Annotated in this window: 56 protein-coding genes (1 of these 56 running past the window's edge); 16 read left to right on the forward strand and 40 right to left on the reverse strand. The window is 42.7% G+C overall.

What is annotated here, in order from left to right:
* Window positions 1–14 precede the first annotated feature (14 nt).
* Genes MSI_RS02360 through feoB form a run of 7 tightly spaced genes read right to left on the reverse strand, consistent with a single transcriptional unit; the run spans window position 15 to window position 8,730 of the window.
* Window positions 15–1,685: a cobyrinate a,c-diamide synthase gene (locus MSI_RS02360; RefSeq protein ID WP_009103293.1), complete on the reverse strand. Its 1,671-nt coding sequence runs from the start codon at window positions 1,683–1,685 to the stop codon at window positions 15–17.
* Window positions 1,685–2,278, reverse strand: coding sequence for a precorrin-6Y C5,15-methyltransferase (decarboxylating) subunit CbiT (gene cbiT / locus MSI_RS13765; protein ID WP_009103295.1), 594 nt, complete (start codon window positions 2,276–2,278; stop codon window positions 1,685–1,687). The genes MSI_RS02360 and cbiT overlap by 1 nt, the downstream gene beginning before the upstream one ends.
* Window positions 2,275–3,780: a precorrin-6A reductase gene (gene cobK / locus MSI_RS02365; RefSeq protein ID WP_009103298.1), complete on the reverse strand. Its 1,506-nt coding sequence runs from the start codon at window positions 3,778–3,780 to the stop codon at window positions 2,275–2,277. The genes cbiT and cobK overlap by 4 nt, the downstream gene beginning before the upstream one ends.
* Window positions 3,777–4,523 (reverse strand): precorrin-3B C(17)-methyltransferase, encoded by a 747-nt coding sequence (gene cobJ, locus MSI_RS02370; protein WP_009103300.1) that lies wholly within the window; start codon window positions 4,521–4,523, stop codon window positions 3,777–3,779. The genes cobK and cobJ overlap by 4 nt, the downstream gene beginning before the upstream one ends.
* A gap of 1 nt (window position 4,524) precedes the next feature.
* A complete protein-coding gene (locus MSI_RS02375; RefSeq protein WP_009103302.1) occupies window positions 4,525–5,583 on the reverse strand; it encodes a cobalt-precorrin 5A hydrolase in 1,059 nt (352 codons plus the stop codon).
* Entirely contained in the window at window positions 5,580–6,353 is a 774-nt protein-coding gene (gene cobM / locus MSI_RS02380; protein ID WP_009103304.1) for a precorrin-4 C(11)-methyltransferase, read from the reverse strand. Before cobM ends, MSI_RS02375 begins: the two co-directional genes overlap by 4 nt.
* 28 nt (window positions 6,354–6,381) lie before the next feature.
* Complete coding sequence (gene feoB, locus MSI_RS02385; protein ID WP_009103307.1) at window positions 6,382–8,730, reverse strand: ferrous iron transport protein B; 2,349 nt, start codon at window positions 8,728–8,730, stop codon at window positions 6,382–6,384.
* A gap of 221 nt (window positions 8,731–8,951) precedes the next feature.
* Here feoB and MSI_RS02390 point away from each other — a divergent pair, with 221 nt between their 5' ends.
* Complete coding sequence (locus MSI_RS02390) at window positions 8,952–10,196, forward strand: dicarboxylate/amino acid:cation symporter (protein ID WP_009103309.1); 1,245 nt, start codon at window positions 8,952–8,954, stop codon at window positions 10,194–10,196.
* Here MSI_RS02390 and MSI_RS02395 read toward each other — a convergent pair.
* Complete coding sequence (locus tag MSI_RS02395) at window positions 10,183–10,938, reverse strand: TSUP family transporter (protein ID WP_039924043.1); 756 nt, start codon at window positions 10,936–10,938, stop codon at window positions 10,183–10,185. The genes MSI_RS02390 and MSI_RS02395 overlap by 14 nt on opposite strands.
* Before the next feature lie 124 nt (window positions 10,939–11,062).
* Between MSI_RS02395 and MSI_RS02400 the strand changes: the two genes are divergently transcribed.
* From MSI_RS02400 to MSI_RS02415, 4 genes are all read left to right on the forward strand, one after another.
* Entirely contained in the window at window positions 11,063–11,503 is a 441-nt protein-coding gene (locus MSI_RS02400; protein ID WP_009103314.1) for a Fur family transcriptional regulator, read from the forward strand.
* Window positions 11,487–11,786: a hypothetical protein gene (locus MSI_RS02405; protein WP_009103317.1), complete on the forward strand. Its 300-nt coding sequence runs from the start codon at window positions 11,487–11,489 to the stop codon at window positions 11,784–11,786. Before MSI_RS02400 ends, MSI_RS02405 begins: the two co-directional genes overlap by 17 nt.
* Window positions 11,787–11,908: 122 nt before the next feature.
* Window positions 11,909–13,069, forward strand: coding sequence for a GTP-binding protein (locus tag MSI_RS02410; RefSeq protein ID WP_009103319.1), 1,161 nt, complete (start codon window positions 11,909–11,911; stop codon window positions 13,067–13,069).
* Window positions 13,070–13,177: 108 nt separating this feature from the next.
* The gene (locus MSI_RS02415) at window positions 13,178–14,212 is read left to right on the forward strand and encodes a metal ABC transporter substrate-binding protein (protein WP_009103321.1); all 1,035 of its coding nucleotides are present in this window, start codon (window positions 13,178–13,180) and stop codon (window positions 14,210–14,212) included.
* Window positions 14,213–14,283: 71 nt separating this feature from the next.
* Here the strand turns inward: MSI_RS02415 and MSI_RS02420 are convergent, their stop codons facing one another.
* Complete coding sequence (locus tag MSI_RS02420; protein ID WP_009103323.1) at window positions 14,284–14,583, reverse strand: hypothetical protein; 300 nt, start codon at window positions 14,581–14,583, stop codon at window positions 14,284–14,286.
* A gap of 187 nt (window positions 14,584–14,770) precedes the next feature.
* Here MSI_RS02420 and MSI_RS02425 point away from each other — a divergent pair, with 187 nt between their 5' ends.
* From MSI_RS02425 to MSI_RS02440, 4 genes are all read left to right on the forward strand, one after another.
* Window positions 14,771–15,451: a response regulator transcription factor gene (locus MSI_RS02425; protein ID WP_009103327.1), complete on the forward strand. Its 681-nt coding sequence runs from the start codon at window positions 14,771–14,773 to the stop codon at window positions 15,449–15,451.
* On the forward strand, window positions 15,444–16,505 hold the full coding sequence (locus MSI_RS02430; RefSeq protein WP_009103330.1) for a sensor histidine kinase KdpD: 1,062 nt from the start codon (window positions 15,444–15,446) through the stop codon (window positions 16,503–16,505). The genes MSI_RS02425 and MSI_RS02430 overlap by 8 nt, the downstream gene beginning before the upstream one ends.
* Before the next feature lie 171 nt (window positions 16,506–16,676).
* The gene (locus MSI_RS02435; protein WP_009103332.1) at window positions 16,677–17,633 is read left to right on the forward strand and encodes an efflux RND transporter periplasmic adaptor subunit; all 957 of its coding nucleotides are present in this window, start codon (window positions 16,677–16,679) and stop codon (window positions 17,631–17,633) included.
* Between the two features lie 15 nt (window positions 17,634–17,648).
* Window positions 17,649–20,720, forward strand: a complete 3,072-nt coding sequence (locus tag MSI_RS02440) for an efflux RND transporter permease subunit (RefSeq protein WP_009103334.1) — start codon at window positions 17,649–17,651, stop codon at window positions 20,718–20,720.
* Between the two features lie 59 nt (window positions 20,721–20,779).
* Here the strand turns inward: MSI_RS02440 and MSI_RS02445 are convergent, their stop codons facing one another.
* The 20 genes from MSI_RS02445 to MSI_RS02540 all read right to left on the reverse strand — a co-directional run bounded on the left by MSI_RS02445 (window position 20,780) and on the right by MSI_RS02540 (window position 39,563).
* Complete coding sequence (locus MSI_RS02445) at window positions 20,780–21,232, reverse strand: hypothetical protein (protein WP_009103337.1); 453 nt, start codon at window positions 21,230–21,232, stop codon at window positions 20,780–20,782.
* 39 nt (window positions 21,233–21,271) lie between these two features.
* Window positions 21,272–21,745 carry a hypothetical protein gene (locus MSI_RS02450; protein ID WP_009103340.1) on the reverse strand — a complete coding sequence of 158 codons (474 nt, stop codon included), beginning with the start codon at window positions 21,743–21,745 and terminating at the stop codon, window positions 21,272–21,274.
* A 194-nt stretch (window positions 21,746–21,939) separates the two neighbouring features.
* The gene (locus MSI_RS02455) at window positions 21,940–22,896 is read right to left on the reverse strand and encodes a D-2-hydroxyacid dehydrogenase (protein ID WP_009103342.1); all 957 of its coding nucleotides are present in this window, start codon (window positions 22,894–22,896) and stop codon (window positions 21,940–21,942) included.
* A gap of 62 nt (window positions 22,897–22,958) precedes the next feature.
* Complete coding sequence (gene alr, locus MSI_RS02460) at window positions 22,959–24,116, reverse strand: alanine racemase (RefSeq protein WP_009103345.1); 1,158 nt, start codon at window positions 24,114–24,116, stop codon at window positions 22,959–22,961.
* A 12-nt stretch (window positions 24,117–24,128) separates the two neighbouring features.
* The gene (gene sdaAA / locus MSI_RS02465; protein WP_009103347.1) at window positions 24,129–24,986 is read right to left on the reverse strand and encodes an L-serine ammonia-lyase, iron-sulfur-dependent, subunit alpha; all 858 of its coding nucleotides are present in this window, start codon (window positions 24,984–24,986) and stop codon (window positions 24,129–24,131) included.
* Between the two features lie 36 nt (window positions 24,987–25,022).
* Complete coding sequence (sdaAB, locus tag MSI_RS02470) at window positions 25,023–25,691, reverse strand: L-serine ammonia-lyase, iron-sulfur-dependent subunit beta (protein ID WP_009103349.1); 669 nt, start codon at window positions 25,689–25,691, stop codon at window positions 25,023–25,025.
* Between the two features lie 34 nt (window positions 25,692–25,725).
* Window positions 25,726–26,520, reverse strand: a complete 795-nt coding sequence (locus MSI_RS02475; RefSeq protein ID WP_009103351.1) for a putative hydro-lyase — start codon at window positions 26,518–26,520, stop codon at window positions 25,726–25,728.
* A gap of 39 nt (window positions 26,521–26,559) precedes the next feature.
* Window positions 26,560–28,251 (reverse strand): 5-oxoprolinase subunit PxpB, encoded by a 1,692-nt coding sequence (gene pxpB, locus MSI_RS02480; protein WP_009103353.1) that lies wholly within the window; start codon window positions 28,249–28,251, stop codon window positions 26,560–26,562.
* Window positions 28,252–28,276: 25 nt separating this feature from the next.
* The gene (locus MSI_RS02485; RefSeq protein ID WP_009103355.1) at window positions 28,277–29,017 is read right to left on the reverse strand and encodes an ABC transporter ATP-binding protein; all 741 of its coding nucleotides are present in this window, start codon (window positions 29,015–29,017) and stop codon (window positions 28,277–28,279) included.
* Between the two features lie 9 nt (window positions 29,018–29,026).
* Window positions 29,027–29,839: an ABC transporter ATP-binding protein gene (locus MSI_RS02490; RefSeq protein WP_009103358.1), complete on the reverse strand. Its 813-nt coding sequence runs from the start codon at window positions 29,837–29,839 to the stop codon at window positions 29,027–29,029.
* The gene (locus tag MSI_RS02495; protein WP_009103361.1) at window positions 29,836–30,903 is read right to left on the reverse strand and encodes a branched-chain amino acid ABC transporter permease; all 1,068 of its coding nucleotides are present in this window, start codon (window positions 30,901–30,903) and stop codon (window positions 29,836–29,838) included. The genes MSI_RS02490 and MSI_RS02495 overlap by 4 nt, the downstream gene beginning before the upstream one ends.
* A 12-nt stretch (window positions 30,904–30,915) precedes the next feature.
* On the reverse strand, window positions 30,916–31,827 hold the full coding sequence (locus tag MSI_RS02500; protein ID WP_009103364.1) for a branched-chain amino acid ABC transporter permease: 912 nt from the start codon (window positions 31,825–31,827) through the stop codon (window positions 30,916–30,918).
* Between the two features lie 81 nt (window positions 31,828–31,908).
* Complete coding sequence (locus MSI_RS02505; RefSeq protein WP_009103367.1) at window positions 31,909–33,078, reverse strand: ABC transporter substrate-binding protein; 1,170 nt, start codon at window positions 33,076–33,078, stop codon at window positions 31,909–31,911.
* 239 nt (window positions 33,079–33,317) lie between these two features.
* Window positions 33,318–34,079 carry a LamB/YcsF family protein gene (locus tag MSI_RS02510; RefSeq protein WP_009103369.1) on the reverse strand — a complete coding sequence of 254 codons (762 nt, stop codon included), beginning with the start codon at window positions 34,077–34,079 and terminating at the stop codon, window positions 33,318–33,320.
* 23 nt (window positions 34,080–34,102) lie between these two features.
* A complete protein-coding gene (locus tag MSI_RS02515; protein WP_009103372.1) occupies window positions 34,103–34,939 on the reverse strand; it encodes a DUF4392 domain-containing protein in 837 nt (278 codons plus the stop codon).
* A gap of 82 nt (window positions 34,940–35,021) precedes the next feature.
* A complete protein-coding gene (locus tag MSI_RS02520; protein WP_009103375.1) occupies window positions 35,022–35,660 on the reverse strand; it encodes a GntR family transcriptional regulator in 639 nt (212 codons plus the stop codon).
* Between the two features lie 82 nt (window positions 35,661–35,742).
* Window positions 35,743–36,600, reverse strand: coding sequence for an aminotransferase class IV (locus MSI_RS02525; protein WP_009103377.1), 858 nt, complete (start codon window positions 36,598–36,600; stop codon window positions 35,743–35,745).
* A 136-nt stretch (window positions 36,601–36,736) separates the two neighbouring features.
* The gene (gene cbiD, locus MSI_RS02530; protein ID WP_009103378.1) at window positions 36,737–37,882 is read right to left on the reverse strand and encodes a cobalt-precorrin-5B (C(1))-methyltransferase CbiD; all 1,146 of its coding nucleotides are present in this window, start codon (window positions 37,880–37,882) and stop codon (window positions 36,737–36,739) included.
* Window positions 37,882–38,520, reverse strand: a complete 639-nt coding sequence (locus MSI_RS02535; RefSeq protein WP_009103381.1) for a precorrin-8X methylmutase — start codon at window positions 38,518–38,520, stop codon at window positions 37,882–37,884. The genes cbiD and MSI_RS02535 overlap by 1 nt, the downstream gene beginning before the upstream one ends.
* On the reverse strand, window positions 38,517–39,563 hold the full coding sequence (locus MSI_RS02540) for a histidinol-phosphate transaminase (protein ID WP_009103383.1): 1,047 nt from the start codon (window positions 39,561–39,563) through the stop codon (window positions 38,517–38,519). Before MSI_RS02540 ends, MSI_RS02535 begins: the two co-directional genes overlap by 4 nt.
* Before the next feature lie 193 nt (window positions 39,564–39,756).
* On the opposite strand from MSI_RS02540, the gene MSI_RS02545 reads away from it, so the two are divergent.
* A complete protein-coding gene (locus tag MSI_RS02545) occupies window positions 39,757–40,041 on the forward strand; it encodes a type II toxin-antitoxin system Phd/YefM family antitoxin (protein ID WP_009103386.1) in 285 nt (94 codons plus the stop codon).
* The gene (locus tag MSI_RS02550) at window positions 40,031–40,378 is read left to right on the forward strand and encodes a type II toxin-antitoxin system RelE/ParE family toxin (protein WP_009103388.1); all 348 of its coding nucleotides are present in this window, start codon (window positions 40,031–40,033) and stop codon (window positions 40,376–40,378) included. Before MSI_RS02545 ends, MSI_RS02550 begins: the two co-directional genes overlap by 11 nt.
* Here the strand turns inward: MSI_RS02550 and cbiB are convergent.
* Window positions 40,305–41,180 carry an adenosylcobinamide-phosphate synthase CbiB gene (gene cbiB / locus MSI_RS02555; RefSeq protein ID WP_202799323.1) on the reverse strand — a complete coding sequence of 292 codons (876 nt, stop codon included), beginning with the start codon at window positions 41,178–41,180 and terminating at the stop codon, window positions 40,305–40,307. The two genes, MSI_RS02550 and cbiB, sit on opposite strands and share 74 nt — an antisense overlap.
* On the opposite strand from cbiB, the gene MSI_RS14865 reads away from it, so the two are divergent.
* The 4 genes from MSI_RS14865 to MSI_RS02575 all read left to right on the forward strand — a co-directional run bounded on the left by MSI_RS14865 (window position 41,082) and on the right by MSI_RS02575 (window position 43,963).
* A complete protein-coding gene (locus tag MSI_RS14865; protein WP_202799321.1) occupies window positions 41,082–41,285 on the forward strand; it encodes a hypothetical protein in 204 nt (67 codons plus the stop codon). The genes cbiB and MSI_RS14865 overlap by 99 nt on opposite strands.
* 165 nt (window positions 41,286–41,450) lie before the next feature.
* The gene (gene eno / locus MSI_RS02565) at window positions 41,451–42,758 is read left to right on the forward strand and encodes a phosphopyruvate hydratase (RefSeq protein WP_009103390.1); all 1,308 of its coding nucleotides are present in this window, start codon (window positions 41,451–41,453) and stop codon (window positions 42,756–42,758) included.
* A 204-nt stretch (window positions 42,759–42,962) separates the two neighbouring features.
* A complete protein-coding gene (locus tag MSI_RS02570) occupies window positions 42,963–43,535 on the forward strand; it encodes a DUF3793 family protein (protein WP_009103391.1) in 573 nt (190 codons plus the stop codon).
* Between the two features lie 8 nt (window positions 43,536–43,543).
* Window positions 43,544–43,963, forward strand: coding sequence for a flavodoxin (locus MSI_RS02575; protein ID WP_009103392.1), 420 nt, complete (start codon window positions 43,544–43,546; stop codon window positions 43,961–43,963).
* 70 nt (window positions 43,964–44,033) lie between these two features.
* Here the strand turns inward: MSI_RS02575 and MSI_RS02580 are convergent, their stop codons facing one another.
* From MSI_RS02580 to MSI_RS02620, 9 genes are all read right to left on the reverse strand, one after another.
* On the reverse strand, window positions 44,034–46,385 hold the full coding sequence (locus MSI_RS02580) for an RND family transporter (RefSeq protein WP_009103393.1): 2,352 nt from the start codon (window positions 46,383–46,385) through the stop codon (window positions 44,034–44,036).
* A 12-nt stretch (window positions 46,386–46,397) separates the two neighbouring features.
* On the reverse strand, window positions 46,398–48,230 hold the full coding sequence (locus MSI_RS02585; RefSeq protein ID WP_009103394.1) for an ABC transporter ATP-binding protein: 1,833 nt from the start codon (window positions 48,228–48,230) through the stop codon (window positions 46,398–46,400).
* An 86-nt stretch (window positions 48,231–48,316) separates the two neighbouring features.
* A complete protein-coding gene (locus MSI_RS02590; RefSeq protein ID WP_009103395.1) occupies window positions 48,317–50,083 on the reverse strand; it encodes an ABC transporter ATP-binding protein in 1,767 nt (588 codons plus the stop codon).
* Between the two features lie 41 nt (window positions 50,084–50,124).
* A complete protein-coding gene (locus tag MSI_RS02595) occupies window positions 50,125–50,928 on the reverse strand; it encodes a class I SAM-dependent methyltransferase (protein ID WP_009103397.1) in 804 nt (267 codons plus the stop codon).
* 88 nt (window positions 50,929–51,016) lie between these two features.
* Window positions 51,017–51,316, reverse strand: coding sequence for an HMA2 domain-containing protein (locus MSI_RS02600; protein WP_009103399.1), 300 nt, complete (start codon window positions 51,314–51,316; stop codon window positions 51,017–51,019).
* Window positions 51,313–53,361, reverse strand: a complete 2,049-nt coding sequence (locus MSI_RS02605; protein ID WP_237706481.1) for a heavy metal translocating P-type ATPase — start codon at window positions 53,359–53,361, stop codon at window positions 51,313–51,315. Before MSI_RS02605 ends, MSI_RS02600 begins: the two co-directional genes overlap by 4 nt.
* Before the next feature lie 58 nt (window positions 53,362–53,419).
* Entirely contained in the window at window positions 53,420–53,653 is a 234-nt protein-coding gene (locus MSI_RS02610) for a DUF6110 family protein (protein ID WP_009103403.1), read from the reverse strand.
* A 121-nt stretch (window positions 53,654–53,774) separates the two neighbouring features.
* The gene (locus MSI_RS14255) at window positions 53,775–55,718 is read right to left on the reverse strand and encodes a dihydroorotate dehydrogenase (protein WP_009103406.1); all 1,944 of its coding nucleotides are present in this window, start codon (window positions 55,716–55,718) and stop codon (window positions 53,775–53,777) included.
* Between the two features lie 184 nt (window positions 55,719–55,902).
* The gene (locus MSI_RS02620) at window positions 55,903–56,253 is read right to left on the reverse strand and encodes a bifunctional adenosylcobinamide kinase/adenosylcobinamide-phosphate guanylyltransferase (RefSeq protein WP_009103408.1); all 351 of its coding nucleotides are present in this window, start codon (window positions 56,251–56,253) and stop codon (window positions 55,903–55,905) included.
* 45 nt (window positions 56,254–56,298) lie between these two features.
* Here MSI_RS02620 and MSI_RS02625 point away from each other — a divergent pair, with 45 nt between their 5' ends.
* Window positions 56,299–57,483 carry a sugar MFS transporter gene (locus MSI_RS02625; protein WP_009103410.1) on the forward strand — a complete coding sequence of 395 codons (1,185 nt, stop codon included), beginning with the start codon at window positions 56,299–56,301 and terminating at the stop codon, window positions 57,481–57,483.
* On the opposite strand, the gene MSI_RS14980 is transcribed toward MSI_RS02625, so the two are convergent.
* On the reverse strand, window positions 57,458–57,671 hold the 3' portion of the coding sequence (locus MSI_RS14980; RefSeq protein ID WP_009103412.1) for a hypothetical protein. 35 nt of this gene lie beyond the right edge of the window; the window shows 214 of its 249 coding nt (coding positions 36–249); its start codon lies beyond the right edge, outside the window; it ends in the stop codon at window positions 57,458–57,460. The genes MSI_RS02625 and MSI_RS14980 overlap by 26 nt on opposite strands.

Below are 57,671 nucleotides of genomic sequence, written 5' to 3' on the forward strand. Positions count from 1 at the left end.
TTTTTAATAAAAAACTACTTGTCGGTGGACAGAATATGCATTATGGAAAGTTTTGTCTTTTCGATAATCTGGTCGTAGTTCTGGCGGAGATGAGGAAAATTGCAGTTTATGCAGGATTTTATGCCTTTTTCGGTGTAAATGAAATTGCCGCCGCAGTTTTTGCCAAGGCAGTATAAGGGACAGAAACAGAATAGACAGTTGAAATCATTTTCCGGGACATTTTTGTGGCAGGGAAAATTTTTACAGGCGGTATTCTGGAAAAACTTGTGGCTGAAATTTTTATCTTCCTGAGTCTGATTCATTTTTTCTTCCTTATATTTATGGCATTGTTCAATAAAATTTCTGGCAAAATCTGGATTTGAAGGATAATAAAGATGAGCAAAGCTCCAGAAATGATTTTTGCCAGAAATTCCTAAATCATATTCTTTTACGCTGGTTTTTACGGCGGTAAAAGAACTGCCATTATGGGTACTGTCAAAATAGTGGAATTCATGTCCTTTTATGCTGCCGTTAAAAAAGCTTTCGCCCTGACCTTTTTCGGTTTTTGTTTTTACTGTAATGTAGCCGAAACGAACTAGTTTACCTGTGTAATAAGTATCTCCGTCAATTACGCCTGTCATCTGGTAAGAATTTCCGCTCTGATTTTTAAGTGATTTGTGAAGGTACATAAAGCCGCCGCATTCTGCAAGAGACGGTATACCGGCTGCAATTTTTTCCCGGATTTCTTCCATAATTTCAGTATTCTGACTGAGTTTTTCTGCATAAAACTCGGGGTAGCCGCCGCCAAAAATAAGCCCGTCAATGTCTGCCGGAAGAGATTTATCCTGAGTCGGGGAAAATTCTACTATTTCTGCACCAAAAAATTCCAAAAGCTTTAGGTTATCTTGGTAATAAAAACAGAAGGCTTCGTCTTTTGCGACAGCAATCCGCACTCGAGGGGCATTTTCAGTGCAATTTCCTCTAAGACAGAGATTTTCATCAAAGGAAAGTTCTTCTGAAGCTTCTGCAATTTTTAATATTGCCTCCAGATCCACTGTTTTTGCAATTTTTTCTGCCGCTTTTGCAGCCATTTCTTTGATATCCTGGATTTCGTCAGGCAGTTTTAAGCCAAGGTGACGGCTTTCAATTTCGATATCCTTTTGAAAAGGAAAATAGCCCAGTACAAACACGCCGCATTTTTCTTCTATAACAGGCTTTATCTGATCAAAAAATGATTTTGAAATATTATTCAGAATGACGCCCTTTATCAGACCTTCTGTATCCATTCCCAGAAAGCCCTGAATTTCTGCCACAAGGGAAAGTCCCATGCCTTTTGCGTCAATTACAAGAATTACCGGTGCCTGAAGGGTTTTTGCAAGATGATAGGTAGAAGCTTCCTCCGAAATTCCACCGCTTCCGTCGTATAAACCCATAACGCCTTCTATCATAGAAAGCTCTGAGGTATTATCTTCTGCGAATATAGTACGGGTCTGAGCTTCGTCGGTAAAAAATAAGTCCAGATTTTTTGAAGTAATACCAAGGATTTTTTTGTGGAACATGGGATCTATGTAGTCCGGGCCGCATTTGAAAGCTCTAAGCGACTTTCCGCGTGCTGAAAATGCACCCATCAAAGATATTGAGACCAGGGTTTTTCCACTGCCGCTTTTTGGAGCTGAAATTACAATTCTTGGGAGTTTTTTTAGCATCAGCACTCCCCGCTTTTGTCGTTTAAATTAAAAGAAAAAATGTAAATGGGATTTTCAGCCTTCATCAGATGATATGAACCAGCTTTTTCTGAACGTGAAAAGCTCATTTGCAGGCATTCATAGTTTATACTTAGGTTTAAAAGCACTTTTTGAATATTACTTATAGATTCAAGCGTAACAGCATTTACAACAATTCGCATTGAAGGATTTATCTGATAAAGAGCCGATAAAATCTCCTTAAACTGCCCTTTTGTGCCGCCAATAAAGGCATGACTTGCCGCCGGAAGTTTTTCCAGGCCTGCAGGTGCTAAAGACTCCACTACTTCTATGTTTTTTAAGCCGAACTTCTGGACATTCTCTTTTATCAGTGATACTGCTTCGGACTTTGTTTCTATTGCATAAACCTTGATTTTTTCTGAAAGCCTTGCGATTTCTGCCGCTACCGAGCCGGTGCCGCTTCCAATATCGTAAACAATTGAGTTTTCGTCCAGATGCAGTTTGCAGATTGAAAGTACCCTGACCTCTTCTTTTGTCATTGGAACCTGACCGCGAATAAACTGTGAATCTGAAATGCCGGGGGTTATCTGCTTCATAATTCTATTATACCGCAATACAGGCCGGGAGTTGAGATTTCTGTGCTTTCTTTTAGCGAAAGTACAGAGATTTTTTCATCCGGATAAGAAAGATTAAAGCCAAGAAAGATTTTTGCCTTAGATGTATCCTGGGCTTTTTCTTCCAAAAGCCGTAGGATTTCCTCTGAAAGTGCCTTAATATCCGAAAAAGAGGATGTAATAAAGAATGTTTGTCTATTATTGTAGACTATATCAGATAATTTGTTAAGCCAATCGGCCTTTTTAACTCCGTGAAGGCTTAAAAATTCGTAATTCTGCCAGTTTTTATGAAACTTTGCGCACAGATACTGTAAGCAGGAAATTCCCGGGATAATTTCAAGCTGAGTATCCGAGAGTTTTTCGGCCTCTTTATAAAAAGCTTCTGCACCGCTGTAAAAGCCTGTATCGCCGGAAAAGAGAACTACGGCACGGATTTCCCCGGAACAACTTGATTTTCTTGCTTCTTCTAAAAACGGAATTATGTCTTTTGCAAGGTATAAGGGGTGGATTTTAGTAGTCGTTGCCAGCCCTTTTACAGACTGCACTATTCGTTCTGCTCCAAAAATATAATCAGCTTCTGCAATCGCTTTTTTTGCTGCTACAGTCAGGGTGTCAGAATTTCCCATTCCAGCCCCGGCGAGGGTAAGGAAAAGTTTTGGAGTAAAGTTGATTTTTACCCCAAGGATTTCTTCCAGTCGTGCAAAAAGGTCGCTAAAATTCGAAAAAACTTCCCTATCTGCCGCATGTGAAGCTTCCGGTTTTTTGATAACAAAACAACTGATATTGCATTCTTCGCAGGCAGCAAGTTTTTCTTCATAGCCACCTGCGCTGCCGCTTTCTTTTGTTACAAGGACAGAAATTCCGTATTGGCGGATAAGGGCTGCGTTGGTTTCTTTTGAAAAAGGCCCCTGCATGGCAAGAATCTGATTTCCCTGAAGACCGTTCTTAAAGCATAGATCCAGGCTTTCTTGTGAAGGAAGGGTTCGTACTAGCAGGCGGGAACGAAGCTCTGGATCTGCACAGAAATCGGAAAGATTTTTAGAACCTGTGGTTAGAAGGATTTTTCCGCTGCTGGATTTTAGCGCAGGTAAACAGTCGCTGATGTTGGTAAAAAAGGTGCATAGGGGGGAAGCTGCCTTAGTCGCACCTTGCCGGTCAAATCGCAGGAGTGGGATGCATTTTTTTACTTCGTCAGGGGAGACGGCTTCATCATATTGCCTGATAGCCTCTGAAATATTTTGAGAAACTTCGAGGGCATAGGGATGAGTCGCATCAATTACGGCAGAAAAGTTGCCTTCTGACAAAAGTGAGAGCATTTGAGGCGTAGTGAGGCGGCCCTGGCGGACGTGAAGAAAGTCAGAATCGGAAAGCAGCTGGCTTCCATAAGAGGTTGCAACGCAGACTTCGCAGGGAATTTTATTTTTTGCAAGGCAAAGGGCAAGCTCGCGACCTTCGGTGGTGCCGCCAAAAATCAGGACTTTCATATTGTATACCCGCGTTTTGTGATGAGTTTTGTACCGGTGGGCGTTTTTACGATTTCCGACTGGGAATTTCCAATAAAAACGGTGGTAAACATGTCGACGCTGGCCTTCTGCAGTTCTGAAAGCGTACAGGTAAAGGTTTTTGTGCCTTCACGCCCGATATTCTGGACATAACCACAGGCGCGTTCCGGACTGGCACCGGCTTTCAGCATAATCTGGCAGGCTTTTTTAAGGTAATCTGCGCGTTTATGGCTGGAAGGATTGTAGAGGGCTATGGCAAAATCGCCGGAGATTGCGGCCTGCAGGCGGCGCTCAATTATTTCCAAGGGAGTAAGAAGATCGCTCAGGCTGATTACGCAAAAATCATGATTAAGAGGAGCTCCTAAAAGTGCTGCCCCGCTTGTGGCAGCTGTAACTCCCGGAAGAATGCAGATTTCTACCCTCTGGTAGACAGAATTCTCTTTTTGCAGGGACAAAATAGGCTCTGCCATGCCGTAAACTCCTGCGTCGCCGCTGCATATCATTGAAACTGTCTTTCCTTCAAGCGCATAGTCAAAGCAAAGTTTACAACGTTCAATTTCCTTTCCCATTGGGGTCTGGGCAAAATGCTTGTCCGGGAAAGCGGCTCGTACCAGGTCTATGTAGACTCCGTAGCCGACAATTACATCGGACTTTTCCAGCGCGCTGCGGACTTCTATTGTCATGCCTTCTGCCTTGCCGGGGCCGATTCCTGCTATATATATCATTCTAATTCCTTGTTTCCCAGGTGAGAATTTTCGGGTTTCTTTGAGCGACTGCAAGAGTCATTCCGTCTGCGACCGTCTTTTTAATTATAAGTTGTCCCCCTTCTCCTGCACAAGCCAGGGCTGAACGTTCACAGATGTTGGAAACGCCGGTTACTTCCTGTACAAAATCTGATTCAGAAAAACCACCTTGCGGTTCGGTAACTGCCTCAAGCTGGTCTGCAGAATAGGTTTTAAAATCTACGTGATAGTACTGGGCAAGGTTTACAAGTCCGATTTCGGTCTTTTTCATATCGATTGAAGAAATAGCGGCTATATTTTCAAGAAAATTTTCTTTTTTGGAACCCAGCTCTTTTTGCAAAAATTCATTCAGTTCTTCAAAAGTCTTTCCTTTTTTACAACCCATACCGATGCAGTATTTTTTTGGAATAAGAATCAGGGTATCAGGCTGATTTTTCAGGCTTTCTTCTGCTATTTCGTCTGAAAGATGGATTTCTACGTCGCAGGAAACCTGCTCCTCTTCATAGGCAATTACAATTGATTCTGGAATTGTTTCTTCGCCAAGGTCAAAATTGCGGGGAATTTTTATCCAGATTTCTTTTTTTGAAATGAATTTCTTTGCAACACTTTTGATTGCATCGCGATTGAGGATTCTGAGGGCGTTTTTTCGGGCAAAAACGTCAATTGAATAGACATTGTGAACGTCGGTAGAGGTTGTGATAACCGGATTTGCCCCGATTTTTGCAGCAATCATACTTGCAAGCTCGTTTGCACCGCCTATGTGGCCGCTTAAAATTGGAATCAGGTTGCGGCCGCCTTCATCCATTACCATTACCGGGCTGTCTGAAAATTTATCTTTTACTAAAGGGGCAATAATTCGCACAGCAATGCCTGCTGAACCTATAAAAAGAATGGGAAGGCGTTTTGCAAACTGAGCTTTTACCCAGTCAGAGGCTTTTTCTTCATGCGATTTTGTTATCCAAAGTATATCTGGAAGCTGGAATTTTAAGACTTTTTCCCATTCCTGCCCCTTTTCTGAAAAAGAACAGACACAGATTATCATTTTTTACTACCTCCTTCCCGGACTTTTCGGAATTCGGTTTCAAAATCGGCAGCATAGAGGCGGGATTTCTGATATTTTTGATGTGAAAGCACATCCCCCACAAGAATCAGGGCTGTTTTAGTAATTTTATGCTCAAGCGCGGTTTTATGAAGGGTCGCCACCGTGCACAAGTATTTTTCTTCATCCGGCCAGCTGGCCTTGTAAACAATTGCGGCTGGAGTTTCCGGCTGGTAGCCCCCTTCAATCAGGCGGCGGGAAAGTTCTTCTGTCATTCCGCTGCTCAAATAAATTGCCATAGTACTGTGGTGGCTTGCAAAGGACTGAATGCTTTCCTTCTCTGGAACTTTTGTTTTTCCTTCCATGCGGGTAATTATCAACGATTGAGAAATGCCTGGAAGTGTATACTCAAGATTAAGTGAAGCCGCTGCTCCAAAACAGGCAGAAACGCCCGGGACGCTCTGGTAGGAAATGCCCAGCCGGTCAAGTTCGTCCATCTGCTCTCGGACGGCACCGTAAAGGCTCTGATCTCCTGTGTGGAGGCGGACTGTCATTTTTCCAGACTCCTCTGCCCCTTTAATAACTTCAATTACCTCTTCCAGAGTCATTTCCGCGCTGTTGTGGATCTGGCAGCCTTCGCCAGCGTAATCCAAAAGCTTTGGGTTTACAAGAGAGCCTGCGTATATGATGACCTCGGCTTTTTCTAAAAGCCTCATTCCGCGAAGAGTAATTAAGTCTTCGGCACCGCAGCCGGCTCCCACAAAATAAACCATAAGTTACACTTCCTTTCTTCCGCCTTCTCTATCCTATAATAAGACCAATCAGACAGACTGCAAGGGCGCAGATCCAGGCCAGAGCGCACTGCCAGATAACAAGACCCGCTGCCCACTTTGAACCAAGTTCGCGTTTTACAGAAGCAATCGCCGCAACACAAGGTGTGTACAAAAGGCTGAAGACAAGCAGGCTGGCAGCGCTGGCAGAAGAAATTACAGTCTGTACTCCGCCCGCAAACAAAATCTCCAGTGTAGAAACTACGCTTTCTTTTGCAATAAAGCCGCTTACAAGGGCAACAGAAATCTGCCAGTCGCCAAGTCCAATAGGCTTCATAAGTGGCGAAATCAAACGCGCAATAGAAGCGAGAATACTGAGTTCTGCATCATCAACAAGCTGCATTTTCCAGTTAAAGCTCTGAAGGAACCATACAACAATTGTTGCAATAAAGATTACGGTAAAGGCACGCTGTAAAAAATCCTTTGCCTTTTCCCATAAAAGCTGGGCAGTGTTACGAAGTCCTGGCATTCTGTAATTAGGAAGCTCCATTACAAAAGGCACAGCCTCGCCCTTAAAAATCGTTCTTTTATAAACAAGAGCAACAAGAATGCCAACAATAATTCCAAGAAAGTAAAGCCCGGTCATAATTAAACCGCCGCGTGAAGGGAAAAAGGCATTTACAAAAAAGGCATAAATCGGAAGTTTTGCAGTACAGCTCATAAAGGGAGTAAGCAGAATAGTCATTTTTCTGTCGCGCTCACTAGGAAGGGTTCTTGTAGACATAACCGCAGGAACCGAACAGCCAAAGCCGATTAAAAGCGGCACAATGCTGCGTCCCGAAAGACCGATTTTTCGCAAAAGCTTATCCATAAAGAAAGCAACACGGGCAATATAGCCAGAATCTTCCAGCATAGAAAGAAAGAAAAAGAGCGTAACGATAATCGGAAGAAAGGAAAGAACTCCTCCAACGCCTGCAAAAATACCGTCAATAATAAGTCCGTGAAGTACTTCGTTTACGCCGATTGCAGAAAGGCCGGAATCACAGGCAAGCGTAAGCCAGTCAATGCCTGCTTCAAGTAAGCCCTGCAGCCAGGCGCCAATCACGTTAAAGGTCAGGTAAAAAACACCCGCCATAATTGCAAAAAAACATGGAATTGCAGTCCAGCGGCCGGTCAAAAGGCGGTCAATCTTCTGGCTTCTAGCCCGCTCACGGCTTTCATGAGGCTTTTTTACACACAAATCGCAGAGGCGGAAAATAAAACTAAAACGCATATCCGCAATAGAAGCGCTACGGTCAAGCCCGCGCTCCTTTTCCATCTGCATAATGATATGCTCAAGCATTTCTTTTTCGTTTACATCAAGATCCAGTTTGTGAAGAATGCGCTTATCATCTTCCAGAAGTTTAGTCGCCGCAAAACGAAGAGGAACCCCGGCCTTTTCCGCATGGTCTTCAATCAAATGAATGGTTCCGTGCAAGGCTCTGTGAACCGCACCACCGTTATCTTCCTTATCACAAAAATCCTGACGAAGAGGCTTCTCCTGAAACTTTGCCACGTGCACCGCATGCGAAATCAACTCTTCAATACCCTGCCCCTTTTTTGCAGAAATCGGAACAACAGGAACTCCAAGCACGTGCTCCATCTTGTTTACGTCAATGGAACCGCCGTTTGCAGTCAACTCGTCCATCATATTCAGGGCAATTACCAGTGGAATATTCAGTTCCAGAAGCTGCATGGTCAGATAAAGATTTCGCTCAATGTTGGTAGCGTCCACAATATTGATGATGGCGTGAGGCTTTTCGTGCAGAACAAAATCTCGCGAAATCAGCTCTTCGCTCGTGTAAGGCGACATAGAATAAATGCCCGGAAGGTCCGTTATCAGAGTATCCGGGTGCCCCTTAATCCCGCCGGATTTTCTGTCCACCGTAACGCCCGGAAAGTTTCCCACATGCTGATTCGAGCCGGTCAGCTTGTTAAAAAGCGTCGTCTTCCCGCAGTTCTGGTTTCCCACCAGCGCAAAAGAAAGCACCGTTCCGTCCGGCAGAGGATTTTCTTCCTTTTTATTGTGAAATTTTCCGCCTTCACCCAGACCAGGATGCGAATGTGCAGTAGTTGGAACATCATTAATTATATCAGACGTTTCCTGACTTTTTCCCTCTAACGCATTTACTTCAATTTTTTCAGCATCAGCTACACGAAGCGTAAGTTCATATCCGTGCAGCTGGAATTCCATCGGGTCTCCAAGCGGCGCATATTTTACAAAAGTGATTTCCGCCCCCGGAATAATTCCCATATCCAAAAAGTGCTGTCTCAGGGCTCCGTTTCCGCCCAGTTTTTTTACACAAACACTATCCCCGATTTTTACCTGTGCAAGAGTCATAAACTAATTCTACCATAAAAAAGTTTCATTTGACAATTTTTTCCCCTTTAAGTTATAATTTAAAAGATATGGCAAAGAGGCCGCAAGAATAGTATTCTTGCGGCCTCTTTGTTTTTAAATAAGTAAAGCTAAAAAATTGCTGCATCGCAATTTTTTTTAACGCTTTGCTATAGAACACCGGCGGCTCTGACCGGCCGCCTTACACAAGGAGTTACAAAAATATGGAAAAAAGTGAAAATCCAAAAAAGAAAATCTCGCTGGCAATGCAGATTTTTATCGCCCTCATTCTTGCTGTAATTGCAGGTCTTCTTATGCAGAAGGTACCTGAAATTGCAACGGCATATATAAAGCCTTTCGGAACTATCTTTCTGAATCTTGTTAAGTTTATTGTTGGTCCAATCGTTCTTTTTTCGATTATGGCAGGCATTGTTTCTATGAAGGATCTTAAAAAGCTTGGCGCAATCGGCGGAACAACACTTGTTTATTATTTTTGTACAACTGCAGTTGCTGTTTCTATTGGACTTATTGTTGCTACTATTTTTAAGGGTTCTTTCCCTGCCCTTTCTACTGCTAGTCTTACTTACACAGCACCTAAAGGTGCTACAGCCCTGGATGTACTTGTAAATATCTTTCCTTCAAACTTTATTGTGCCAATTTCCAGCGCAAATATGCTTCAGGTAATTGTAATGGCAATTCTTATCGGTTTTGCAGTTATCCTGCTTGGAGAAAAGGTTTCAGCAACTGTTGATGCTATTAATCGCTTGAACGACATTTTTATGAAATGTATGGAGATGATTTTAAAGCTTTCTCCTGTTGGTGTTTTCTGTCTTTTGACTCCTGTAATTGCGGCAAACGGAGCTGCTGTTATCGGTTCTCTTGCCAAGGTTCTGCTTGTAGCTTATATCTGCTATCTTCTTCACGGTATTATTGTTTATTCATTCACTGTAGCAACTTTTGGAAAAATTTCTCCACTTAAGTTCTTTAAGGAAATGGCTCCTGCCATCACTTTTGCTTTCTCTAGTGCTTCTTCGGTAGGAACTTTGCCTTTGAATATTGAATGTACAAAAAAACTTGGTGTTTCTAAAGAAGTTTCTTCTTTTGTTTTGCCGCTTGGTGCAACAATTAATATGGATGGAACTGCAATTTATCAGGGGGTTTGTGCAATCTTTATTGCTGCCTGCTATGGAATTGATTTGAACCTTGGTCAGATGATTTCTATTGTTCTTACTGCAACTCTTGCATCTGTTGGTACTGCAGGTGTTCCAGGTGCCGGAATGGTTATGCTTGCCATGGTTCTTACTTCGGTTGGACTTCCTGTAGACGGAATTGCCCTTGTTGCTGGTGTAGACCGCATTTTTGATATGGGACGAACAACACTTAACATCACAGGTGATGCTTCTTGTACTGTAATTGTTTCAAACCTTATGAAAAAACGCGAAGCAAAACTTGCTGCTAAAAACCAGTAATAATTTTTACTAAAAGTAAAGTCAAAACAAAGATGATGAGAGGTTTTACGATTGTAGAACCTTTCTTCATCACAAGTCCTGAACCAATATAATTTCCAAGCATATTACTTACGGCAGCGGCAATTCCAAGCGGAATCATAACCCGGCCGTTAATCAGATAGACAACAAGGGCTGCAACATTTGTAGAAAAATTGATTACCTTGGTGTGAGCGTTAGCCTGTCTAAGCGACATTTTTGCAAAAACATTAAAGGCAATAATCAAAAAAGTACCTGTCCCGGGACCATAAAGCCCGTCATACATCCCGATAACCAGGGCAGAAATCATTACAATAGCAAAAGTCTTTTTTGAACAATCAGAAACTTCTGATTCATAAGGCTTAAAAATGCGCTTATTCAAAACACAAAAAGCTACGATTGGAAGAACAAACAAAAGCATTGTTTTGAGTGCGTTTTCTGGCACAAGCAGCGAAAGCTTTGCCCCTATAGCAGAGCCTAAAAATCCGCAGAAAACTGAAGGAATAGCAAGTTTCAGGATTACAAGTTTTCCCTTAATAAAACGTACAGTTGCAAGTCCTGTTCCAAAAGTGGAAGAAAATTTGTTAGTTGCAATTGCATTATGAATAGGAAGTCCCGCAAAAAGATAAGCTGGCAGGGAAATTAAGCCGCCGCCCCCGGCAATAGAATCAACAAATCCGGCAAGAAAAAGCATTGGGCAGACAATTGCAAAACTGAGTATAGACATGCCTTATTGTAGCAGAAAGGAAAAATGTGAGCAATTTGGGAATTTGATAATAATTCTCAAATTCTATTGACATTTTTAAGCCCTTACTGTAATTTTGATAACCGTTATCAAATTGTAAGTAAAAATGCAGAAAACAGTCTATAGAACAAAACAACAGGAACTTCTTCTTAATTATCTTCGCGAAATGCAGGGAAAGCATTTTACGGCAGAAGATGTACGCCTTCATTTTGAAGAAAAAAAGATTTCCATTGGAATTGCAACAATTTACCGCCAGCTGGAAAAGCTTGTAAACGAAGGCAAAATCCAGAAGTATTTTATTGACGATCATTCTGCGGCCTGCTTTGAGTATGCCGGCGAAAGCTGTAAACAAAACGAAAAACACTTCCACTTAAAATGTGAGCTTTGCGGCCGTCTTATCCACCTTGAATGTGATGAGCTGGAAGAGCTTGGGGGACACTTAAAAACTGAACATGGTTTTGTAATCAATCCGCTTAGAACGGTTTTTTACGGGCTTTGTACTGACTGTGCAAATAAAAAAGAGGCAGAAAATGATATTGAAGAATAAAAAAGGCCTCTTCGCCTCTCTTGCAATTTGTCTTATCATAGCCCTCTTTTCTGTCCTGACTTTTGAAGCCTTACACAGCGGGCACGAAGCTTTCTGTCATGAGGAAGACTGTCCTGTATGTATAGTTCTTCAGATAATCCGCGCAAATAAGAAAACAAGCCCGGCTGCACATGCAGAAGCGGCAGAGTTTATCAGTTTCTTCTATATTAATGTCATTATTCTTTCTGCCCTGCTTTTTGTGCCGGCAACCCTTGTAAAGCAGAAAGTCAAACTGGTGATTTAATGCGGGAAATTCAGTAAACGAGTTTGTAAAGCTAAAAAATTGCTGCATCGCAATTTTTTTTAACGCTTTGCTATTAAACACCGCGAGCTCTGACCGGCTCGCTTACACAAGGGAAAATCACCATGAAGAAAAATTATAATAATAAAAAACCTGTAGTTCTTATCACAGGCTATCTTGGCTCTGGAAAAACTACTTTGCTTAATAACCTGCTCCGCCAGGAAAAACGCCGCGTTGCCCTTATTGTAAATGATATGGGAAGCATCAATGTGGATGCAGAAATCTTAAAGAAAAACGGTTCAAACGTTACTGAATGTCCAATGTTTGAATTGCAGAACGGCTGTATCTGCTGTACCTTGCGCGAAGAGTTCATAAAGCAGATTGAAAAAATCTCTAATCTTGATACCGTTGACGTTGTATTTGTTGAAGCTTCGGGTATTTCTGACCCGGGGGCAGTTTCCGCAAGCTTCCTTGCCTACGAAGAAGATAATCCCGACACAAACGTTTATCTTACTTCGGTTGTTACAGTTGTTGATGCTGACCGTATTTACCGCGAATTCCTGGACGACCTTAAAAAGAAGGCTGACAAAGAAGCAACCGACGAAAATAATCTTACCGCAGAAGAAATTTCTACCCTCATCGTTGACCAGATTGAATTCTGCAACTTTATCGTCCTCAACAAATGCGACCTGCTCGACGAAAAGCAGCTTGCAGAAGTTGAAGCAATCATCCGCGACTTCCAGCCGCGTGCCCCGATTTTCCACAGCGTAAACGGAAACATCGATATCGATCAGATTACTACAACAGAGCCTTTCAACTACGAGCAGATTGATTCTTCTTCCGCAATTCAGAAGGCAATCAACAGCCTGAACGAACCAAACCGCGCAACTCAGGGCTGCACCGGCGAATACGGAATCTCAAGCTTTGTTTTTGAAGAAAAGCGTCCTTTCAACCGCGAACGCTTTATGAATTTTGTAAACAACAATTACCCGAAGGAGCTTATCCGGGCCAAGGGCTACATCTGGTTCAGCGACGCAGATGCAAATGTTCAGCTTTTTGAGCAGGCTGGCCGTAACTCATCTGTAATGACAGTTGCCTACTGGATTGACGCTCTGGAAGAAAAACAGAAGCAGGAGTATCTGGAATACAATCCGGACGTTAAGGAAGCCTGGGACGATGATTTCGGCGACAGAGTTAATCAGCTTGTAATCATCGGAAAAGGCTATAACAAGGATAAAATCACAGCAGCTCTTAAGAGTTGTTTAGATGAGAAGGCTATTGCATAAAAAACAGCTTCTAGGTTTTAGGTTCTAGGTGCTAGAATTTAGGTAATAGGAAAAAAATCCTAACACCTGGCACCTAGAACCTAACACCTGATATAAGGAGATATAAACATGAAATTAAGAAAAATTATTGCGGGAATTATTATTTCCCTTACACTCACCGCATCAGCTTTTGCGGCAAAAAAATCAGCTAAAAACGACAAACTCAAAGTTGTAACCACAATCTTCCCACAGTATGACTGGACCCGGGAAATTATGGGAGACAAGGCTTCTTCAGTCCAGCTTACCCTTCTTGTAGGAAACGGCGTTGACCTACATTCTTACCAGCCTTCAATTCAGGATATCGCAAAAATCTCTACTGCAGATATCTTTATCTACGTTGGCGGAGAAAGTGACGGTTGGGTAAAAGACGCCCTCAAAAATGCAACCAACAAAAATATGAAGGTTATCAATCTTCTTGAAGTTCTTGGCGATAAGGTAAAAGCTGAAGAAATTAAAGAAGGTATGCAGGCAGAAGAGGAAGAACACGAGGATCACGACCACGATGCCGAAGACCATGATCATGAAGCAGAAGGTCACCACCACCATCACGATGATGACGAAGAAGTTGAATACGACGAGCACGTATGGCTTTCTGTACGCAATGCAAAGATTTTGTGCGCTGAAATTACAGCTGCCCTCTGTGAAAAAGACGCTGCAAATGCTGCTGCTTACAAGGCAAACTGCAATGCTTACTCTGCAAAACTCGACGCTCTGGATAAGGCTTACACCGCTGCAGTCGCTTCAGCTTCAAAAAAGACAATCCTTTTTGGCGACCGCTTCCCGTTCCGCTATCTTACAGACGATTATGGTCTTGATTACTATGCTGCCTTTGTTGGCTGCTCTGCCGAAACAGAAGCCAGCTTTGAAACCGTAGTATTCCTGTCTAAAAAAGTAGACGAACTTAGCTTGAATTCTGTACTCAAAATCGAAAGCGGCGACGGAAAAATCGCCCGAACCATCGTTCAGAACACAAAGAATAAAACCGCAAAAGTTCTTACCCTGGATTCAATCCAGTCTACAACCTTAAAACAGGCTGCCGCAGGCACAACTTACCTTAAAATTATGGAAGATAACCTTAAGGTACTTAAAGAAGCACTGAACTAAATCGCCCCATAAGCAAACAAAAGCCCTGAGCAGAAACGCTCAGGGCTTTTTGTTTATATGAATAACTACAATTATTTTTTATTTCTTCTGGAAACTTCGTCAAAGAATTTTGAACCGCCGTATCCGTTTCCGCGTGCAGGTCCAAGAATTTTTTGCTGTACTTCGCAAGTCTTTTTCATTGAATTAACCAGATGCTTGCCAGGATTTGAAAGACGGTTGTAATTGACTTGATACATCACAGGATTTTTTTCACTGATATGGTAAATCTTGCTTGAACCAACGAAAAATGAAAAAACGGCAATAACTACCATAAAGATTGAAATGTTTTTTACTTTCTGAAGCACTTTTTGATTATCAATACGATTTTTCATGGAATACTCCTTGCGAATATATCGCTTTTTTCAGATGTCTCCCTCATACTTATTTTCGGATATTTCAAGGAGTACTTTACTAAAGTTATTGTCATTTGAACTTTAAGTACTTTTTTAAGGTTACAGAAAGGTTATTTATCATCTGTAATAAGGAAACTCGTGTTATACTATAAACTGCGAGGATTTTATGAACAAAGTTCTTATTGCGGATGATGAAGCGGAAGTTGTTGAGCTGGTAAAACTCTATCTTGAAAAGGATGGATTTGAAGTTTTTTCTGCCGGAGACGGAATGACAGCCCTTGGAATTGTTGAAACAGAAAAACTTGACTGCGCAATTCTTGACGTTATGATGCCTGAATTAAACGGCTTTCAGCTTCTTAAAAAAATCCGTGAAAAATCTGACATTCCTGTAATTATGCTCACTGCCCGCACCTCTTCTTCTGATAAGGTCCTTGGGCTGGATCTTGGAGCTGATGATTATGTGGCAAAGCCTTTTGACGGGCTGGAGCTCTGTGCCCGCGTAAAAGCAAATATCCGCCGCTATACTTCAAACTCAAAAGATAATACTCCCGCAATCTTAAAAGCAGGCCCACTGGAGCTTGATGCCGAAAAATGTCAGCTCTTTAAAAATGGCCGCCAGATAGAAATCACTTCTACAGAATTCCGTGTACTTCAGCTTTTTATGGCTAATCCCAGCCGGGTTTTTACAAAGGCTCAGATTAGCGCTGCCGGCTGGAACGAAGACTCTTATGTTGAAGACAACAGTATTATGGTTACTTTGAGTAAACTGCGCTCGAAACTTGGCGGCGAAGGCTGGATTAAAAATATCCGCGGGCTTGGCTACAGAATGGAGATTCAGGATGAATAAAAAACACAAGCTGAAATTCCAGATTTTTGCCTACATGGCGGCCACCTTTTTAATCTGGTTTATAATAAGTACCTTTGTTTCTGAGCTTTTTTATTATCTGGAAGAAAAACGAGGGGTTGAATTTCCCTTTAGAGTCTATGCCTTGTTAACTTTTGTAGACATGGTTCTCCTTATCCTGATGAACATTCCCTTTCTGCGGTTTTTGATAAAGCATATTGACCGGCCAGTTCAGAAAATCATTTCGGGCTTAAATCATGTTTCGGAAGGCAATATCAGCGAGAAAATTGATTTTAACGCAGGAAACGAGCTTGATGAAATAAAAAATGCCTTTAATCAGATGTCGGGTAAACTTGCCGAGGCAGAAAAAATCAAAGAAAATGCAGAAAATGAAAGGGTTCTGCTATTTGCAAATATGGCCCACGATCTAAAAACGCCGATTACCAGCATTATAGGCTTTTCAAAGGCTCTTTCTGACGGAATTATTGATGATAAGGATAAACAGAAAGAGTATTTTACGACAATCAACCGCAAAGCCGTAAAAATGAACGGACTGATTGACCGGCTTTTTGAATATGTAAAGCTTGAAAGCGCAGAAAATAAACTTCATTTAGAGCCCCTTGATGTGGCGGAAATATTAAGAAACTGCATTGCAGATATTTATACTGAATACGAAGAAAAAAAGATTGAACTTGAAATTGATATTCCTGATTCCGCCGTTACAAAAAATGCTGATAAGGTGGAACTTTCCCGCGTTTACACTAACCTTTTGAATAATGCAATTAAACATAATAGTCCTGGAATTAAGGTTCTTGTACGAATGAAAAATGACGGTTCTGTTCTTATTGCAGACTCAGGAGAACTTGTACCGGAAGAAATGGCAGCGAAGCTTTTTACACCTTTTGTAAGCGGAGACTCTACCCGCAAAAATGGAAGCGGTCTGGGGCTTTCACTTGCAAATAAGATTATGAAAAAGCACGGCGGAGATCTGCGCTTTGTCCAGGGAATGCCCGAAGTGCCGGAAGGATATACTAAAGCTTTTATAGCGGGGTTTTAGGGGTAAGCAACTTGTTGCGACTCCCTAGGTGAAGGGGTAGCGGAAGACCGCTTGCGGGCTGGAGCGAGGGGAAGGCTTTCCCCGACCCTTAAATTTAAGGTTTAAGAAAGGTTTCTTTAATTTAACTTAAAACGGGCCTCTGTAAGATGTAATTGTTCTTATGGAGGTCTTATGAAAACAACAATTCAATCAGTTTTATTAACTTCTATATTCCTTTCAGCTTGGATTCCTTTTACTGCATGTTCAAAAACAAATCCTGCCGATGAGGAAAATCAAAGTCTTGTTCAGGCTGTACGCGTAGAAAGTCTTAAAAAATCAAACCTGCGAAAGTTTATTGAATTGAATGGAAATATCCGGGCCGAAAAATCCATGAGCGTTTATCCTGTAATTCAGGGGAAAATTGCCAGCACACCAGTGCATCTTGGTTCCAGTGTAAAAAAAGGTGATGTTATTGTTTATGTTGACCCTTCTGTTCCTGGCTCCCAGTACGTTTTGAACGCGGTAACAGCACCCATCAGCGGAACTGTAATTTCCATTCCATTAAAAGAAGGCACACGGGTAAATACAGAAACAGCGGTTGCGGCTATCGGGGATCTTTCTAAGCTGCAGGTTATAACTTATATTCCGGAGCGCTATGTTTCCTTTTTGTCAAAGGGTCAGGATGCGGACCTTGTGCTGGAAGCCTACCCTGACGAAATATTTTCAGCCACAGTTGCAGAGGTTTCTCCCGTTCTTGACGAAGGCACCCGCACTAAAGAAGTAATTTTGAATTTTGCCAGCCCGGACAACCGCATTAATGCCGGAATGTTTGCAAACGTAAAGCTTTATCTTAAAAATTATGACGATGTTTTTTCTATACCAACGGCCTGCATTATTGAAAAGCAGGGCAAGAAATATGTATATGTGATTGACGAGGCTGAAAATCCCGACGCGGGCGATAAGGAAAAGGCCCGTAAAGTTCGCTTTGTGGAAATTAAAGTCGGCGAAGAAATTGAAAACCGCACGATTATTGAATTTGCAGACGAAAAATCCCAGTTAGCAGCCCTGTCTGAAAACTCATCGGTAAAGGTCGTAATTCAGGGTTATGAAACCCTGCAGGACGGATCTTCTGTAAATATTGCGGAATAGCGAAGGAGGCCTTAAATGAATATCACACAGAAAACCTTAAAAAATCCAGTTCTTGTTGTCGTTGTTTTTGGTCTTATTGCACTGACAGCTGCCTTTACTTTTTCGAACCTTGAAGTAAACCTGATGCCTAATATCAAAGAACCTATTCTGATGGTAACTGTAACTTACGAAAATGCGGGGCCTCAGTCGGTGGAAAGTGCCGTCACCCAGGTGCTGGAAGAAGAGCTTTCAAGCCTTTCTAACCTCAAAAAAATGACTTCAACTTCCTCGGAAGGAAACTCAACTATCAGCATTGAATATAATTACGGAACAAACATTGAAGCCGCAGCAAATGAAGTGCGTGACAAGATTGAAAACGTAAAATCTATGCTGCCAAAAACTGTAAAAACATACATCTTCAAAATGAACATGAATGATTTTCCAGTAATGGATATTGCCGTTCACGGAAACCGCAGCGATAACGAGCTAAAATATATTGCAGACAAAACAATTAAACGCGTTCTTGCCCAGGCAAACGGAGTTTCTCAGGCTTCTGTTTACGGAGGACGTACCCCTTGCGTTTGTGTAGAACTTTCTCAAAACAGACTGGCAGCCTATAATCTTTCAATTTCTGATATTTCTGCCCGTCTTGCAGCAGAAAACCTGGATCTGGGTGGCGGAAAAATTACCGAAAAATCCAGAAATTACGTTCTGCGCACAAAGGGCGAATATGCCTCTGTAAAGGAAATCGGCGATACTGTAATTTCTACAGTAAACGGTACTCCTATCCGCCTGAGCGAGCTGGGAAAAATTTATATGGGCTACAAGGAAGCAAAGGATGAGGTTTTTATCAATGGAAATTCCGGCGTTTATATTTCCATCAAAAAGCAGTCGGGCGCAAACTCTGTAAAAGTTGCCGATGTCCTTTACGAAAAAATTGCAGAAGTTAAGGCTTCCCTTCCCTCAGATATTCAGCTTGAAATAATTAATGATGACTCTGTAGAAATCCGGGATACCTTAAAGACTCTCTATTCCAGCGCCTGGCAGGGAATCCTTCTTGCAGTAATCATCCTCTTTGTCTTTCTTAAAAGCTTTAAGTCGACTTTTATCATCTCAATTTCAATTCCTTTTTCAATCGTAATCACACTTCTTACGATGAATTTTTTCAGCATCACCCTTAATATCATGACTTTGACAGGATTGATTCTGGGAATCGGAATGGTTGTTGATGCCTCTATCGTTATGATTGATAACATTTATTCTTACAGAATGAGGGGAACTAAGGCAAAAGTGGCGGCGGCTCTGGGAACTCAGGAGATGATTCCGTCTGTAATTTCTGGAAACCTTACGACAATTGTTGTTTTTGTACCCTTCCTTCTTTTTATGAAAGACCTTGGATTTATTGGCCTTTTAGCCCGCGATATGATTTACACAATTGTAATTGCCATTGTTTCCAGCCTTTTTGTTGCGATTTTCCTTGTTCCGGTTCTTGCAGGCCACTATATGCCCCTTACCAACCGCGCAGAAAAACCGGTAAGAAATAAAGTCCTTCTTTTTCTTTATGATGCTTTTGAAAGAGTCTTTGATAAGATTCAGGACATTTATAAAAATATACTTTCTCTGGCTTTAAATCATAAGAAGCGTACAGTTGCACTTTCTTTTGGACTTTTGCTTCTTTCTTTTGCAGTTGTACCTCTTTTGCATATTGATATGATGCCGGAAACTGAAGGGCAGCGGGTTACAATGAACATTACTCTTCCAACCGGTACTTCTCTTGAAAAAACAACCGAGATAGTTCATCAGTTTGAAAGTATTGTTCAAAAGGAAATTAAGGGCTACAGAACCGTGCTGGCTTCTACCGGAGTTTCGGGCGGTATGGAAGATTCTTATGCTTCAAACTTTGGAAACATTGCAATTTATCTTCCGGTTCCAAAAAAACAGATTGATACAGCAAGTACAATCAAGGCAAAACTTGAAAAGCACTTTAAGGATTTTCCCGGCATTCAGTTTACTTTTGCAAGCGACAGCATGGAAAGCATGACCGGAAGTGATATAGACATTGTTGTAAAAGGAAATGATATTGAAAATGCCCGTCTGGCAAGTGAACAGATTCTTGCCCTTCTGCAGAAAATGCCAAACCTGACAAATACTCAGATGAATATGAAAAACGGTCTGCCCCAGCTTGAAATTGAAATCGACAGAAAGAGGGCTTATTCCTTTGGAGTAAGCATTGAAGCAGCTGCAAAGGAAATTAACGGCTGTGTTGCGGGTCTGACTGCAACAAAATACCGTCAGAGCGGTAATGAATATGATGTAATTCTTTCTTATCAGAAGGCAGATAAATCCAGCATCCCGGATCTTGAAAAAATCAAGGTTCAGGGAAAAAACGGACTTGTTTCGCTTGCCAATTTTGCCAGCCTGAAGAAAAATTACGGCCCTGTTTCCATCAATCATGAAAATAAGGCCCGTACAATTCATATAACTGCCGGAATAAAAGGTAAAGATAATGCTCCTGTAGTTGAAGCAAAAATCAAAAAGGCAATTCGCGAAAACTGCGTTCTGCCGGGCGACGTTTCTGTGAACTTTGAAGGTTCCTGGAAAAATATGAAAAAGCAGTCCATTTTGTTTTCAAAAATCATCATTCTTGCGGTTCTGCTGGTTTTTGGAGTTATGGCGGGAATGTACGGAAGCTTTAAAAAGCCTTTTATAAATCTGTTTACAATACCTTTTATGTTCATCGGAGTGCTTTTGATTTATCTGCTTGTAGGACAGACAGTTTCGATAATGACCATGGTGGGACTTGTTATGCTGGTTGGTATTGTTGTAAACAACGGAATTGTTCTTGTTGATTACACAGGACTGCTCGTGGCCCGCGGTCTTGATGTAAAATCTGCCTGTCTGGAAGCGGGAACTTCCAGACTCCGCCCGGTTCTGATGACTACCCTTACCACAGTTCTTGGAATGCTTCCTATGAGCTTTACAAGTCAGGGCTCGTCATCGCTGGTTCAGCCAATCGGACTTTGCGTGGTAGGCGGTCTTATTTCCTCTACCTTTGTAACGCTGGTTCTGATTCCTGTTTTGTACGCGCTTATGTGCAGGAAAGAATAACGGAGGTTGTTAAATAGCACTGGGGCATTTCTCTGCCCCAGCCTGTAAACCTTTGACGGTTATTTTCCGTATTCATAATAATCTCCAAAAGAGAGACTATTTCTTTCAAGAGTATCCTTTGCTCCCGCTGTTTTTCCCTCAACCTTTTCCTCAGCCACATTATCAAATGATGCCTTTGAAGAGTAACCTTTTTTCCAGAAAACAGCACCGACTGTCATAATTGCAGCTGTTCCGACAACGATAGGCCAGTTTTTCTTCATCCAGCTTCCAAAGCTGCCACCTGCTACGGCTTCAAGATCTTCTTCTGAAAGATTCTGAATGTCATCGGAATCTTCAGCTTTTGAAAAAGATTTTTCTGCTTTTTTTCGCTCTTCTTCAAAGTTCTTTCTGAGCAATTCATAGTCTACCTCAGGAAATGCTTTACAAATATTGCTCAGAGCTTCATCAGGTGTGCCTGAGTTTTTGATGATTGTTTCTATTTCCTTCTGAATTTCTTCATTTGTCTTTTTCATGCTCTTCCTCCTTGCGCTTATGAACTTTCATCTGTGTTTTTAAGACGGCTTCCCTGTTTTTCCAGCCTTAATCTTTGGTATCAGATTCTCCATTTCATCAGCACCTTCTTTGTATCCCTTGTTATATACATCCTTCAGTTTTGCTTCTCCGGCAGATTGACCTTCGCCGTACATAAAATATCCAACTGGAACACACAAAGCAAGAAGAGCAAGACCTGCCACCAGCTCTTTGTTTTTGCTGATCCAGCTGCTTACGCTTCCACCGGCTACAGCTTCCAAATCATTGTCAGAAAGATTCTGCATTTCCTCGCTGTCCTTCGCATTTTTTTCAAGTACTTCCCTAAAAGCAGCTTCATTAAAGTCCGGATAGTTTGATTTTAAACTCTTGCAAAGGCTGTCAATACTTCGTGAAGTATCTATAATATCTCCAACTTTTTCAAAGTCAATTTTGCCAAGCTCTTCTTCTGTTACACCGGCTTCAAGTAGCTGTGCAGTGATTTTATTCTTATCCATGACCATACCTCCTCTATCCTTGCCTTGCTACTTATTTATACTCCGGACACAGGATAAAAGGCTAATTCTTTGTTTAAAAAAAGGCTGGAGAATTTTACGGCAGGAAGCTTTCTGATTTTTCTGACAAAAGGAATCTTCTTAATATTTTAATATTATATAACATCCGGCAGAGTTTCTGTGACTAAATTACTTTTTTAATATCCGAGTTTTCTGTCTACAAGGTAGTGCATTGGGCGGCCGGCAGTGAAATTTTTAAGATCTTCCAAAAACATTTCTACGTTTCTGTCTTTTGTATAGGCCACAGTCAGATTTCCGGCAACATGAGGAGTCATAACCAGATTTTTTAGCTTCCACAGGCGGCTGTTTTTTGAAAGGGGCTCTGTCTGGAAAACATCAAGAGCGGCACCGTACAAATGGCCGTTTTCAAGATTGTCTGCAAGGGCTTCTTCATCAATTGCAGTACCGCGGCCCACATTTACAATGCAGGCTCCTTCTGCAAGAAGTTCAATTCTCTTTCTGGTGAGAATGTTTCTTGTTTCCGGCGTTCCCGGAAGACTCATGGCAAGAAGATCGGTTTCCGGCAAAACAGAATCAAGCTCGCTGACAGGCAAAACCTTATCATAAATATCCCCTGCCTTACCGCTCCTGCACACTCCAATTAAAGCTGCCGGTTCAAAGGCCCGGACCCGCTTTGCAAAAGTTGTTCCAATATCTCCGGTTCCAAGCACGGTAATTCTGCAGTCTTTTAGGGATTTCTGACTGCGGGGTTTTCCCCAGAAGCCCGCTCTGGTTTCATCATAAAATTCGTTCATGCGGCGAAGCACAACAAGTGCGCTTGCTATCATATGCTCAGCAATTGAAACTCCATAGGAACCGGCGGAATTTGTCAGAATGCAGTCTTCATTTGCAAAATATCCCGGAACCATAAGGGAATCAACGCCAGCCCAGGGTACACATAACCACTTAAGATTTTTGTTGGTCTTTACAATTTCCGGTGCAAAACCATAAATTATGTCGGCATCAAAATCAGACTGAAGAATTTCCTTATCAGAAGTATAAAAATGCACCTGAGCGCCAGCTTCTGCCGCTCCCTTTTTAATAAGTTCGATATGTTTTTCTTCAAAAAGATTATTAATTGCTAGAATTTTCATAAAATACCCCGCTGTATGACTGATTTTTAGGCCTAATTATAACTGAATACTAATACAAGTGTCTAGAAAATAATACGTTTAACCCTTTTACTGATGGATGTGAGCACTTCATAAGAGATTGTATTTCCAATTTTTGCAAGATCATCGGCAGTAGTAAGGGCGCCGCTTTCTTCCGGGCCAAAAATTACTACTCTATCCCAGAGTTTTACATCAGGATTATCCTTTCCTATGTTTACCATGCACTGATCCATACAGATTCTGCCGCAAACCGGATATTTTCTGCCGTTAATCGTAACTTCCATGCCGGGTGAAAAACGGCGCAAAAGTCCATCCGCATAACCGATTGGTAAAATTGCAATGTCTGTATCCTCGGGGCATTCGTAAGTTCGTCCGTAAGAAACTGATTTTCCCTTTGGGAAATGTCTTATGGCTACAACCTGAGTTTCAACCGCCATTACAGGTTTTATGTCAAAATCCTTATGAACGGAATGAAGGTATTCTTTTGTAACTTCGCTAGGATAGTAGCCGTAAGTTATGATTCCGGGACGAACCATATCAAAATGCATGTCAAAATTATTCATAATGGCGGCACTGTTTCCGCAGCTGCAGATTCCAGGATTTATTCCCCTTGCCTTTACATTTTCTACCGCTGTGCAGAATTTTTCATACTGTTCGCGGGTAAAGGCCTGAGCATCAGAAGAAATACCGTCGCTTACGCAAAAATGGGTTGCCATTCCTTTTAAGGCCAGATGTTTAGAAGAGCTGATTAATTCTGCCTGCTCTCCTGCTTCTTCGGGATAACAGCCTATTCGGCCCATTCCGGTATCAACTGCCAGAAAGACGTCATGCTTTTTATTATCTTCAAAATATAAGTCTGCCGCAGCCGACAAGGCAGTAATATATTCTTTTCCAAAGGAGAAAGGTGTCAGTTTATAGGCAAAAAGGCTTGGAAATTCTTCCGGCACGCAAAGACTCAAAACAAGAATGTTTTCTGTAATCCCGCTGTCCCTAAGTTCAATTCCTTCATCAACAGTGGCAACTGCAAACCAGTTTATTCCGCCAAGCTCATGGGCAATCCTTGCTGTAGCTACCGCGCTGTGTCCGTAAGAATCTGCTTTTACTGCTACGCAGATTTCGGCTCCAGGCTTCACATGATTTTTTATCTGCTGAAGATTATATTTCAGGTTTTCCGAATAAATTACAGCTTTTGTACAACGCATAAATAACCTCCATCAAACTTTTACCAGCTTTCGGGCAGTTTTACAGGCCGCAATTCCACCTTCTCCAGTCTCACGAAGAGAAGAATCCATTTTCTGACCAACAAGACCCATTGCTTCTATCACTTCGTCTGCCGGAATTTTTGCTTTGATTCCAGAAAGAACCATATCTGCACAGGAAACGGCATTTACCGCCCCTATTACATTCCTTTTTATGCAGGGGATTTCTACATAGCCTGCAACAGGGTCGCAGACAAGTCCCATAAGATTTTGAAGGCAAAGGCCTACAGCTACAGAAATCTCTTCTGCACTTCCGCCGGAAAGGTATACAAGACTTCCCCCTGCCATAGCACTTGCAGAGCCAATTTCTGCCTGGCAGCCGCCCTGGGCTCCGCTGATGCAAGCCTTATTCGCAATAACCTGGCCAATTCCAGCTGCAACAAGAAGGGCTTCTACAAATTTTTCATCCGGATATTTCTTCTGTCTGTAAAGGGGAAGCAAAACAGCTGGAAGAACCCCGCAGGCACCAGCAGTTGGACTTGCAACAATCCTCTTCATACAGGCGTTGCTTTCTGCCATTTTTAATGCCTCGGAAATTACGCTGGAAATATAAGAGCCAGAAAGAGTATTACCCTTCCCTGCATAATCTGAAAATTTTTTCCCATCCCCACCAGAAAGTCCACTGTTAGAAAAAAGGCTTCCGTCGTAGCTGTCGCTTGCATCCAGCATCACCTGCCACATTTTCTGCATCTTTCCGATTACTTTTTCTTCTGACCAGCCGGAAGATTTTGCCTCATTTTCAATCACAATTTCTGCAAAGTTCTTATTTTCTTTTTTACTCTGACTGATTATTGATTCAAGACTTTCAAACATAAGCACCACCTGATTTTTACTCTGCTTCCATAATGATTAATCCATCGACGGATTTATGTAGGTCACTTTTATTATTCCGGGGAACTTTTCTATAGAAGAAATTATCTGCGAGGGAATCTGCTGGTCACTTTCGATTACCATAACTGCATAACCGCCCCTTTCATTTCTGAAAAGCTGCATCTGGGCAATGTTGATTTTGTTGTAAAAAAGAAGTGATGTTACTGCCGCAACGTGGCCAGGTTCATCTGAGTTATGAACGATAAGAGTCGGCATTTCGGCAGGACAATTTACGTCTATTCCATCAATTTTATTAATCATGATTCGACCGCCTCCTACAGAAGAAGCCTGAATGCAGATTTTTCGCCCTTCTTTTCCCTGAAGGCTTAAAAGGGCAGTATTTGGATGAGCACCCGGGATTTCATTGTTTGATATGAAGAATTTCAGTCCCTTTTCTACGGCTATTTCCTGACTGCGGGGAATTCGTATATCATCACTTTTCATGCCAAGAAGACCTGCAATAATTGCAGAATCTGTTCCGTGTCCCTTGTGAGTTGCTGCAAAGCTTCCGCTGAACTGAATATCTGCAAAAACAGGCTGATCTTCCAGTAATATTCTGCTGACAAGTCCAATACGGACTGCTCCTGCGGTGTGAGAGCTGGAAGGACCAACCATTACAGGCCCTAAAATATCAAAAATGCTGCTCATAGTGCCTCCTAAATTCTCTGACAGGGTTACATAATCAGTTTTGCAAAGAACTTTCAGGTATATCTGTAATCAGCATATGACCAGGTGCATGAGTAATACAAAAATCAGGTTTTGAATTCATGACAACGCTTTGAGGGGTTACGCCGCAGCACCAGAAAACAGGCACTTCGCCCGCTTTGATTGTACTTGGCTCTCCAAAATCAGGTTTTGAGATATCTTTTATACCTATAACTTCCGGCGCTCCTATGTGGATTGGCGCACCGTGAACTTTTGGAACCCTGGCTGTGATTGTGGTTGCTTTTACAATCTGATTGTAAGGAATGGGACGCATAGAAACGACCATTTTTCCGCTGAAAATACCCGCCGGATTCGTATCGATATTTGTAAGATACATAGGTACATTGTGATTTTCTGAAACGTTGCGGACATCAATTCCTGCAGCAATTAAAGGAGCTTCAAAAGAAAAAGAACAGCCGATAACAAAGGTCACAAGGTCATCCCGCCAGAATTCGCTTACGTCGGTGTATTCACCGGCAAGCTGGCCGTTTTTCCAGATTCTGTATTTTGGCACATCGCGGGCAATATCACAGTCTGCGGCAGAAGTTCTTAAAAAACGGGAACCTTCGTCGCTGACTTCAAGAAGAGGACAGGACTGCTGATTTCGCTGGCAGAAGAGCAGAAAATCGTAGGCGTATTTTTTAGGAAGGATGCAGAGGTTTGCCTGAGCATAGCCGTCGCACATTCCTGAAGTCTGTACTGTGATTTTTCCTTGGCGGATAAGTGTTCTGACCTCTGCTGGACTTTTATCTTTATAAATATTTGTATTCATTTTATGCCTCCTCTTCTCTTATCTTCTATATAGTTTGCTTTATTCTATTTTGAACTTTACCTTTGTGCCGGGAACTGCCTGAGCCAGAAGGCACATTGAGTGCCTTGTCACCGCCGCAATTTTGGCATAGCCGCCGGTTGTCTGCCGGTCCGCTGCCATAACGACAGGGAGCCCTGCCGAAGTAATCTGCACAGCACCAAACGGAATTGCATCAGAAATGATATCCGTCTTTCCGCAGTTTAGGCTTTCCCCAGAAAAGCGGATTCCCATGCGGTCGCTTTCAGGAAGGACGGTAAAAACCTGGCTCTGAAAGTCTTTTATTACCTCAGCGGGAAAATCTGAATACTGACTGCCCTTTGTGCATTTAAGAACGAGAGGCTGACTGCTGGAAGAAGGCAGCTGCTGTAAAATCGGCAGGACTTTTTTTTCAGTGCCGTCTGCAACCGCCAGTTTCCCCTTCTTTACCATATCACCGACTGCAATTTCGTCTCCGGCCTTGAGTTTCCGCCCGAAATATCCGCCGCTTTTGCTTTTTAAGTTTGTAGAGCGGCTTGCAAAAACCTGAGGCACAAGTAAGCCGCCCTTAAAGCAGATATAAGAGCGAAGACCTTTTGTAATAAAGCCACATTTTAAAATACTTCCTGCCGCTGCTAAATATTTTTTATTTATATAAATAGTTTTATCGTCAAGAGTAGCGCTGCACTCTCCGCCTGTAATTACAAATTCGCAGTCCAGAATAAATCTTATTGTCGGACCGAGGGCAGTTGCTTCAAGGCAGGCTGCATTTTCCTCGTTTCCAAGAAGGGCATTTCCAAGCCTGAAACTTTCTGCGTCCATCACTCCGCTCTGCCCGATACCCTGGTGCTGTAGTCCCAGCCGCCCCTTATCCTGCACAGAGGTCATCAAGCCAGGCTCAATGATTTTTATGCCGCTGGTGCAGACGTATTTCTGATACTGAGGCTTTGCGCGCGGGCGGAAGGAGGCACTGCTGTTTTTTGAAGAGGCATTGCCTTCCGAGGAGGCAGCCGCCATATTCTCAAACTGTTTTTTACTAATCGGGACAAAACGGATTCTATCCCCCGCCTGATAAAGACAGGCCGGATTTCTATTCTGGTCAAATACTTTTAGCGGAGTTCTGCCTATTATCCTCCAGCCACCAGGCGAATCAGAGGGATAAAGACCAGCCTGTTTGCCTCCAATTGCTACACTTCCCGCAGGAATTTTTGTTCTAGGGCTTTCAAGACGAGGAGTTTCCAAAGATTCGTCCATGCCACCAAGGTAAGGAAAACCCGGAAGAAATCCCAGCATATAAATCAGATAATCTTTTGAATGATGAAGTTTGATTATCTCTTCTTTTGAAAGCCCTGTATGCTTGGCTACATCAGCTAAATCTGGAGCGAATTCTTCATCTTCATAGCAGACAGGAATCTCTACAATCCTGCCTGTTTTATCAGAACCCGCAACCCCCGAAGCTGAGTTTTTAATCACGCTCTTAATAAGTTTTTCCAGAGCAGAATGATTTGTTTTAGACGGATTAAAAAAGACAGTTACCGCACAGTAGGTAGGAAGGATTTCAATAATCGCTTCTTGCAAGTCCGCCTTACCTTTGATATAAGCCTTAAAACTTTCAACAAAGGCAATAATCTCTGCATTTACCTCTTCGCAGATTTTCTGACTGAACTGAACCTGAAGAGAATCTTCGCTGGAAACAACAATGCTGAGCTCTTTCATAATCCGCCTTCTTTACTTTCAAAAATCAGCCGCCAAGATATGCCTTCTGAACCTCTGGATTTGCCCGAAGTTCATCACTTGTGCCGCTCGCAATGATTTCACCGGTTCGGATAACATAACCGCGGTCAGCAAAATCAAGGGCAACCTTTGCGTTCTGTTCAATGACAAGAAGAGTCATCTTTTTCTGAACGTTCAGACGCTTAAGGGCGCGGAACATTTCAAACATCAGCTTTGGAGCAAGTCCCATACTAGGCTCATCCAGCATGATAAAAGGACAGTCTGTCATAAGGGCACGTCCAACTGCCAGCATCTGTTGTTCACCGCCGGAAAGAAGTTCACTTCTCTGCTTGCGGCGTTCATAAAGACGGGGGAATAAATCATAAACCAGATCATACTGGTCGTTAATGTTCATTTCGCTGTTTTTTTCAAGCTGACGGGCATAACATGCCATCTGAAGGTTTTCTTCAACAGTCAGGTTTCCAAAAATATGGCGGCCTTCAGGAACAAGGCACATCATCTTCTTCTGAATAAGAGTGTGAGGCTCCAGCTTCAAAATGCTTTGACCATTGTAAAGAACGTCCCCGCTGCGAACTGTAGGCGCTTCCGGCTTTGGAAGTCGCGATAAAGTCAGGAGTGTGGATGTCTTTCCGGCGCCGTTTGCGCCAATCAAAGTGACAATTTCACCCTTATCAACATTAAAACTTATTCCGTGAAGGGCTTCGATATTTCCATAGCCCACAACAAGATCTTTTACTTCAAGTAACATATGGCCCTCCTACTTTCTCTTAACAAGTCCGGCATAAGCATCGCTGATATTGATGTCGGAGTTTCCAAGATAAGCTTCAATAACCGCAGGATTTTTCTGGATTTCCTCAGGTGTACCTTCTGCAAGTTCCTTTCCAAAGTTGATTACCTTAATACGGTCTGCCAGTGTATTTACAACCTGCATCTGATGTTCAATCATCCAGATTGTGATTCCAAAAGTATCGTGAATCCATCTAATATAACTGATAAGTCCGTCCAGGTCGGAAGTTGAAAGACCTGCCGCAGGCTCATCAAGCATCAAAAGTTTTGGTTCAAGACTAAGGGCACGGGCAATTTCTACGCGGCGCTGAATACCGTAAGGAAGATTTTTCGGATAATCCAGAGCGGTATCTGCAAGCGAGAACTTTTCCAGAAGCTCCCATGCCTTTTTATGGATTTCTGCTTCACGTTCCTTGTAATTCTTTGTGTGCAGAAAAACATCCTTCAGATTAAAACCAAGGCGTGAATGCTGGGCAATGCAGATGTTATCCAGAACTGTCATATCACTCCAAAGGCGAATATTCTGGAAGGTTCGTCCAATCTGAAGGTCTGCAATTTTATGAGGACGGAGACCGTTTAATCTTGTCCCGTCAAAAATGATTTCGCCTTCAGAAGGCACATAAAATCCGCTTACCAGGTTGAAAACTGTAGTTTTTCCGGCGCCGTTAGGACCAATCAAAGCATTAATCGAGCCCTTTTTGATTTCTACGTTTATGTCTGTGAGCGCCTGTAAGCCGCCGAATCTGTGTGTAAGATGTTCAATTTTTAATAAAGTTTCACTCATGCTGCATCTCCTTCACTTCCTGGTCTGATTTGATTTTTATTCAGAGGGAAAAGCTTTTTAAGCCATGGGAATTTCTGAGGTAATTCCTTTGAACCCATAATTCCTTCCGGATGAAGCTCCATAATCAAAATCAGGATTAAAGGAATGATTACCCACTTCCAGATCTGAGCAGGGCGTAAAAGTTCCAGAAGAATTGTAAATACAAAGGCAGAAAGCACTGAACCGCTGAGTGAGCCCATACCGCCAAGGAATACCATTACAAGCGATTCTGTCGATTTCATGATTCCGAAGCTTGAAGGGTTGATAAATCCAAGAAGATGGGCAAAAAGTCCGCCCGCAATTCCCGCAAGGAAGGAACTGAATGTAAAGGCAATCAGCTTCATATTGTTTGTGTTTACAGACATGATTTCTGCTGAGATTTCATCGTAGCGTACGGCAGAAATTCCCTTGCCCAAGGTTGAATTCATCAGATAGTGAATTGCGACAACCGAAAGCACTGCAAAAATCAGACCCCAGATTAAAATCCAAGGCACATCAAGTACATCTGCCATACTGTTCATTACACTTTTCATTCCCATAAGACCGCGGCTTGCACCAACAAGAGGAATGTTGTTGATTGCAGTCGTAACGATAAAGTTTGCCGCAACAGTGATGATTGCAAGATAGTCATCGCGGGTTTTGAAAGAAGGAATTGCAACGATAAGGCTTACAAGCATTGCTCCAAGTCCGCCAATCAGAATTGCAATCGGAAATCCCAGAATTGCAAGCCCTTCCGGCAAAAGCGCATGACCTATAATTGAGTTTCCATCCTTAAAAAGAATAAGGGAAACTACGGAAGAAACGTATGCCCCGGTAGCCATAAATCCACCGTGTCCGCAGCTGAACTCGCCCATGTATCCGTTTACAACGTTCAGACTTGCCGACATGATTGCGTTGATACAGATTGTTACGATGATTGTCTGAAGATAGTTGTTTATGACTCCCACTTTTGCAAGAAGCGTAACAAGTAAAATCGATAAAATCGTCGTAACCGGTATTATGTATTTTCTCTTTTCGTTAGTCATATAAAAGCCCCCTTAAATCTTTGTACTCTTAGCTACACCAAAGAAGCCTGTAGGTTTGATAGTCAGAATTACCAGAAGAATTACAAAGGAAACCAGGTCCTTGTAGCTTGACGGTAAAAAGGCTGTTACGAAGATTTCAATAAATCCAAGAAGGAAGCCGCCGATAAAGGCACCCTTAATATCACCGATGCCCCCTACAACCGCTGCAATAAAGGCCTTCCAACCGATAATCATTCCCATGTAAGGGTCCATTACCGGATAAGACATACCAAAAAGAATACCCGCAACAGCGGCAAGCGCAGAACCTAAAGCAAAAGTAAAGGTGATTACTGTATTTACAGGGATTCCCATCAATGGAATCGCGAACTTATCATAAGAAATGGCACGCATACTCATGCCGAGTGTTGTTTTCTGAACTATGAACTGCAGCAATGCGAAAATCACAACTGCACTTACAATTACCAGAACCTTAAGGCTGGTGATTGTTACCGGCCCGATATTCCATACCTGCTTTGGAAGAATATCAGGGAAGCTTCTTGCAGAAGCACCAAAAACTGCAAGGTTTCCGTTTTCAAGAATAAAGCCAATCATTAAGGCTGTGATTACTACATAAAGTCTGTTGGCACCTTTAGCGCGTAAAGGTTTGTAAGCAATTTTTTCGATTCCTACGCCCAAAAGAGCGGTAAGAGCCATTGTGCACAAAAGTGTAACTATAAAAAGCGGTACGCCAGTAAGTCCTGCAAAATGTGCAGTAAAAAAAGCTACCAGGAAAAATGCTATGTAGGTGGATGTCATAAAGATATCACCATGAGCAAAGTTGATAAGCCGCAGAACGCCATAAACAAGGCAGTAGCCAAGGGCAATCATCGAATAGAAGCTTCCCCACTGGAGTGCATTAAAAAAGTTCTGTATAAAAAATGTCATTTGACCCTCCTTAAAAATCCGCGTCAGCGGTCCATCTAAAAAACCGGGGCTACCCGAAGGCAGCCCCAAAAACTTTTTTATTTATGGCTGCAAGCTCTTTACGAACTCGAACTCTCCTTCTTTTGTAACACAAACGATTACGGCATCCTTAACAGGGTCTCCTTCCGGAGTAAACTTCATGTTTCCTGTAATGCCAGGGAAGCTCTGAATCTTTCCAAGCGCATCCTTGATTGCTGTGCGGTCTTTTTTCAAGTTTCCTGTAAGTCCGCAATCCTGAATTGCCTGAAGAACAAGGTAAACAGCATCATAAGTCAGGGCTGCAACATCATCAGGAACATAACCGTAAGCCTTCTGATATTTTTCGATGAACTCTTTTGTCTTGCCGGTTGCACCCTTTGCAGCGTAGTGAGTGGTAAAGTAGTTACCTACAACAGCACCCTTTGAAAGCGGGAACAAGTCAGCAGAACCCCATGAGTCTGAACCCATTACAGGCTTTTTCCAGCCAAGGTCTTTTGCCTGTGATGTAATAAGTCCAACGTGGTTGTAATAAACCGGAAGATAAAGAAAGTCTGCTCCTGAGTTTACAACCTTAGTCAGCTGTACACTGAAGTCCTGGTCTTTCTGACCAAATGATTCATATACAACTACCTGTCCATACTTTGATTCCCATTCGCCCTTAAACAGCTCTGCAAGGGTTTTTGAATAGTCATCCTCAAGGTTGTAGATGATTGCTACTTTCTTTCCACCAAACTGTTCGCTGGAGAACTTCGCAGCTACAGGAGCCTGGAATGGATCAAGGAAGCAGGCACGGAAACAATAAGGTCTGTTCTTTGTAACGCTTGGGTTTGTTGCCCATGGAGAAACCATAGGAACTTTAGCGTCGTTGTAGATTTCACCGGCAGGAATTGCACGACCAGAACCTTCTGGTCCGATAGAAGCAAGAACCTTATCTATATCTATCAGTTTATTTGCAGCGTTGATTGCAGAATCGGCTTTGAGCTCGTTATCGACGTAAACAAATTCGAGTTTGTATTTCTCGCCTTTAACTTCAAGACCGCCGGCAGCATTAATTTCGCCTTTAATAATTTCTCCGGCAAATTTTGCGCTTTCCCCTACTTTTGGTGAGTCACCGGTCAGCGGAATGTTGAATCCGATTTTAATTGATTTGGGACCTTTGGATGCTGCATAGGCGCCGGAAATTACCGACAAAGCAGCAAGTCCTGTTGCAAGAGTTTTGTTGAGTCTATTCATAGCGGGCTCCTTGTTTTTTTTTTGCAAAAAGCCCGGGAACGCAAGTTCAACAAGACTTTCTGCATATAAATTAAAAGGGCTATACAGCTCTTTTTTATACACACGCAACGTCTTTGTTGACCTGGTTTGTATATGCTTTAATACATCGTGCATGATGTATTAAAGATGTCATTAATTTATCAGATGGATAAAAAACATGCAATAGGGTTTTTAAAAAATATTTAAGATTTTTTGTATTTTTAAAGTCCCATTGCTTTTACAGTTATGCCTTCTTCCTCCAGACGCTTTCTGATTTTTACTACAAAATCCAAAGCTTTGGGATTATCACCATGAACGCAGACAGAATCAGGTTCAACCGGGATTTCCTTACCTGTAATTGCCCTGACCTTTCCATAGCGCACCATATCAATAATGCGCTGGATTGCTTCATTTTCATCTTCTATCATTGCTCCGGGCTTTGTACGCGCCACAAGAGAACCGTCTTCTTCATAAGCGCGGTCGGCAAAAACCTCTTTTTTGAAAGGAATTCCGACCGTCTGAGCCGCCTTAAGCATCTGACTGCCGCTGAGCCCCAGTAAAATCAGACAAGGATTGTACTCGCCTATAGCTTCTGCAATTGCCAGCGCCATTTTTTCATCTTTTGCGGCCATATTGTACATCGCACCGAGAGCTTTTACATGCTGCAGGGTAATTTTATTTGCGCGGCAGAAGGCATCCAGAGCGCCAAGCTGATAAGTCACCATTGCCTTAAGTTCTGCGCTGCTGACATTCATATTTCTGCGGCCAAAGCCCACAAGATCAGGAAAACCCGGGTGCGCCCCCACCCCAACGCCGGCTTCCTTTGCCAGCCTTACAGTTTTTTCCATGACAAGGGGATCTGAAGCATGAAAACCGCAGGCAATATTTGCCGAGCTGACATATTTAATCACTTCTTCATCAAGTCCGATTTTATAATTTCCAAAACTTTCACCCAAATCACAGTTCAAATCAATTTTAAGCATAAAAGACCTCCAGAAGCAGGAAATTATACCGCCTCTTTCAAAGCATCAATGATTTCTTTTTCAGTTTCCATTCCAAAACCGTCAACGCTGACAATCTGCTCTTTAAGAACGCCGTCAACGCTTCCAAGCTTTACTGTCTCTTCAATGTAGTCACGGACTTCTTCATAAGACATAAAGACATTTTTTCCGCTCAGCTTTTCAAGATAGGCAGTGATTGCGTATGCGCCCCAGTTAGAAACCGTAGCGATAACCAGTAAATCAGTTTTTACAACGCAGGGCACAAGAGAAAGTTTTTCTGCAATCAAAGATGCAACATTTCCCATGCCGATTTCGTTTCCGCCGTCCCCTACACCAATCGTAGGAATTTTTCCAAAAGCCTGTTCAAACAGAAGGTCAACACGAGCCGTCTTTTCTGCAATGCTGACACCGCGCATATTGGCATAATCACGGTTGCTGTTTTTACCGCAGCGCTCGATACTGATAAGTCCAACCGGCTTATATTTTTCAAGAACCTTTCTGCACCAGTCATCACCTTCATCAAAAGGCATATAAACAGTGTCGATATCCTTTAATTCAAAAAAACCGCGGGTAAAATCATCTGTAACGATAACCGGTCTGTAACCAAGTTTTTTGAGGGCAAGGGCCAGAAAAACTGTTCCCGAAGGACCGTCAGTTTCCGCATAACCCGCTACAAAAAATCCGGTTGCAAGAAAAACTACGCCTTTTTTCCACGAAAGAATCATTTTTGCAGCTTCTTCCGCATAGTCGCCCTTCATTTCCTTTCGCAGAATATCCATTCCCCTTCCCGAATGGCGCAGGACAATATCTTCAATCAATTCTTCCTGAATTACTTCTTCCATAAGCGATGTCTCCTTTTGTTAGAAACATCGTGCACGATTGTAAAGCCTGGTAAATTACTGCAAATCTCTTCAAAAAAAATGCTTACTTTATCTGCTTTTTGTAGTAATGCTCACGCATTTTAAGAACGGCATCTTCCAGCTTCTGCTGCTTCATCAGATTTAAGATTTCTTCATGCTGACTAAAAACCTTTTTTAATTCTGCAAGGTCATTATCAGAATAGTAAGTTGAAATAAAGCTGAGCAAGGCCTGTTTTCCATCATACTCAGAAACCAGCATTTTATTTTCAACGCCTTCGATTATGCAGCGCTCAAATAAATATGTCGTTTCGTTGTAGCCAAGGACATCCCCTTTTTCAAGGAGTTCCCTCTGCTTCTGCAGTTGCTCTTCCATTTTAGGAAGCACGGAATCCATTCTTCCGTTTCTAAAACAGAATCTGTAGGCAGCGACAACCATAAAGAAAACAACCTGAAGGATTTCGTTTACCGTTTCCCTGTCCGGAGAAATTACGAAAAATCCGTTGTTCTGTCTGTACTCTATCAACCCTTCTTTTACAAGAAGATTTATGCTTTCCCTGATGGGCGTATTGCTAACGCCAAGTTTGCGGCTGAGGTCATCAAGATTTATATTTTCACCACGTTTAAATTCCTGAGAAAGAATTCCAGCTTTGATGTATTCATAAACCTGATCGCGCAGATTAACCTTTTTAATTAATCCCTGCATGACTACCCCCGTCGGCACTTTTTATTGTATCATTCTAATACAACATGCACGAAATTTCAAACATTATGACCGGGTATTCTAACTAGATAATATCCGGTCTATAACCAGTCTCCTTTTCAAAATCATCAATTGCAGCAGTCTGAAGTTTTTTCAAAAGTTCAGGAGCCTTTCTGCCCACCTTTTTTCCGTCAATTTCATAAGCCGGAAGTCCAAGTGTACCAGCTGATGTGATGAAAACTTCATCCGCATCAAAAAGTTCATCCAATGTAAACGGACGTTCTTCATAAGGAACTCCAAGCCGTTTACAGATTTCTATGTAGTGACGGCGGGTAACTCCCGGAAGAATAAGTTCATCAAGAGGCGGTGTAATAAATACTCCGTTTTTCAGGATATTTACGTTGGTGTGGGCACATTCGGTTACCCGTTCTCCACGATGAAAAACAACTTCCTTTGCCCCTGCTTCGTATGCCTTCTGGCTTCCAATAACGCTTGGAAGAAGGTTCAAAGTTTTGATGTTGCAGTGGAAAAATCTTGTATCTTCCATGGTGATTAGTTTACATGGAGTTCTCAAATCAGCGATTTTTGATTCTGTAATATTTATCAAAAGGTTTGGCTTACAGTTCGGGAAAAGATGATTTCTTGGAGCTGTTCCTCGTGTACATTCCCAGTAAACAAAGCAAACGCCGTCAGAATCCATAGCGTCGATACACTTCTGAAGCTCAGCCTTTAATTCATCCTTTGTCAGATGAAAAGGAATCTGAACATACTTTAAGGAATTGAAAAAGCGCTCAAGATGCCAGTCAATTTCAAAGATTTTTCTGTTTACGCTGTAAGTTGCATCGTAAACTCCGTCACCAAAATACATGGCTCGGTCCAGGAAAGGAACAGACATTTCTTCCTGCAGGCCCATTTTTCCATTGTAATACCCTACATTTTTCATATTAAGCCTTCCTAAGAAACAAAGATTTGCAAAGTAAATACATCGTGCACGATGTATTTACAGATGTTTTAATCCTTTTTTAAACTTTGTGCAATGCTTTTTGGTGATTTTTTTTTAAAGAAATGAAGATAGCTTTTTACCTGCAGGCTTCATGCAAGGTTGCTCTAAAACCTTCTGATTCGGCAAGCAGACCTAGCTGGGTGCAGAAGGTTGAGCATTCTATATGCATAGAGTCAGCGCGGCGGCGAAGATGATAGAGGATTTTTTTCATGACAATTTGCATTGTGAACTGCAGGAGGCCGTCTTCGCTCATAATGATTTTGCAGGCTTCTTCAGTGGAGATGGCAGAAAGAATATTGCTTACAGTTTTGCTGCCTGCTCCTGCCTGCACCGCTGCGGCAGCCATAAGTTCCATGCGGCAATCTGCAATTTTTGAATGGGTATTCATAATTCCGCCGGAAACTTTTATAAGTTTTCCAATGTGACCGGTAAGAAGAAAGCCTTCAAAGCCAAGCTTTACGGCCATATCAATTGTGTCGCCAATAAAGTTTGAGCATTTTACGGCGCGGTCAAGGTCAAAACCATATTCTGATTTGATAAAATCAAGACCGTAATTGCCCGGAGAGACCACAGCAATCTTACTTCCAAGTTCCCGCTGCTGACGGAGTTCTATAAAAATTGTATCTAAAAGCGCCTGACTGCTCATTGGCTCTACAATTCCGCTTGTTCCAAGAATTGAAATGCCCCCTTCAATGCCAAGGCGTGGGTTAAAGGTTTTCTTGGCAATTTCTTCCCCCTCCGGAACCGAGATTTCTACAAGAAGTCCGCCTTTGTAATCGCAAAGTTCGCATACTTCCAGCACCTCTTTTTCTATCATCTGGCGGGGAACGGAATTTATGGCGTGATTCCCTACCGGCTGGTCGAGTCCAGGTTTTGTCACCAAGCCGACACCCAGTCCGCCCCTAATCTGCACCTGCGCGATGGAGTATGCCTTATCCCCCGGCACATCAGCGTTATCATCCTTTTCTGCAAAGCTTACCTTTGCAACCACATGGCAGCCGCTCGTAACATCAGGATCATCGCCGCCGTCTTTGATTACCGCACAGCTGATTTCCCGCTCAGAACGCTTGATATCCACAAGTTCTGCGTTAAAGTCTATTCCTTTGGGAGTAGTGATTTTGATTTCCTTCTTGATTTTACCGGTTAGAAGCATGTAAGCAGCCGCTTTTGCCCCCGCCGCAGCACAGCTTCCGGTCGTAAATCCGTAACGTAATTCAGCCATCAGCGGGCCCCCACGTCAATTCCGTACAAAAGCGCGTTACAGATTGCGGCCGCCACCGTACTTCCGCCCTTGCGGCCTTCGTTTATGATGTAAGGCACGTCGCCACCCAGAAAAAGTTCCTTTGCGGCAACCACGTTTACAAAGCCAACCGGCACTCCAATCACAAAATCAGGACGGTATATACCGCACTTTTTCATATCGTGGAGGGAAATTAAGGCCGTCGGGGCGTTTCCAAGGGCAAAAATTACCTTTTTTCCAAGAGCAGCGGCACGTTCCATGCTCACAGCCGCCCGGGTCAGCCCGCGGGATTTTGCTTCAGCTGCCACATCTTCGTCCGCCATAAAACAGTGAACCTGGCCGCCAAAAGCTTCCAGCTTACGCTTGTTAATCCCCGCCTTTGCCATATTCGTGTCGGTTACTATATCAGCGCCTTCCTGAATGAGTTCTCGCGCAACCCTTACAGCATCAGGCGAAAACTTAAGGCTTTCTGCAAAATCAAAATCGGCCGTTGTGTGAATAACCCGCATAATTACGTCTTTATTTTCTGGCGCCAGCTGTATTTTCCGCGCCTCAAGTTCCTGCGAGATGATTTCAAAACTGCGTGCCTCAATTTCTTCCGGCTTTACAAACTCAATCATTTTCCTCTCACATTTTTTATGGCTTTTATAAGCAGCTTGTTTTCCCAGTGGCGTTTGACTGCTACACGGTAGAAGCCTGCACCCAGTCCTTCAAAGTCACAACAGTCGCGGATAAGAATTCCGTGGGAAAGCATCTTCTTGAAAAGTGATGTCTCCTTAACTACGTCCCTAAAAAGTATAAAATTCGCGTCAGATTGGTAAACACAGAAACCCAAAGCCTTGAGTCTTTTAGAAAGATATTCCCTCTCCCGGCGAATGAGCGCCCGGGCACGAGTCAAATAATTTCCCGACTTTAAAAGTGCCAGCCCTACTTCCTGCGCAACAGAGGAAACGTTCCATTCCGGGAGTGACGCTTTCAGTGTGTCGGCAGCAGCTTCATTCGGGCAGACACAGTAGCCGAGACGCAATCCCGGGATAGCATAAGTCTTGGTGAAGGCACGGAGAATGTAAGGGGCGTCGGAATTTATGAGTGCCGCCGCCGGAGTTCCAGGTGCCACTAAATCAATAAAACACTCGTCGACAAGCACTTTTAATTCATATTTATTACATAAGTGTATGATTTTTTCGACAATTTTTGTGTTAAAAAGCCTGCCATTGGGGTTATTTGGGTTAGTTAAAATCAAAAAATCAGGTTTTTCGCGGACCATAAGGTCACTCAAGCGGTCAAAATCACTTTCCCCAAAAGCAAAATCTTCTTTTTCATTCAGATAAAAATAAAGCGAATCAGCACCGCAAGCTTTAATTGCATGCTCATAGCCTGTAAAAGACGGAGCAAATAGCAGCACCCTACGAGCCTTCTCCACGCGAAGCACCGCCTGGATCAGTTCGCTAGCGCCATTTCCAAACACAAGCATTTCGACAGCGATACCCAGCTTTTTACTCAAGGCATCAGTCAGCGCCCTGCACTTCTGATCAGAGTAATTTGAGATTTTTTTCAGTGCACGCAAATAGGCAATTTTTGCCCCCAGCGGCAGTCCCAGAGGATTTATATTAATAGAAAAATCATGCTTTATATTATGTGAGTAAATATCGCCGCCGTGCATATCATAATCCTAATGCATATAATTTCGCATAAAATTGTCGCTGTGTACATAAGATAATCATTGAGATATCTATATTTTGAGATTATCATTGTATTTAAGGTCAATTATATTTGGTTTACACTGACATTGATGGTAAAAAAAATAATTGCTGATTTGGTCTATATATGGTACCATAAAAAGACTGGAGTTTATTATGATTACGAATGTCCAAGAATGTATTAAACCAATTTCTTACATCAAAACAAATGCAGCAGATATGATGAATTTTGTTAATGATAGAAAAGAACCTCTTATAATTACACAGAACGGAGAATCAAGAGCCGTCCTGATAGATATAGAATCATATCAGGAAATGAAAAATGCTTTTAATCTATTAAAAATTATTCAGTTTTCTGAACAAGATGTAAAAAATGGAAAATATAAGCCAGCTTCGGAAGTTTTTGCAAATTTAAGAAGGAAATATAACTGTGAAAAATGAAATAAATGAAGTTATACTTTCTCAATTTGCGGAAGACGATTTGAATGAAATTATTGAATATTATTTTTCTTTGTCTCAGAACTATGTTGAAAAGATAATCTCTGAATTTGAAGAAAATGTAATGTCATTAAGGAGTCATCCCAAAAGTGGCAGAATTGTACCCGAATTAGAGAAGCAGGGTATTTTACAGTACAGAGAACTTATTCAAGGTTATTACCGAATCATTTATGAAATTTCTGACGATAAAATAATTGTTCATACAATTATTGACGGTCGAAGAAATTTTGAAGATATAATAATTTCAAAATTATCCCGCTATTATGGAAAAATAACATAATCCCAATACAAATAATTTCAAACAAAACCGCCGCTGTGTACATAAGGAAAACCGAGCGTTTTATATCCTTATGTTCCGGTGCGCGGACAAAATCCCCGATAAAAGGCTTTTCTTCAAGTTTGCCTTCGTAGTACAAGGGGCCGGCAAGTTTTAGGCCGAGTGCCCCCGCAACCACGCTTTCTGTCTGGGCAGAATTCGGGCTCTGGTGATTAAAGCGGTCCCGCCTGAAAATCCGAAGGGCGTTCTTAAAAGAAAAAGCCTTACCGCCAAAAAGACAGGTCGCCATCATAAGTAGTGCCGCGAGTCGCGAAGGAATAAAATTCACAAAATCATCAGTTTTAGCAGCCGTGCGACCAAAATCGATGTAGCGGTCATTTTTGTAACCGATCATAGAATCCATGGTATTTATGCACTTGTAGAAAAAGCCCAGGGCAGGTCCGCCAAGTGCGCAATAAATCATGGGAGCAATTACACCGTCATTTGTGCTTTCGGCAACAGTTTCGATTGCAGCCTTAGTTACGCCTTCATCAGTCAGCTTTTCGGTATCACGACCAACAATCATGGAAACAGCGTGGCGGGCATCATCCAGGCTTCCCTTCTCCAGCGCCCGGTAAACCTTCATGCTTTCAACCTTGAGCGATTTTGCCGCAAGAATCTGCCATGTAAAAAGAGCCTCGACTGCACAAAAAAGAATCTTATTTATATGGAAGAAAGTTATCAAAATGGAAAGAACTACGGCCTCTGCTACCGCGCAAACGAAAAAACTGTAAGCATGCCGAAAAGCGTTTTTTTGCGGGAGAATCTCCCTCGTGGTAAAAAATCTTTTCTGCCAGAGAAATCAATTTTCCAATCAGGCGCACCGGATGAAAGGGATATACCGGGTCACCAAAAATCAAATCGAGAATAAATCCAGCTGCAAATGCGACTATATGGAAAATCATATTTTCAAAAACATTTTAACCTATATCCCACTCTTTATTCAAACCGAAGCCGGCTCATTGACTCTTTTGTTAGATTGCACTAACATAATATAAGTTAGTTAATACTAACATATCATAAAAAGAGGTAGAAAATGCTGAATAAAGTTGCAATTGAAAACGTAATTGGCCGCGAAATTATTGATTCACGCGGAAATCCTACTGTAGAAGTAGATGTAATTCTTGAAAATGGTGTTATGGGACGCGCTGCTGTTCCTTCGGGAGCATCGACTGGCGAAAACGAAGCGCTTGAGCTTCGTGACGGCGATAAAAAACGCTACGGCGGAAAGGGTGTTCTTAAAGCTGTAGAAAATGTAAACAAAATCATTGCGCCGGCACTTAAAGGCGACAATGTATTTGACCAGCGTGCAGTTGATATGAAAATGCTGGCGCTTGATGGAACTCCTACAAAATCAAAGCTTGGTGCAAATGCAATTCTTGGTGTTTCCCTTGCTACTGCTCAGGCAGCCGCAAAAGCACTCAACATTCCTCTCTACCGCTACATCGGTGGGGCAAACGCTCACGTGCTTCCAGTTCCTATGATGAACATTATCAACGGTGGTGCACATTCAGACGCACCAATTGCCTTCCAGGAATTTATGATTCGCCCGGTTGGTGCAAAATCAGAAAAAGAAGCAATCCGTATGGGAGCAGAAGTTTTCCACGCACTTGCAAAATTGCTTAAGGCTCGCGGACTTTCAACAGCCGTAGGTGATGAAGGCGGATTTGCTCCAAAGTTTGACGGAATCAATGACGCTCTGGATTCTATTGTTCAGGCAATTAAAGATGCAGGCTACAAACCTGGTGATGACGTAAAAATCGCTATGGACTGCGCTTCTTCTGAATTCAGCGTAGAACGTGACGGAAAGTTCTTCTACAACTACAAGCAGCTTTCTAACGGAACTCCAAAAGATCCTAACGGAAAGGAACTTTCTGATGACGAGCAGATTGCTTATCTTGAAGAACTGATTACAAAATATCCTATCGATTCAATTGAAGACGGCCTGGATGAAAACGACTGGGAAGGCTGGAAAAAACTTACAGCCCGAATCGGTGACCGCTGCCAGCTTGTTGGCGATGACCTTTTTGTAACAAACGTTAAGTTCCTTGAAAAAGGAATCAAAATGGGAGCTGGAAACTCAATCCTTATTAAGGTAAATCAGATTGGCTCTCTCACAGAAACTCTTGAAGCAATTGAGATGGCACACCGCCACGGCTACACAACAGTAACTTCTCACCGCTCTGGCGAAACAGAAGATACAACAATTGCCGACATTGCAGTTGCAACAAACTCTGGCCAGATTAAGACAGGTTCTATGAGCCGCACAGACCGTATGGCTAAGTACAACCAGCTTATCCGCATTGAAGAAGAATTAGGTGACGCTGCTGTTTATGGTGTGTAAGCCCGCCGGTCAGTGCGGGCGGTGTTCAATAGCAAAGCGTTAAAAAAAATTGCGATGCAGCAATTTTTTAGCTTTACTTACTTCGAAGCTGCGTTAGCGATGTGAAGGGCTTGGCCACCGAAGGGGGCTGGAGCGAAGCGAAACCCTAAACGTAGCGACCCGCGGAGCGAAGCGACGCGGGGAACGCCCAAAAAAGAGGACAACATGAGTTTTGACCAGATGATGATTCATTACAGCGCGCCGACTTTGTGCGGCATAAAACCGGGAAATCTTTTCTTTGTAAAAAGCTCAGAATTTTCTGAAACCCAGCTTTTATTATGGAAGGAAAAATTTCGGGTTAACGGATTTTCAGTTACATCGGAAAAATCATCAGAAGACACTGTCTTTATACTGGTTTATAACCCTCTTCTGCTCAGAAATCTTCTTGGCGACGTATTTGTTTCTTCTTACCTTTTGGGCAAGGGATACAAAACACCGCTGAACACTTGTTCTGTAATCAAGGAACTTGTGAAGCGAATAATGACAAAGAATGATTTTCCGCATGAAGTGGGAATAATTCTGGGCTACCCTATTCAGGATGTAATTGAATTTGAAAGCAGACAGGGACGAGACTGCAAATACTGCGGTTACTGGAAGTCATATTCCGACGTAGAAAACGCCAAAAAATGCATGTGCAGTTATAAAAAATGCAGCTGCATGTGCAAGGAATGGTTTGACCGGGGATATACAATTCCTCAAATCATTTATGAATACAATAAGGCGGTGAAAGCCGCATAGGAGAAATTATGAAAGTAAGTGTAATTTATGCATCTACAACAGGAAACACTGAAGCTATGGCAAATGCAATCTGCGAGGCTGTAAAGGCAGCCGGAAATGAGGTTGTATTTGGCACTGCAGACAGCGCAGACCAGGCTGGCGTTACAGCAAGCGACGTAATTCTTTTAGGAAGCCCTGCAATGGGTGATGAAGTTCTTGAAGACACAATGGAAGAATTCTTTGCAGCAATTGAAGGTTCTTTGAGCGGCAAAAAAGTAGGACTTTTTGGTTCCTATGACTGGGGCGACGGTCAGTGGCTCCGCGACTGGGAAGACCGCGTAAAAAGCGTTGGTGCAGTAAGCGCCGCAGAACCTCTTATGGTTCACCTTACCCCAGAAGATGCAGATATTGCAAAATGCAAGGAATGGGCAGCTGCTGCTTTGAAATAAAAATCGGATTTTTAGAGAGTTTATTAAAAGGATTTTTACTGGTGAGTTTTAGCTCACCAGTTTTTTTATGCTATTTCTTATTTCCAAAAGGCTTTGTAATGTAAATCAGAACCGGAGTAATTGTGTAATCTGCAATCAGGGCGCTTCCAAGTCCTAAGATTGAAAGCCAGCCTATATTTACAAGAACATTCATAGTACTTGTAAGGAAGATTGCAAACATAGCGCAGAGGATTATTGTTGTCATAATCATTGTCTTACCGATTTCGCGGTAGGAATTTTCTATTGCGCTGCGGTAGTCTCCGGTAAGTTCAAAGTGATATTTGATATGGTTTGTAAAATGGATTGTATCGTCAACGGCAATACCAAGAATCATAGGCATAATCATGGCGGTAATCATATCAAGATTTACGCTTGCATAGCCCATAACCCCGCCAATCAGGATAATCGGTACCACATTCGGAATCATTGCAATAAAGCCCGTTCTTAAAGAAGTAAAAGCAAGAACCAGCAGAATCAGAATTATGATAAGAGAAGTTCCAATAGATTTGATTGAACCGCGGACAAGTTTTCCGTTCATCTGGGCATACTGAACAGCCTCTCCAACAACACCTGCATTCGGGGCATCAGGGAAGAGTTCTGCAATCCATTTTTTAACTTCGGCAAGATTTTTTACAATCTCTTCACCATCATAGCCGGCAAGTTCTACCTTTAAATATGCCGCCCTGAAGTCATCGCTTATGTAATCATACAAATCTGTTCCACCGGATATTTCGTAAAGGAACATAATCTGGCTTACAAGATCCTGGTCATCTGGAATAATGTAGGCAGCAGGGTCGTCTCCGTTCAAAGTACGGTTCATTTCCTTAATAATTTTTGTAACAGAAGAAACACGTGGCTTTCCGTTGGAAACTTTTGTCTGACTCAAAGTTCCGATTCTGTCTGCAAGAATATCCATTTTTTTAAGAACCTGGGGATTTTTTATTACATCTTCATCAGCGTATTCAATTAAAACCTCGTAATCGTACTGGCTTCCCAGCTGACTCCTTGTGATTTCAAGAAGGCGCTTAATGTAAGGAGTACGCTCCCCCATCATATCTGAGTAATTCATATTCACCTTGATTTTGAAAATACCAGGAATAACGGCCAGAACTATAAGACCTGAGGCAATCACAGTAATCCACTTTTTATTGAGGATAGTCTTTCCCATCGCTTCCACCTGAAGGTCAGATTTAGTAGCGCCTTCAGCTTCCACAAAGTCAGGGTCTGGAGCCTTATCTCTTCCAAAGGAGTAAAGAACCGGCAAAAGGATTATGATGTAGGCAAAGACTGCAAAAACCGTAGCAGCAGTAATTCCTCCTACCCAGCGCATAGGCTTGATTCCTGCAGAAAGGAAGGAAAGCATACCAGCCATTGTTGTAATAACTGTAAAAAACAGCGCCCAGCCGGAATCGCGCACACCCATGATAACTGATTCCTTGCGTTTTCCGCTTTTACGGAAGTACATCTTAAAGCTGTTGATGTAATGAACCGAATAACCAACAGCAAGGGCCATGGAAAGCAGCACTGTTACCATAATCATTGAGTTGTTACCCTTAATTCCCATCCAGCCGGAAAAACCAAGTGTGGTTGTAAGGGCACCGATTGTAGAAATGGCAGGAACCACAATTCCCCGCAGCGAGCGGATAAAGATTATAAGGCAGACAAGCATGACTAAAAATCCCAGCGAGATGCGAGTAACAAGCTGATTCATTGTTACGGCTTCTTCTTCAAACTCGGTGTAGCTCATGCCTGCCGGGCGGATTTCCCACTTATCTGATTTATACTTTGGGTCATTAAAAATCTTCATGGCAGGAGGTGCAATCTTTACCATTGCGTCTGTCATATTTTCTGAATAGTGTTCAAGATTTACGATAAGCCAGGTTTCGGTAGAGTCGGCACTGACAAGAGTATTTACAAGAGATTCGCGGCTTAGAATAAAGGCCTTTTTCCGTGCAAGTTCCTGCGGGTCTGAAGGAACGCCATCTTCAAAAGGGCTTTTGACTTCGATACTGTCTTCCTCGCCGATTGGAATTGAAAGTTCCATAAGGGAAGTAATACTTTTTGCATAAGGAACGCTTTTTAAAAGGTCGTCTCCAAGCTGGTCAATCATTTCAAGAACGTCTGACGCGAAAACATCATCCGCCTTGATATGAGCCAGAAGGCTGTCTGTAGAACCAAAAATATCTTCAAAATGATCCTGATTCTGTTTTGTGGTTTCCCAGTCGTCAAACCAGTCTTCTTCCCCGTTATCAAGCTTAAGCCGGGAAAGTCCCATGCTGCCTATGACAGAAACAAGAATAAGACCTATAAGGAAGAACCAGCGGCGCTTTACTTCAAAACGCCCGAATTTTTCAAACCATTCATTAATCTTTTTAACTTTCATAAATACCTCTTTTTACAGCTTCCATGAAACGGCAGCTTTTCGGCTTTCTATAAAGCGGGCATAGATACCGTTTTTCTTGACCAGCTGCCCGTGAGTACCGGATTCTGCAATCTTTCCCTTATCGATAACAAAAATCTGATTTGCATTGCGCACAGTTTTTAGGCGGTGGGCAATCATAATTACGGTTTTCTCTTTCGTAAGTTCGCTTACGGCTGCCATAAGATCGCGTTCGTTTTCCGGGTCAACGTTGGCCGTTGCTTCGTCCAGAATGATGATTGGAGCGTCTTTCATAATTGCACGGGCAATTGAAATGCGCTGGCGTTCGCCGCCGGAAAGATTTGCGCCCCCTTCCCAAATCACAGTGTTGTAACCGTCCGGCAGGGCAGAAATAAATTCGTGGCAGCAGGCTTTTTTCGCAGCTTCTATTACCTTTTCCATTGGAGCCTCTGGCTGGCCAAAGCGGATGTTGTTGGCAATTGTGTCGTGGAAGAGATAGACATTCTGGAAAACAAAGCTGAAATTTTTCATAAGGCTGTCCATGTCGTAATCGCGCACATTTTTTCCGGCAAGGGTAACAGAGCCGGAATCTACATCCCAGAAGCGGGAAAGCAGATGGCAGAGGGTTGTTTTTCCGCCGCCGCTGGGGCCGACAAAGGCAGTAGTGCTGCCCGCTGGAATTGTAAGCGATACGCCGTCGATGATTTTACGCTTGTCGTAAGCGAAGGTAATGTTTTGAGCACAGATGGTGTTTTCGACAGGCTCAACGGCAAGCCCAGCTTGCCGAGCCGTTTTATCGATAAAGCTAAACGACAGTCGCGACGGACTGTCGTTTTTAACGCTTTTTCGATTTTCGGCACCCTCAATATCCATAGTCGGCAAATCCAGAATTGCCTGGGCTTTTTTTACACCGATATCAATGATTCTTAAAAGTGCAGAATAGTTTCCGCCGGCTTCCAGGGCAGTAAAGAGCATAAAAGAACAGATAAGCATTACGGCGCAGTTTGCAAGCTCCATAGTGCCGCCAAGATAAAAGAAAATTGAAGCAAACATAATGGCAACGCCGGTAAGCTTTGCAACAAGGCTCTGAAGGGCGGAAATAGGAATACAGCGCATTTCCATTCCAATGCAGTTTTTTATGCAGCGGTCAATTTTAGCGTTCAGATCCTTGCGGCGGCTTCCTGTAAGATTATAGGCTTTTACTTCGGCAATGCCCTGAATGTATTCCAGAATCTTTTCTATCTGAGCTTCGTCGGCCTGGGTCTTCTGCGAGGAAATATTTTTTACGGCAAGACGCATAAAAACATTTACAAACTGAAAGAGCAGAAAACCTGCAAGGGCAACAAGGGCAATCCGCCAGTCAAAAAAGAAAATCATAAAGATAATCAACGCAGAATCCAGAAGTCCCTGGGTAACCAGCATTACGGCGCGGGTTGCAACGTCCCCTACCAGTTCCATAGTATTGGTCGTTACCGAAGTAATCTGGCCGAGGGAGTTTGCATTGAAGTAGCCCATAGGCAGATAGCGCAAATGTTCGGCAATTTCGATTCGCTTTTTTGCGCAGGTGCGGTAGCCGCCTTCGGTCTGCAGCATAGACATATTCTTTTTTGTGATTATTGCACAAATTGTACTTACCAGTATGATTCCGAATGAAAGCCAGATTGTTTTTTCTTCAAAATCCCTTCCCTGGCTCTGATTTAGAATTACACCCTGAATCATTACGGCTACGGCAGCAATTCTAAGCGCCATAAAAAAGGAATTAACCACTCCAAGCGCAATTGAAAGGTGGAACTTCCTGCGGTTTTCGGCATCGCAAAATTTAAAAAATCTTCGTAAAATTTCAAACATATTGTCTCCTGTTGGGGGAAGTCTCCCCCTACGCCCGCACTTCGTTGCGGGCTACCCTCTCTGCGGGGACACCCCGCAACGCCCCGTTAGACGCTGTCTTTGGCACTTATATGTGCCTCCCACATGTCTTTGTAAAGACCGCCTTTTTTAAGCAGCTCTTCGTGAGTTCCTTCGCTGTCAATCTGACCGTCCTTAATTACAACTATTTTGTCTGCATCAGAAACGGTAGAAAGGCGGTGGGCAATTACAATCAGAGTCTTACCTTTTACAAGGCGGGCAACACTCTGCTGGATGATTGCTTCGTTTTCCGGGTCGGTATAGGCGGTGGCTTCATCAAGAATCACAATAGGGGCATCCTTCATCATGGCACGGGCAATTGCAATACGCTGGCGTTCACCCCCGCTCAGATGAGTTCCGCTTCCGCCAACGATTGTGTCAAAACCATTTTCCAGGCTCATAATAAAATCGTAGCAGCCGGATTTTCTGGCAATTTCTTCGACCTCTTCGTCACTGGCATCGCGTTTTCCAAGGCGGATATTTTCACGAACGCTCATATCGAACAAAAAGTTTTCCTGGCTTACATAGGCAACGCGGCGGTTGTATTCTTCAAGCGAAAGTTTTTTGATGTTTACTCCGCCAATTTCCACAGAACCGGAATCTACATCCCAGAGGGAAGCAATCAGGCGGGCAACGGTAGACTTACCGCTTCCGCTCGGGCCAACAAAGGCTGTATAGCTGCCCTGAGGAAGAGAAAGATTAATACCGTGGAGGATTTCCTTTTTCTCCTCCCCTTCAATTTCTTTATGGTAACTAAAGCGAACATTCCTCAACGTGATTGAATTGTCTTTTGGACTTTCGGTGTCACTTTCCGGGCGGTCAAGCTCCTTCATATCCATAATGCCGCCTACCTCGCCAAAAATTACACCGGCTTTAGCAATGTCATCGTGGTAAGAATAAACCGTAAGAAGGGGCTGAATTATACTTATTGAAAGAATGATGATTGTTATGAAATCGACGGCGGTAAGAGTGCCCCTAAGGAAGAAAAGGCCGCCAATTGGCAGAATTGAAAGCAGAGTTGAAGGCGCAATTACAAAGGCAATGGTAAAAGGCCAGATGCAGTCGCGCATCCATTCAACATAGCAGTCAGAACCTTCCTTTGCGGCCTTTGTAAACTTTTCGTAGGAAGCCTTAGATTTTCCAAAAGCCTTGATAACTTCAATTCCGTTTATGTATTCAACGGCGGTATCATTCAGAACTTTTGTTTTTTCTATCGCGTAATTAAAACGCTCCTGCATGTTTATCATCATAAAGCAGGAAGAAATTAGTCCGATAGGAAGGGTTATCAGAGAAGCTAATCCCATCCGCCAGTCCAGCGTAAAAAGGTAAACAAACATCACAACAGGAAGCAGCAGGTTACTCGTCCATTCAGGAAGAATATGGGCAAGAGTTGTTTCCATGCTGTCAATTCTTTCTATTAAAATGTTTTTGAGAGTACCGGAAGGCATATCAAGTACGCTTCCAAGAGGAACTCTGGCAAGCTTGTCACAAAGACTTTTACGGATGTTTCCAAGCACATTAAAAGTTGCAATGTGACTGAGGCTTGTGGAAATCATATGAAAGATTACGTTTCCCGCCCAGAAGGCTGCAACAATTGCGCATTCCCTTATGTAAAGGTTCAAGTCGCGGATGCCCCCTAAAAGCTGGCGGACAATCTGAGCAATCATAACATAGGGCATAATCGCGCAGGCTACACAAAGAACTGCAAAGAATATGCTCAAAACATACATTGGCTTTTTCTGCCCTGCAAAGCGGAAAATCCAGCTTAACAGGCTTTTCTTTTTTTTATCAGACATTTTTCTCTCCTATGGAGGCGAGCCGGTCAGAGCTCGCGGTGTTAAAATTCAAAACTTGCCCAGCGGTCGTTCATTTTTGGAAGAAGTTTTGCAAAAAGCCAGCCGCCAAAAGAGTAGCGGCTCATTTCTTCATTAAAGCTGTGTTCTTCAACAAAGCGGAGGCCGTCACACAAAGCACAGAACTCTTCCCCGCTCCAGGTGCCGCTCTTAAATACGGCATTAGTTGCCTTTACGGTGTCGTGGAGTTTTTCATTTTTAACCATAAGAGGATTGTTGGTTTCCGCATAAAGAGTTGCCTGTGGGAAATGTTTTTTAAGGATTTTAAGGCATTTTCCGACTTCTTCAAGGGTAAGGTACATAAAAAGACCTTCTGCAAGAAAAAGAACTCTTGCATTCTTTTTCTGGATTTCTGCCACAACCTGGGGACACCAGGAATCTTCAAGTACGCTGCCAGGAATCATTTTTACCCTGTCGTGTTCTTCATATACTTTTTTTCTAAGTTCTATTGAATCAGGAAGGTCTAAGTCAAACCAGGAAATGCGGCCGTTATCTACCTGGGAAAACCTATTGTCAAAACCAGCTCCCATATTTACGATTACGCAGTCCGGATGCTTTTCTATGAAAGCCTTAACCATGCGGTCAAGCATAATTGAGCGGGCAATAACGCCTTCGTGCGACATAAACTTATCAAAAGGCTTTGTATCAAGCTTCAAATGCTCAATAATTTTTACCGCCATATGATCCTGAAAACGTGATTTTTTTCGCTGAGTTTCGCTTGCTTTAATTGCAACCGGAATTAAGGCTGTAGTTTCAACATCGCCAAGTTCTAATGTCAGTTCTTTCATATATTTACCCTCTATTGTTAGTTTTACCTAACTTTTATTTTATTAAATTAGTCATTCCCGGAATTTCAGAAATGACTATATCTCGTCCCTAAATCAGTTTATCCAGCTTTTCAAGCAGCTCAAGAATTTTGCCGCGGTTTGTCCCGTCAAAGCCTTCTGCCTCTTTTGCAAGTTCCATAAAAAAATCCTTCAAAGAAAGTAATTTTTCCATAGGAACCTTGTCAGCTTCGTATTCAATCAGGACACTGCCAGTCAGCAAATTATTATCGATATTTTTAAGCGCAGGAAATTTTCTTAAAATCCCGATTGCCCTTTCTACCAGATCTTCTTCCCTAAAAACAGGAGCGCGGAGCCTTATTCTTCCCGGAAAAAAACTTGTTACCATCATTTCTTGGCCTCTTCAATCATTAGTGGCTGCATTGCTTTTACGCTGATTCCAACCGTTGCAGAATTATGCAAAACTGCCGCAAGCTGAGGAGAAATAAGACCGAACATTCCAAGCAAAAGAAGAAGAGAATTAAGCTCAACAATCAAAAGATTATTATCAGTGATTTTTGAAATAAGTTTCTGGCCGATTTGTCTTGTTACAACAACATTTTCAAGGCCGCCTTCCGTAAGCACAATGTCCGCTGTATCACTTGCAATAGAAGAACTGCCTTCAATCGCAATACCAACGTCAGCAGCACCAAGAGCAGGTGCATCATTAATGCCGTCTCCCAGCATAATAACCTTGCCGCCAGTCTTTTCCTTTTCAATTAAAGAAACCTTGTCTTCCGGTAAAGCCTGGGAATAATAAAAATCTATTCCGGCAGCAGAGGCAATCTTTTTTGCAGCCCCTTCTGTGTCTCCCGTAATCATCACGCAGCGCTGAATGCCTGTTTTACGAAGAGCCTTAATTACATCAGCCGCTTCCTGGCGGACAGGATCACCTATTGCAAGAACGCCGCAAAGCCTGTCATCATAAGAAAGATAAAGAAGCGACATTCCGCTATCCAGAGATTCCTTTTGAATATCAGAAACCTGGGAAGGGCACGGAATAGCCTCATCATCAAAGATAAAATGAGCGCTTCCTATGCGGACTTTTTTACCATCGAGTGTAGAAGCAATTCCGTGTGCAACAATATATTCAACCTTAGTATGATTTTCGGGATGTAAAAGACCCTTTGCGTCTGCCGCAGCAACAACTGCCCTTCCAAGAGGATGAGGAAAATGCTCTTCAAGGCAGGCCGCAGTCTGCAAAACAAAATCCTCATCAAAACCCTTCATAGGATAAATTTTTTCAAGAGTAGGATTTGCAAAAGTCAGTGTTCCTGTCTTATCAAAAATAATAGTTTCTGCGGTTGCCGCTTCTTCAAGATATTTTCCGCCCTTTACAGAAATGCCAAGACCGGCCGCCTGCTGCATGGCAGATAAAACCGCAATCGGCGCTGCAAGCTTCATGGCACAGGAATAATCGACCATCAGAGTCGACATTGTTTTTACGACATTTCTCGTAAAAAGCCAGGTAAGACCCGCAAGGGCAAAATTAAAAGGCACGATTTTTTCTGCAAGAAGTTCAGAGCGTTTCTGAACATTAGCCTTAAGGTTCTGGGAATTATCAATCATGCGGATAATATTCTGAACCTTTGTATCCTGACCTGTAGAACGGACACGGATATAAAGCTCCCCTTCACTTAAAATCGTTCCCGCAAAGACCCCGGAGCCTTCTTTCTTTTCTACAGGAAGAGATTCCCCTGTTATGCTTGCCTGATTTACCATTCCCTCACCGCTTTCAACAGCACCATCGCAAGGAATCATGCTGCCTTCACGAACAACAACAAGGTCTCCTTTTTTAAGAGCGTCGACAGGAATTGTTTTTTCCTCATTTCCTTCAATAACGTGAACTTTTTCATCAGAAGCAAGAAGTGAATGAGCAAGATTTCCATAAGAAGTTCGTTTCGTAACCTCTTCAATATCTTCACCCATCTGCAAAAGCATGGCAATCTGACTTGCTGTATTTGTATTTCCGGTAAGAGCCGCAACCGTAAGGGCTGTAGCGTCCAGAAGCTGAGTGCTGAAGATTTTTCCTCCACCAACCATGGCTTCAAGAGCCTCGCAGATACGCGGAATTATATTTTTATATAGAAGAATTTTTCTCAAAGGAAGTGGGAGACATTTTTTGAAAAAATAATCAATCATCGTGGAAATAAAAATTCCCATAATGCTTTCAGTTTCCGGAATCTGAGCCACAGCTTCCAGAAGCTTTTTGTCTTCCAGATATTTTGCTCCAAGAGCCTTAAAAAGATTTTCAATTTGATTCTGGCTTATGACAGAAGGATTAAAGTAAACAAGATATGAACCGATTTTTGTGTTTATAGAAATATCGGTTATGCCTTCCTGAACTGCAATTAAACTTTGTGCAAGAATTGCCTGCCGGGAAGTCACCTCCCCCATATTATAATGGATTCGGATTCTTCCCGGCAGAGCGTGATGGATAGAGACAGTCACTTTTTTATGCCTTTGCTTCGGCTTTTTTCTGATTGTTGTATTTTGCTTCTGCAACAATATCCTGAGCATCTTCTTTTACAGATTCTGCAAAAGCTGCAGCTTCATCTTTAAGCTGCAAGCCCTTTCCTACAACTGCTGCACAAGCCTTTTTGAAAGCAGGTGTTTTTACCAGTGTAACTGCTGCAGCTCCTGCAAGAACTCCAACACCAAAAGCAACCCATTTGTTAGCAAATGCCATTTTTTAAATCCTCCTAAATGCCAGTTTAGTTAGGCATGCCTAAGTTAGTTATATATAACAAGATATATATTTGAGAGGATTTAGTCAATTAGCTTTGACTAACTTTTTTATTGCCCTGCCCTTAATTTATACACACGTTACAGCCGCTCAGGTTAGAAACAACAGGCTTGTCGGCAAGAATCATGCTTTTTAGTTCAGCATATTTTGCACGCTCATCACCCGGGCCAAGCACTGTAGGATGTTTCACCTGTGCAATTCCCCGCATTTCTTCAAGATTGTGATAGCCGTGACTCTTCATAAAGGTGCGCAATCCGTTCACAACATCAATTGCAACATTCGGGTTGGTAAACTTAGCCTGCCCTATTTCAACCGCGCTTGCCCCTGCCATGATAAATTCAACCGCATCCTGCCAGGTCGAAATACCACCGATTCCAACAACCGGAATACGCTGTTCCGGCGGAAGTTTATTGATTTCTTCTACAACGTCGTAAACAATGCGGAGAGCAAGAGGCTTAAGACCAGGACCAGAGTAGCCCGCATGAACGTTATTAAAGAAAGGCTTTCCTTTTTCAATATCGATTGCAACACCGTGAACCATGTTTATCATGCTGAGGGCGTCGGCACCAGCCTTAATACAGGCAAGAGCAATCGGACGGTTATCAGGCGCGTTTGGCGAAAGCTTTACCATGAGGGGCTTTTTGGTTACGGCGCGGACAGAGCTTACACAGTAGTAGGCTGTATCAGGACTAAGTCCCCATGCAAGACCAGCGGCCTTTACGTTAGGACAGCTGATATTAAGCTCAATCATGTCGCAGTCAGTTTTATCAAGAAGTTTTGCGCCTTCTACATAAGATTCAATGTCACTTCCGGCAAGGTTTGCAATTACAACAGGTCCAAGCCCAATCATGCCAGGGAGCAGTTCTTTTATAAATGTCGGAATTCCAGGGTTCTGCAATCCGATTGAGTTCATGTTACCGCCTGCAACTTCAAGAGAACGTTCTCCGTGATTTCCTTCGCGTGGCTCAAAGGTACATCCCTTAGAGGCAATGCCTCCCCACGCGGCCACGTCGCTTACCCCGCGGAAGTTCTGTCCAAATGCAAAGGTACCGGCACTGGCTATAGTCGGGTTCTTAAAATGCACTCCCGCAATGTTTACGCTCAAATCAGGCTCCTGGTCTTTTTCCAGAGGAAGACGGCGGCGGAAAGGCTTTTCAAATATGATTTTAGAAGCGTCAAAAACAGGTCCGTCCTTACAGCAGCGTTTAAGGCCTTCAGTAGTTTCAAGCGTACAGCCAAGGCAGGCACCAAGACCGCAGAGCATTCTGTGTTCCATGCTGATATAGCATTTAATTCCAAGTTCTTCTGCCAGGGCTTTTACATAAACAAGTGCGGGAGTCGGGCCGCAGGCAAGAATAAGCTCGTATCCGGCTTCTTTTACCGCTTCTTTAGAAAGGGCACAAGGCAGCATCCCCTGAATTCCGCAGGAACCGTCATCAGTTGTGATTGCAAGTTTATTCGCCTTTACGTGCTCAAGGCCGTAAGAGCCAGATTTGAAGGCAGCATAAAAATCATAAGAGCCGTCTGGCAGGCTGTGGGCAAGATTTGCAACCGGAGCAACTCCGATTCCGCCACCCACAATACAGATTTTTGCCTTACCCGGATTTTTTCGGACAATCTCCTGACACTCTTCAACCGGCCATGGGGTTCCCAGAGGGCCAATTACAGAAATATCATCCCAGAGAGTCATGTGGCAGAGCTCCCCTGTTCCCCGGCCCTTTTCCAGCATCAAAAACTGAACTGTAACCTTCTTTTTACCCTCGTTATTAATCCATTCTTCTGCGTGGTAAACGCTTATCGGGCGGTTATAGTTTACGGCAGATTTTGCAGAGCGGATAAGATAAAACTGTCCGGATTTAGGCGAAAGCTGAGTCGGTCGTTCAAGTTCAATTGTTGTCTGCAAAAGATAAACATTAGGCTGCCCTTCAACCTTTTCAAGGCGTTCAACCTTAGTATTTCCAAAAAACAACAAACCCTTTCCATTCTCATCAATTTCCGCTAAGTCCATTTTTTGCACCTCTTTAATATGATATAACTAAACAATAACACAATCGTGAAAACAGTAATGTTGTAATAACAACAAATTGCAGTAGATGTTAGCAAATACTAACATCCGTATCATACTAAAGATAATAAAAATAAAAGTCAATGAAAAGGAAAAAATAGCTTTTGTCTGATTATATGAGTGGGGGCTATTCTTTAATCACCTGAGGCAGTCCCATCACAATTCGGGTTACTTTTTCTGCCTCTTCTGCAAGATTACACAAAATTCGCCCGGTTACTTCGCGCCATTCCCGCTCCAGAGCATCCACAGGAACAATTCCACAGCCAATTTCATCACTGATTATTATGATTTTTTTTCCGCATTCTTCTGCTGCAGTCATGCGAGTCCTAATCTCCTGCCAAATCTTATCTGAATTCATTCCGGCTTCAAGGCAGCCTTTAATCATAAGATGAAGGTCGTTAATAATTTCCGCATCCGGCTCAAGAGACTTAGCGTATTCTACTTTATTCTGCGCGTAACCACCGATGATAAGTTCCATAAATTAATTATATCAAAATTAAGTTTTCTATGATATTCTAAACCTATGCAGACTCCAAACTACAAGAAAACCCTTATCGCATGCTATCTTGGCTTTATTACTCAGGCAATTGCGGCTAATTTTGCACCGCTGCTCTTTTTGACTTTCCACCATACTTACTCTATTCCACTCGGAAAAATTGCTCTTATTCCGGCAGTTTTCTTTATGACTCAGCTGGTTGTGGATATCATCTGTGCCCAGGTTGTTGATAAAATCGGATATAGAAAATGCGTAGTTGCGTCTGAAGTCTGTTCTGCTGCTGGACTTGTACTGCTGGCATTTTTACCAGAAGCCCTTCCCGATCCTTTTATAGGAATTGTCCTCAGTGTTGTAGTTTACGCGATTGGAAGCGGATTAATAGAAGTACTTGTCAGCCCTATTGTAGAAGCCTGTCCTTTTGAACACAAAGAAGCAACAATGAGTCTTTTACATTCCTTCTACTGCTGGGGCTCGGTTGGCGTAATTGTACTTTCAACACTGTTTTTTAAGTTTTTTGGCATACAAAACTGGAAGCTTCTTGCCTGTCTTTGGGGCATTGTGCCACTTTATAACATCTTTAATTTTGCTACCTGCCCTATTGAACACCCGACCGGCGGAGAAAAAGGCATGGGTATTGCCGCTTTGTTCCGGCTTCCGCTTTTTTACCTTGCCGTAATCCTTATGATTTGCGCCGGCGCTTCAGAGCTCTCAATGGCACAGTGGGCATCAGCCTTTGCAGAAAGCGCCCTGGGACTTTCTAAAACTGCGGGCGACCTTGCAGGACCTTGTCTTTTTGCCGTTACCATGGGAACCTGCCGTGCTATTTTTGGAAAATTTGGTGACCGCCTGGACCTCAAAAAATTTATGATTGGTTCCGGCATACTTTGCATTATAAGTTATCTGATGGCATCACTTTCGCCACTCCCGATTCTGGGACTTTTGGGCTGTATAATCTGCGGATTTTCGGTTGGAATTATGTGGCCGGGAACAATCAGCATCTGTTCGCCAAGAATCCCGCGGGGCGGTACTGCCTTTTTTGCAATGCTCGCAATGGCCGGCGACCTTGGGGGATCTGCGGGTCCTGCCATTGTAGGAAACATCAGCCAGCTTGCCGGCGACAACCTCCAGCGCGGACTTCTTGCCGGAGGTATTTTCCCGGTAATTATGATTATTGCACTGATCCTGCTTACTTCAAGGCCGAACCACAGCTAAAAGCTGCGGCACATGGCTCGCCATTAACAACATGGTAAGTATGTGCTACAGGGTTGTAAGAAATTGGCTTGAGCTTTGAAATATCAATTTTGCCATCTGTAAGAACTGAGTCATCTGCAGTGATATTTACAATCTCACCAAAGAGATGGCTTGTCTTTTCATCATAAGATTTAAGGCGGCATTCAAGA

Source organism: Treponema sp. JC4 (genome assembly GCF_000260795.1).
Taxonomy (GTDB): Bacteria; Spirochaetota; Spirochaetia; order Treponematales; family Treponemataceae; genus Treponema_D.

Coding starts and splice junctions, on each gene's coding strand:
- MSI_RS02415 (WP_009103321.1), top strand. CDS start 13,178: ATGAAATTAAGAAAAATTATTGCGGGAATTATTATTTCCCTTACACTC.
- MSI_RS02540 (WP_009103383.1), bottom strand. CDS start 39,563: ATGCACGGCGGCGATATTTACTCACATAATATAAAGCATGATTTTTCT.
- cobJ (WP_009103300.1), bottom strand. CDS start 4,523: ATGATATATATAGCAGGAATCGGCCCCGGCAAGGCAGAAGGCATGACA.
- eno (WP_009103390.1), top strand. CDS start 41,451: ATGCTGAATAAAGTTGCAATTGAAAACGTAATTGGCCGCGAAATTATT.
- MSI_RS02360 (WP_009103293.1), bottom strand. CDS start 1,685: ATGCTAAAAAAACTCCCAAGAATTGTAATTTCAGCTCCAAAAAGCGGC.
- MSI_RS02500 (WP_009103364.1), bottom strand. CDS start 31,827: ATGACATTTTTTATACAGAACTTTTTTAATGCACTCCAGTGGGGAAGC.
- MSI_RS02475 (WP_009103351.1), bottom strand. CDS start 26,520: ATGAATACAAATATTTATAAAGATAAAAGTCCAGCAGAGGTCAGAACA.
- MSI_RS02585 (WP_009103394.1), bottom strand. CDS start 48,230: ATGTTTGAAATTTTACGAAGATTTTTTAAATTTTGCGATGCCGAAAAC.
- MSI_RS02595 (WP_009103397.1), bottom strand. CDS start 50,928: ATGAAAGAACTGACATTAGAACTTGGCGATGTTGAAACTACAGCCTTA.
- MSI_RS02400 (WP_009103314.1), top strand. CDS start 11,063: ATGCAGAAAACAGTCTATAGAACAAAACAACAGGAACTTCTTCTTAAT.
- sdaAB (WP_009103349.1), bottom strand. CDS start 25,691: ATGAGCAGCATTTTTGATATTTTAGGGCCTGTAATGGTTGGTCCTTCC.
- cbiT (WP_009103295.1), bottom strand. CDS start 2,278: ATGAAGCAGATAACCCCCGGCATTTCAGATTCACAGTTTATTCGCGGT.
- cobM (WP_009103304.1), bottom strand. CDS start 6,353: ATGGTTTATTTTGTGGGAGCCGGCTGCGGTGCCGAAGACTTAATTACT.
- MSI_RS02420 (WP_009103323.1), bottom strand. CDS start 14,583: ATGAAAAATCGTATTGATAATCAAAAAGTGCTTCAGAAAGTAAAAAAC.
- MSI_RS02390 (WP_009103309.1), top strand. CDS start 8,952: ATGGAAAAAAGTGAAAATCCAAAAAAGAAAATCTCGCTGGCAATGCAG.
- MSI_RS02410 (WP_009103319.1), top strand. CDS start 11,909: ATGAAGAAAAATTATAATAATAAAAAACCTGTAGTTCTTATCACAGGC.
- MSI_RS02440 (WP_009103334.1), top strand. CDS start 17,649: ATGAATATCACACAGAAAACCTTAAAAAATCCAGTTCTTGTTGTCGTT.
- MSI_RS02485 (WP_009103355.1), bottom strand. CDS start 29,017: ATGTTACTTGAAGTAAAAGATCTTGTTGTGGGCTATGGAAATATCGAA.
- cobK (WP_009103298.1), bottom strand. CDS start 3,780: ATGAAAGTCCTGATTTTTGGCGGCACCACCGAAGGTCGCGAGCTTGCC.
- cbiD (WP_009103378.1), bottom strand. CDS start 37,882: ATGGCTGAATTACGTTACGGATTTACGACCGGAAGCTGTGCTGCGGCG.
- MSI_RS02580 (WP_009103393.1), bottom strand. CDS start 46,385: ATGAAAGTTAAAAAGATTAATGAATGGTTTGAAAAATTCGGGCGTTTT.
- MSI_RS02535 (WP_009103381.1), bottom strand. CDS start 38,520: ATGATTGAGTTTGTAAAGCCGGAAGAAATTGAGGCACGCAGTTTTGAA.
- MSI_RS02620 (WP_009103408.1), bottom strand. CDS start 56,253: ATGGAACTTATCATCGGTGGTTACGCGCAGAATAAAGTAGAATACGCT.
- alr (WP_009103345.1), bottom strand. CDS start 24,116: ATGCGTTGTACAAAAGCTGTAATTTATTCGGAAAACCTGAAATATAAT.
- MSI_RS02570 (WP_009103391.1), top strand. CDS start 42,963: ATGAGTTTTGACCAGATGATGATTCATTACAGCGCGCCGACTTTGTGC.
- pxpB (WP_009103353.1), bottom strand. CDS start 28,251: ATGAAAGAGCTCAGCATTGTTGTTTCCAGCGAAGATTCTCTTCAGGTT.
- MSI_RS02520 (WP_009103375.1), bottom strand. CDS start 35,660: ATGCAGGGATTAATTAAAAAGGTTAATCTGCGCGATCAGGTTTATGAA.
- MSI_RS02590 (WP_009103395.1), bottom strand. CDS start 50,083: ATGTCTGATAAAAAAAAGAAAAGCCTGTTAAGCTGGATTTTCCGCTTT.
- MSI_RS02525 (WP_009103377.1), bottom strand. CDS start 36,600: ATGAAAAATGTAGGGTATTACAATGGAAAAATGGGCCTGCAGGAAGAA.
- MSI_RS02510 (WP_009103369.1), bottom strand. CDS start 34,079: ATGCTTAAAATTGATTTGAACTGTGATTTGGGTGAAAGTTTTGGAAAT.
- MSI_RS14865 (WP_202799321.1), top strand. CDS start 41,082: ATGGAAGAAAGTTATCAAAATGGAAAGAACTACGGCCTCTGCTACCGC.
- MSI_RS02375 (WP_009103302.1), bottom strand. CDS start 5,583: ATGATAATCTGTGTCTGTTCTTTTTCAGAAAAGGGGCAGGAATGGGAA.
- MSI_RS02445 (WP_009103337.1), bottom strand. CDS start 21,232: ATGAAAAAGACAAATGAAGAAATTCAGAAGGAAATAGAAACAATCATC.
- MSI_RS02605 (WP_237706481.1), bottom strand. CDS start 53,361: ATGGGGGAGGTGACTTCCCGGCAGGCAATTCTTGCACAAAGTTTAATT.
- MSI_RS02425 (WP_009103327.1), top strand. CDS start 14,771: ATGAACAAAGTTCTTATTGCGGATGATGAAGCGGAAGTTGTTGAGCTG.
- MSI_RS14255 (WP_009103406.1), bottom strand. CDS start 55,718: ATGGACTTAGCGGAAATTGATGAGAATGGAAAGGGTTTGTTGTTTTTT.
- MSI_RS02405 (WP_009103317.1), top strand. CDS start 11,487: ATGATATTGAAGAATAAAAAAGGCCTCTTCGCCTCTCTTGCAATTTGT.
- MSI_RS02435 (WP_009103332.1), top strand. CDS start 16,677: ATGAAAACAACAATTCAATCAGTTTTATTAACTTCTATATTCCTTTCA.
- MSI_RS02505 (WP_009103367.1), bottom strand. CDS start 33,078: ATGAATAGACTCAACAAAACTCTTGCAACAGGACTTGCTGCTTTGTCG.
- MSI_RS02545 (WP_009103386.1), top strand. CDS start 39,757: ATGATTACGAATGTCCAAGAATGTATTAAACCAATTTCTTACATCAAA.
- MSI_RS02515 (WP_009103372.1), bottom strand. CDS start 34,939: ATGGAAGAAGTAATTCAGGAAGAATTGATTGAAGATATTGTCCTGCGC.
- sdaAA (WP_009103347.1), bottom strand. CDS start 24,986: ATGTTTGAAAGTCTTGAATCAATAATCAGTCAGAGTAAAAAAGAAAAT.
- MSI_RS02455 (WP_009103342.1), bottom strand. CDS start 22,896: ATGAAAATTCTAGCAATTAATAATCTTTTTGAAGAAAAACATATCGAA.
- feoB (WP_009103307.1), bottom strand. CDS start 8,730: ATGACTCTTGCACAGGTAAAAATCGGGGATAGTGTTTGTGTAAAAAAA.
- MSI_RS02600 (WP_009103399.1), bottom strand. CDS start 51,316: ATGATGGTAACAAGTTTTTTTCCGGGAAGAATAAGGCTCCGCGCTCCT.
- MSI_RS02610 (WP_009103403.1), bottom strand. CDS start 53,653: ATGGCATTTGCTAACAAATGGGTTGCTTTTGGTGTTGGAGTTCTTGCA.
- MSI_RS02495 (WP_009103361.1), bottom strand. CDS start 30,903: ATGACTAACGAAAAGAGAAAATACATAATACCGGTTACGACGATTTTA.
- MSI_RS02430 (WP_009103330.1), top strand. CDS start 15,444: ATGAATAAAAAACACAAGCTGAAATTCCAGATTTTTGCCTACATGGCG.
- MSI_RS02625 (WP_009103410.1), top strand. CDS start 56,299: ATGCAGACTCCAAACTACAAGAAAACCCTTATCGCATGCTATCTTGGC.
- MSI_RS02575 (WP_009103392.1), top strand. CDS start 43,544: ATGAAAGTAAGTGTAATTTATGCATCTACAACAGGAAACACTGAAGCT.
- MSI_RS02450 (WP_009103340.1), bottom strand. CDS start 21,745: ATGGATAAGAATAAAATCACTGCACAGCTACTTGAAGCCGGTGTAACA.
- MSI_RS02395 (WP_039924043.1), bottom strand. CDS start 10,938: ATGTCTATACTCAGTTTTGCAATTGTCTGCCCAATGCTTTTTCTTGCC.
- MSI_RS02490 (WP_009103358.1), bottom strand. CDS start 29,839: ATGAGTGAAACTTTATTAAAAATTGAACATCTTACACACAGATTCGGC.